Source organism: Silvania confinis, assembly GCF_025564085.1.
In the GTDB taxonomy this organism is placed as follows: domain Bacteria; phylum Pseudomonadota; class Gammaproteobacteria; order Enterobacterales; family Enterobacteriaceae; genus Enterobacter; species Enterobacter confinis.
The window spans coordinates 173,014-214,195 of sequence record NZ_JAMGZJ010000072.1; the positions used below are offsets into that span (position 1 = coordinate 173,014).

Sequence of the window (41,182 nt, forward strand, 5' to 3'; positions counted from 1 at the left end):
GCCTCGCAGGCCGGACACAGCGCAAATTCGGCCATCGTGGTGGCCGGTCGGTCGTAGGGCATCGCCCGGATAATGGTGAAGCGCGGCCCGCAGTGGGTGCAGTTGATAAACGGGTAACGGTAGCGGCGCTCGCGGGGGTCGTTCATTTCGGCCAGACACGCCGGGCAGGTGGCGGCGTCCGGCACCACCTGGGTGCTCATCTGCCCGTGCGCGCTGGCGCGAATGGTGAAGTCCAGCGGCGGCTGCGCCCAGTGCCAGGGCTGTGTGCGCACCTCGTCGATGCGCGCCAGCGGCGGGCACCCGGCCGCCAGTTGGGTGATAAAATCCTGAGTCTCGCCGACCAGCCGCACCACCACGCCAGCGCCGTCGTTGCAGACGTCGCCTTTCAGCCCCAGGCGCTGGGCCAGTTGCCAGACCCAGGGACGAAACCCGACCCCCTGGACTTTGCCGCGAATGCGCAGCTGCGTGCCGTTGTTACTCATCAAAGACTCCCGACGATGTCGATAAAAGCGGGCCTGTGCGGCCCGCAGGGTGTGCCGTTAACTGTCTACCGCCTCGCGCAGGCGTTGCTTCATGGCGCTGTAGGTGGTCTGGGCGTAGTTTTCTGCCCAGCGCTGATCGGCAATCGCCTCCAGCTTCACCGCGCAGTATTTGGTTTCCGGCGTTTTGGAAACCGGATCGAGGTTGTCCTGGGTCAGCTCGTTGCAGGCCCCAATCCACCACTGATAGGTCATGTACACCGCGCCTTTATTGATGCGTTCGCTGACGTCGGCGCGGCTGATCACCTTCCCGCGACGGGAGCTGACCCACACCAGTTGACGGTCGGTGACGCCAAGCGTCGCCGCGTCGTGGGGGTTGATCTGCACAAAGCCCGGCTCATCCGCCAGGGTCTGCAGCGCCGCGCAGTTGCCGGTCATCGAGCGGCAGGAGTAGTGCCCCACCTCGCGCACGGTGCACAGCACCAGCGGATACTCGGCGTCCGGCACTTCCGCAGGCTTGCGCCATTTAGCGGCAAACAGCTGGCCTTTGCCGCTCGGGGTGTCGAAGCGGTTGCCTTCGTACAGCCACGGCGTACCCGGATGATCCAGCGTCGGGCACGGCCACTGGACGTGGCCCATGTCGCCCATTTTTTCGTAGGTGACGCCGAAGAACAGCGGGCACAGTTCGCGCATTTCGTCCCAGATCTGCTGGTTGTCGCGATACTGCATCGGGTAGCCCATCGCGGTGGCAATCAGGCTAATGATCTCCCAGTCACGCTTGACGTTGCCCTTCGGCACAATAGCGGGTTCAAAGCGCTGGAAGCCGCGGTCGGCGCAGGTGAAGACCCCGCCGTGTTCGCCCCACGAGGTGGCAGGCAGCAGCACGTCCGCCGCTTCGGCGGTTTTGGTCATAAAGATGTCCTGCACCACCACGAAGTCGAGCGCCTCAAAGCCTTTACGCACCAGCCCGAGATCGGCTTCGGTCTGGAGCGGATCTTCGCCCATGATGTAATAGGCTTTGACCTTGCCCTCCAGCGCCAGGTGCGGCACTTCGGTGATGCGCACGCCGACCTGATCATCCATCAGGGCCGGATCGACGCCCCACGCGCGGGCGAATTTCTCACGCACCGCTGAGTCTTCCACATCCTGATAGCCCGGGAACTGGTTGGGGATTACCCCCATGTCGCACGCGCCCTGGACGTTGTTCTGCCCGCGCACCGGGCCGACGCCCACGTGCTCGCGACCGAGATTCCCGGTGAGTAACGCCAGCGTCGACAGGCCTTTCACCACGTCCACCGCCTGGCCGAACTGGGTGACGCCCATCCCCCACATCACGGTGGCAGACGGCGCGGCGGCGTAAATGCGCATCGCCTGGCGGATCTGCTGGGCAGTGACGCCGGTAATGCCTTCGACGTTTTCCGGCGCGTAGTCGCTGACCGTGTCGCGCAGCTGATCCAGCCCTTCGGTGTACTGCGCCACGTAGTCGCTGTTATAGAGGTTTTCTTCCAGCAGGGTGTAAATGAAGGCATTCACCAGCGCCATGTTGCAGCCGTTGTTGATCTGAAGATGGCGGTCGGCAATGCGCGCGGTCTCGATTTTGCGCGGATCGCAGACGATCACCCTTGCGCCGTTCTGTTTGGCCTTGATCACCCGGCGGGCGACGATCGGGTGCGAGTCGGCGCAGTTGTAGCCGAAGATCAGCAGGCATTTTGAGTTTTCGATATCGCTGATGGAGTTACTCATCGCCCCGTTGCCCAACGTTTGCTGGAGCCCGGCCACGCTCGGGCCGTGGCAGACGCGGGCGCAGCAGTCGACGTTGTTGGTGTTCAGCACCCCACGGGCAAACTTCTGCATCACGTAGTTGGTTTCGTTGCCGGTTCCGCGCGATGAGCCGGTGGTCATGATCGCCCGCGGGCCGTAGTTGGCCTTGATGTCGCTCAGCCGCTCGGCGGTGTAGCGAATCGCCTCGTCCCAGGTGACCGGCTCCAGCTTGCCGCCCTTCTGGTAGCGGATCATCGGCTGGGTCAGGCGCGGCGTCAGCAGACGGGTATCGTTGAGGAAATCCCAGCCGTAGTAGCCTTTCAGGCACAGCTGGTTCTGGTTGGTGACGCCTTCTGCCGCTTCGGCGCGGACGATTTTATTGTTTTCAACGACGAGTTTTAATTTGCAACCCGCACCACAGTACGGGCAAACGCTGGTGATTTTTTTCATCAGTAACAGACCTGCTAAAAGTGAAAAGAGAGGCTGAGGCTTACAGCATCAGCGAAGAGAGATCGTCCATCGCCGCCCGGCGGCGTTTGTCCCGGCTCAGCTGTTCAAGCTTTTTGCGATCGATACAGACGATGGCATTGGTCGGGCAGGCCTGAACGCAGGCCGGGCCGTCCGGCTGGTGATGGCAGAGGTCGCATTTGTTGGCTTCGGCTTTGTCTGTCATCACGTTCAGGCCGCTGCTGATATGGCGAACCACCGGGCGCAGCACCACTTCCATCGCCCCGTACGGGCAGGCGACGACGCAGGTTTTACACCCGATGCAGCGTTCCTGGTGAACATGGACGAAGTCGTTATCGCGGGTGATGGCCCCGTTCGGGCAGACGCTGGCGCAGGGGGCGTCTTCGCACTGGCGGCACATGGTGGCCGTAGAGACGTTGACGCCTTTGATCACGTGAATGCGCGGTAAGAAGTTGTGCGGCGTCAGCGACGCGCAGTCCTGGGTGTCGTGGTGCGACACCACGCAGGCCACTTCACAGGTTCGACAGCCAATGCATTTGCTGGCGTCGGCAATGATGAAACGATTCATCCTTAATCTCCGGGAATGAGTATTAGCCCGCAGAGGTATGCATAAATCGCGCCAGAATATAACTATATGAATTTAAATGTGTTTTGTTTGGCAGGATACTGTCATCGTCATAAATGACGATGACGAACTGCCGCCCGCGATGCAGGCGGCAGGGACAATCAGAACAAGACCGAGTAGTTCAGGCCGAAGGTACGACCGCGACCTTTATAGGTATACAGATTTTCAGACCCGTAGGTTGGGCTGTACAGACCCGGGGCGCGCTGTCCCCATGCGGTGGTGTAGTTTTCATCCAGCAGGTTTTCGACGCTAAAGCTCAGCTTGCCCACCGGCAGCAGGTAACTGCCAATGAAGTCCGCGGTGTTATAGCCATCAATCTTCTTACCGGCTTCATGCGACAAATCGAACGTCTGGGTGCTTTGCAGACGCAGCGTCCAGTCGCCCGGCGCCGCTGAGGGTGATGGCGGAGATGTCGTAGCTGGATTGCAGGAACGGCGCGAGGTTGGTGATGCTGTAGCCCGGATAGCGCCCGACGTTATACGCATCATCCAGCTTCATGCCGCCGCTGGCCGCCGCCGTGTTGAGATCGAAAAATTGCTGGTTAGCGTCGAAGGTTTCATGTTCGGCATCGATACCCCACGTCAGCGTCAGATCGTCCAGCGGTTTGTGTTGACGCATCCCTTCACGAACAGCAACGGTCATTCCATGAGTCACGGTAGATAATATTTCCATCCGTGTATTTCCAGGTGATCGCCTCATAACGTAACTCCAGCGTTTCAAGATGAGTGCTGCTCGTTCCATTAGGCGCCAGGTAAGGTGCAACAGTTGTTAATTTCACATTCTCCAGAAGAATATTGAAATACTCAGCCTCTATACCTGATTCAAGGATCCGATACATCTTAATTGTGGCTTTCTTCATCGTTCTTCCTTCACATACGGCACGATAAAGAAGAGGTGTGGTCTGGTCGAACTCTTTTACGATAGAGATAGGGCGATGGACACGTGTCCCAGTCAGCTTTCCCCATTTCGGATCTACCGGAATAGTGACACCATGAGAAAACGACTTAAGCTCAATTGAGCCTAACCGTAGCGGCATAATACAACCACCTATAATTGGAGAACCATTTTCATCTTCAAGCCATAAATGTGCGGGTGTAGACATATAACTTCCTTATTATTTCAAAAAAATTAAAGATCGGCACTACCACTTTATGAAAAACAAAACAACAAAAAGAAATACAGGGATAGGCCAAAAAGGACCGTTTGGAAAGAAATGTAAAAACACAAATGCGAATAATATTGTTAATATGCCCGGACCATAGTAGGAGAGCAAAGACCTGAATATCCGTCTTAACAGTCTGTATATAATATTACTCATGGTTATCTAATCATTTTAGTGATGATATCAGCGATGTCGCTATCTGATGTTGAATGAGAGAATGCTCCGGCTCGTTCAAATAATGGCTCTATTAGAAAATACATCATCTCAAGCTCCCGTGAGTACAACGCGGCGTAATAGGCTGGATAGACATATTTCAGACGTTGTGCACTGTCCGCTGCTTTCTGAACGATGCCATATATACCCGCAATGCCAACAATCCCTCCGGCCTTATCACCGACCAACGCACTCATTCTAAGACTTAAGTTCATACCAATAGCGACACAGTAAGCGACCGCTAGCGCGAATCCGGCGTTGGTGAGAGCACTTGCGCCAATATGAACGTTGACCGCCATTAACTTACGCTTGATATTCTCTAATTGCTCTGACGTTTTGTACTGAAATATCTGCTCGAAATAAATACGAAGCATTTCATAAGCAATGTTTATATTCTGAAAGACATGTATGACGCCATTTTTAAAACGGACATCTTCACTTATTTGATTTTTACACACATCCTGAAAATCATCTGTAAAACAGGAGGTGTAATAAAGCGCACGTTTAGCACCTGCACTGATAGTTTCAACTTGACTGGAAACCATTTCTCTGACGCCAGATAGTGCGTGGTCGAACTTTAACGCGAGAATATTGTTTGATTGTAAATAGCTAATCACTTGCTTGTTATAGTACATAGCCGCCCCTGGCAATTTAGCTTAAGTCACGGCCGGGATTATAAGAGGTAAGAATTGATGAGTAAATAAGCAAATGACATTATGCAATGTAATACACTTATACGAGAACATTTAAACTCTCTGCGTAATAGTTATACCATTTATAATATTCGATACATGTATTCAGGTGGTGTTGGAATTAGACGACAGGGGTATATTGTGCTCGCTTCTGGAATTCAACTTCGGTTTCCGGCTGGTCCTTTTTGGTGGCAATATTGATCAAGCGATGGGGTTTTGTGGGGTGGGTAGCTATGGGCGAGGAGCAGGCACAACCAATCAGCAAACTCCGCGCGGCGCTACGTTGCACTATGCGACAAATTGTCGCATAGTATTGTCTGTAGTGCGTCAAACACTGACGTATCGATTGAAACCACCCTAATACCTTACTGGCACGGGTGATTACATCATGAGGTTTTAAAATGGCAACAAGCATCCGCTTAGATGATGATTTTGTTGAAGAAGTGAAAATTCACGCAGAGGCGATGAGCCGTAGCGTGCCCAAACAGATTGAGCACTGGGCTAAGATTGGCCGCATTGCTGAGGAGAATCCCGATCTGTCGTTTTCCTTCATCAACGAAATCCTGCTGGCGAAAGCAGAAATGGACAACGGGAGAATGAAGAAATATGTGCGCAGAAAAGACCGGTCAGGGAATTGAGGTTTACCAGTCAAGCCGCTTTGAGAAAGCCTTCAACCGCCTGACCAAAAGCGATCAAGATAGTGTTGATGACGAAATTGATCGCATCATCGAAAACCCGGAGACAGGTGAGCGTAAGAAAGGCGATCTCAGCTATCTGCGGGTACATAAGTTCTACATGGGCAAGCAGCAGTACCTGCTCGGCTACACGTGGGTGGATCAAAGACTGGAGATCTATCTCCTGAGCATGGGAACGCACGAGAATTACTACGATGAGCAAAAGCGGCACCGTAAAGCCGACCTGAAACTGATCGGGTAACGTTGGGTAAGAATTTTTATCTCTTTAAAACAGCCTGATATTCCCATAGGTCGGGCATGTGAAGCGCCCCTGACATAGCCTTTCTGGAAGGCGCCTCGCAACCTCTAAATCAACGTTATGTAATTCAGGGTTAAGGCTTTTATTCCTCTAGCGAGGGTCGTAAAGTGACTGCGTTGCGGCACATCCGCAATCGGGCGTAGGAACCCGCATTCTACAGAGCAACTTTTTAATAGGATGCTCAATATGACTACTATCCAGACACTGACTTGCTGTCACTCTGACGAAATCGTTACTGACCACTTCACCACCCTGCCCCTTACTGCTGAATCTGATCTCTTCGAGGTCGCCGATCGCTGCGCCGCGCTGGTGAGCGTATTGATCGAAACTGACGACAGTGCATCCCGCACTGCGCTCTGCGAACGTCTGCTGCACGCGCTGCAAAAGCTGCGTGAACTTTGTGATGTCGAACTCCCGCCGCATCTTATCGCACAGCTGATTCAGGGGGAAAAACTCAACTCCTGTATGCCGGACTGCTGGCAGGAAACTGCGCCACAAGTGGATTACGCGCTGGCTTTGGTGCGGGCAATTTTGGGTGGAACACTGCCCGACAACGTCGAGAAACAACTGGCGGGGCTGCTGCACGATCTTGTCTGGCTGCTGAATGAATTTGTGAAGGAGCCTTATATCAGCGTGCACTGAGTGCGGGTGGAGTTCGGCGAACGCGTTTTGATTTCAGGTTGTGAAAAGGGGCTGTCGCAGGCCCCTTAATGCGTTGGAAGATGGGGTTGGTGTTTAGGGGGCGGGGATTCGAATTTTTGCACGTTGGCAATGTTGGTTGTTGTGTGTGAGAAACAATGAATGTCTCAGGGCGTGAAGCGGATATCAGCAATCTCCCTCACAACTAACGGAAGCCTTACTAACATCATTGTGCTAGGCGATAAGTGCTTCATTTACCCCGCCCAAACTGAATGGAATTGCATTTCTAAAGAACAGTATGGGTGGTCATAAAAAACCCAAGATCTGGTAACTACCTTCTCTAAATATGGTAAAATTACTGGATAAATGGACAGGATGGTATATCATTCAGTGAGTTTTGGTTTGATTTTGCTTTGGAGTGGTTTTTATGATTAACATCACTAAAGATCTATTTGTAGAAGTGATGAATGATGCATTACAGGGAAAGCGTGAAAATCTCGAAATGCGTTTACGCATCATTATAAAGAAACTGAAGAAAGACTCTCCGGAGCTGGCGTCTGAGCTTAGTGATGCACTTTTGAGAAATGCTGATTCTGTCAACATAATACGGGGAGCTACGGCAAACCGACAACCAGCGCCTGTTGATGCAGATACAAGGCAAAAATTATTGGTTGAGACTTACCCAGTCAAATTGACAGTTACTCCTCTTTGGCCTCAGCACATTTCTACCTCACTCAACCGTTTTGCGACCGAGTGGGATAAAAGGGATCAGCTTATTGAAAAAGGGTTGTTACCTTCTAAATCACTATTAATGGATGGTCCGCCCGGAGTAGGGAAAACGCTCGCTGCTAAATGGCTTGCAGAAAAAATGAATTTACCGCTTTTGACATTAGATCTTGCAAGTGTTATGAGCAGTTTCCTTGGAAAGACAGGGAGCAATATACGAGCGGTGTTAGATTATGCACGCGCTTTCCCGTGTGTTTTGTTATTGGATGAATTTGATTCAATCGCGAAAAAGAGAGATGATTCTTCCGATGTAGGGGAGTTAAAAAGATTAGTAACAGTATTGTTGCAAGCCATTGATGAATGGCCTGCGACTTCAATTTTAGTTGCAGCTACTAACCATGGAGAGTTGTTAGACCCTGCCGTGTGGAGACGTTTTGATCGAGTAATCAGTTTTGACTATCCATCACAAGATCTTATAAAAGAATTTTTGCTTAGAAAAGATTTACCGCCTGGGTTGGCAATGTACATTAGCGAAAATTTGGTTGGCAAGTCTTTTGCCGTTATTGAACGTTCAATTAATCAAGCAAAGCGCAACTCTGTTCTGGAGAACATACCCGTTAATAAAGCTGTCATGGAAGAAGTTTTTGAGGGTAAACCCATCGCGGATTTGATTAGGTCAATGAATGAAAAGGGGCTATCGCAGAGGCAAATATCCGCTGAGCTCGCAATCTCAAGACCGTTGATTAAAAAAATAATTGATGCAGAAGGATTGAGTGATGAATAATAAAAACATGTTATTAGGTTACGGCGAAACTTTAACTGGTGAAGTTAAAGTTAAAAAAGGTAATGGCCCTAAAAATAAGCCATATACATACGAAGAGAATGCCCCCGTAATCATGCGTGAGTTACAGGGCGTGTTAAAGAGTATGGATGCACTTCCTGATGCAGTTATGCCAAATGGGGAGGCTGTTGCGAAGATCACGCTGCATCCTGCATTTTTAGCAAAATCATATTTCCCGGTTTTACTTTTTAAAAAATTTGCCTTGCATAGCGTGGGTAGCAAATCAGTAAAAGTAAAACCGCGGAAAATAGTTGAAGGGCGAGGAAAATCTAAGGATGAATTTTCTAGCGCTTGTATTTATGTATCTGGGAAAGTTAAAGATTTTTTAGCTCTTTATAATGCCTTAAATAGTGATCGTTTGAACAAGGGCCAAAAGAAAGAAATCATAACTTTCGAAGCCATTTCATTTTTTGATTCGGATGATAAAATAAAAACTATTGAACCATCGCAGAAAACAAGAAAGCTTGAAGTTGCACTGCACACTCCAGAAAGTAATAAAGATGTTTTACGTAGCTTTATTAATTACGCATTATCATGCGGGGCAACCATTAATGAAAATAAAATTATAAATATGAATGGGTTGACGTTCATGCCGATTATTGCCAATGCTCATGAAGCTGCAATGGTCGCTGAATTCTCATTTTTAAGGGCTATTCGTGACTTACCTAGCCTAAGGATCAATAACCCAGTTTTTACACGCACACTAATTGAAAACAATGACTTAAAATTACCTACGGAGAAAGCGATTAATGATAATATTAAAGTCGCTATATTTGATGGAGGTATAGGTAACACTGACTTTGAACGATGGGTTGAAGAATACGCATTTAGTCAAAATTCAAAGACAAGTGGTCAACTACTTTCACATGGACAAGATGTTACCTCTACAGTATTGTTTGGTACAATTATTGAAGGGCAGAAAGAACTTCCCATTCCTTATACAAAAATAGATCATTATCGTGTTCTAGACAATTCTATTGATGGACAAGACGAAGATTTATTTGATGTGTTGTTAAGAATTAAATCTGTTCTAGATGACGAGGACTATGATTATATCAATCTGAGTCTGGGACCTAGATTCCCTGTTGATGACGATGATGTACATGTGTGGACATCAACATTAGAACAATATCTCTCATCCGGTAAAACATTATGTACTGTAGCTGTTGGTAACGATGGTTGCTTAGGTGATGGATTAAATCGTATTCAACCACCTTCTGACTTAGTAAACGCTCTGGCTGTTGGGGCGGCTAACTCTCTGTCTGATAAGTGGATAAAAAGTGATTATAGTTGTATTGGCCCAGGACGAAGCCCTGGATTTGTTAAACCTGACGGTATAGCATTTGGAGGGTCAAAAGAAGAACCATTCAAGCTGTATAGTCCATTTTTAGGGGGGATTGTACAAACTGCGGGGACAAGTTTCTCTTCACCATTAGTTTTACGTCAAGCTATTGGCTTGACCGCAAGTCTGCAATATGACATCACGCCACTTACAGCTAAAGCGCTGTTAATTCATCATGCAGAAAATAACGGATCAGAACGTAGCCATGTTGGCTGGGGGCGATTCCCTCATAATTTAGCTGATGTTATTTACTGTGATGACAATGAAGTGAAGGTTATTTATCAAGGTAAATTAAAACCATCTCAGCATCTGCGGGCATCCATTCCATTTCCTGACATTCCCGTTAATGGGGTATCGATTTAAAAGCTACCTTCTGCTTTACTACTCCGGTTGATGTCGAGCATCCTGTTAATTACACCAAAAGCGGATTAGTTGTTACAATGAGGAAAACCCCAAATGACAAAATTGGCGCAACCTTCCCTCTATTTAACAGTAAAAGTATTTATGCAACAGAAGAAGAACTTCGTGAAGACTCCCATCGGTGGGAGACCACGTTAAGAAGTGAACATACATTCAACAAAGACACTCTTAAAGACCCTTGTTTTGATGTAATCTATTATGGTCGTGATTGCGGTATGCCTGTTGAAGTTGAGGATTTACCAGAACTAGCTTATGTTCTAATCGTTTCACTTAAAGCGAAAGATACTCCTGAGTTATATAATAATATTCGTCAACGTTATCAAACTTTACAACCAATTAAAATCAAACAACAAATTAGAATCCAATCTTAATTTATTCGTAAAAATAATGCCTTTTCGTGCATGACAATTAAATTAGTGTTTTTTCAAAGCCGCGCCAGTTCTGGCGCGGCTTTGATGCACTTGTATAAAAACGTTTCTATATCAATCCCGGGTTATGATGCCGGTTAAACAGGTAGGCTTGTAGTTGAATGAGTGTTTACAGCTTGCTTTCGAGTTTGAGTTTGAGTTTGAGTTTGAGTTTGAGTTTGAGTTTGAGTTTGAGTTTGAGTTTGAGTTTGAGTTTGAGTTTAAACGATAGATGAAACACACTGTGAATCGCCACGACTTAGGCAAGCATAAACATCTTCTCTACCCTTTCACGCGATCTCACACCTTAAACTCCTGCTATCGTTTACCCGTCAAAATTAAAGCTCGGCTTTACCACTTCACGAAAATAAGAACCAATATAAAAAACACAGGTACAAGCCATAAGGGACCGTTTGGGAAAAAATAAAACAGTACGAATGCGAATAATATTGTCAATATGGCTGGGCCATAGTCGGAGAGCAAAGACCTAAACATCCGTTTTAACACTCTGCACATAATATTAACCATGATTATAATACCTCGCCGCCCTGGCGATTTAACTTAAATAAACCGGGCGATTATAAGAGGCAAAAACTAATCGGTAAATAAGCACATTACATTTTGCAAGCAATACTCTTATAAGAGAACGTTTAAACGTTCTGCGTAATAGCCAGAGCTTTTTAAATTTCAAACTCGCTGGAATTAGACGACAGGCGTATATTGTGCTCGCTTCTGCCGAGCGGCGGCTGACGCCTTGCACGGCCTACAAAACCCACGATATAAACAAATGCCGCATATTTCGTAGGCCTGGTAAGGCGCTAGCCGCCACCGGGCAATTTCAGAGAGGTTAACGTTGTCAGCAAGATTGTGCCCGGGTTTCTGCCGGGCGGCGGCTGACGCCTTGCACGGCCTACGAAACTAAACCCTTACAACTCGCCAAACCCCAGCACCCCATGCCTTTCGGCCAGGCTTTGATAAACCCTCTCAACCGCCGTTTTCACCTTCTCCGTCATCGGATAATAAAACCCAACAATATCCGGCTGGATGCCAAGGAAGATCACCTCCCCCACATCCCCGCGCAGCTGATCCACCAGGTAGTTCAGCGGCATATTGTGGGTGGTCATCATAAACATCTCGGCGATGTCGTCCGGGTCGATGCGGCGGATCTCGCCGGGGTTGAGCCCCATATCGGTGGCATCGACAATCAGCAGCCGCGCCGGACGCAGCTCGCGGATGGCGACCACGTCGTTTTCCGGCGCACTACCGCCGTCAAACACCACCCACTCGCCGCGCGGGGTTGTGCGGCACATCTCGGCCAGCAGCGGACCGGCACCGTCGTCGCCCATCATGCTGTTGCCGACGCAGAGTAATACATCAGTCACGTTGCCTCCGAACCATCAGATAGATGGCGTTTTCCTGGTGAATGGCGTGCAGCATGTTAAGCATGCTGTTGCTCCACGCCTGCTGCTGCGCCGTTTGCCCTGCCCTTGCGGCGTCGAAGGCATTAGCGAGCATCACGATATGGTTGGCGTCGATGACGATCTCGCCGTAGCGCGGCACGCCTTCCATTTTGCGCCGCGCCTCGCTACCCGCGTCGAGGGTGGCGATCCACGCCAGATAGTCGTCCCACGGGCAGGTCATCGCCGCCTCCAGGCAGTCGATGACCCCCAGATGGTGGCCGATGGCCAGCCCGTAGTAGATCACCTGCTGGGCGTCGTCGGGGGTGTTGTCGTTCTCGTCAATAAACTTGCGGCTAAGCTGGCTGAATACCACTGTTTCGCTCATCAGACACGCTCCTGCCCGACCACCTCAAGGAGGTTGCCGACAATCTCATTCAGGCGCGGATCGTTCTCGCGCGCCAGCCAGGCCGCCACGCTTTTGTCGCCTTCCAGCAGATGACGCATAAAGTCGTCGGCAATCTGGCGACCGTAGCGGTAGCCCGCCAGACGGCGCGCGGCGCGATCGATACGCACCCGCAGGGGCTGCACCATCTCCGGGTGCAAAATGTCGGCAGGCTGGTTATCCAGCGCCCCCGGCTCGCGGGCGTGGATTTTTTGCTCCAGCAGCCCCAGCGCCATTGCAAAGCCATACAGGGTGGCGGCAGGCGACGGCGGGCAGCCGGGAATGTACACGTCCACCGGCACGATTTTGTCGGTGCCGCCCCAGACGCAGTACAGGTCGTGGAAGATGCCGCCGGAGTTGCCGCAGGCCCCGTAGGAGATACAAATTTTTGGATCCGGGGCCGATTCCCACGCGCGCAGCGCCGGGGAGCGCATCGCGCGGGTGACCGCGCCGGTAAACAGCAGAATATCGGCGTGGCGCGGGGATGGCACCACTTTGATGCCGAAGCGTTCGGTGTCGAAAATCGGCGACAGGGTGGCGAAGATCTCGATTTCGCAGCCGTTGCAGCCGCCGCAGTCGACGCGGTAGACGTAGGCGGAACGCTTAATTTTTTTCAGCAGCGAGGCCTTCATGCTGGCGATGGAGTCGTCTACCGTCACCGGCACCGGGATCCCCTGTTCGTTACGCGGGCCTAACAGTTCGCTCATCGTGTCGCTTCCTTCATTTCGCGGGTCAGATGGATTTTGTCCGACGGGGTCAGCCCCTGCAGGCGCTTGCAGTCCGGGCAGGTTTCAAAACTCTCCCGGTGCGATTCGGCGCGTTGATCGCCGTTGTGGCGCAGCAGGGCAATCACGTAGTCGATCTCTTTTTGCACCGCATACGGACGCTCGCACACCCGGCAGTGGCAGATATCAAAGCGCGACTGCTGCAGGAAATCGGCCTTGTTCCACACCGCCAGCTCGTACGCCTGCGACAGCGTAATCGCCGTGGTCGGGCAGACCTCTTCGCAGCGTCCGCAAAAGATGCAGCGCCCGAGGTTGAACTGCCAGGTCAGCTGGCCGAACTGCAGATCGGTCTCTACCGTCAGGGCGTTCGACGGGCAGGCGTTCACGCAGGCCGCGCAGCCGATGCACTGCTGCGGGTTGTGCTCCGGCTTGCCGCGCATATTTTTGTCGACCGCAATCGGCTGCAGCGGATAGGACTCCGTGACCACGCCGGTTTTGATGACTTTTTTGATAAACGTAAACATGGGGGCTCCGGGTTATTTCAGCGGCGAGTTTTTGCGTTCGATGCTGTAGCGTTCCAGTTCTTTATACGGAACCACCTTGCTTTTCTTCTTACGCACGTCCACCACCGTCATGCGGTCGGTGCAGGAGTAGCACGGGTCGAGGCTGCCGATAATCAGCGGCGCATCAGAAACCGTGTTGCCACGCAGCATATAGCGCAGGGTTGGCCAGTTGGCGTAGGTGGCCGCCCGGCAGCGCCAGCGCCACAGCTTCTGGTTGTCGCCGGTCATGCTCCAGTGGATATCATCCCCGCGCGGCGCTTCGCTAAAGCCCAGCGCAAAGCGGTTCGGGATGTAGGTAAAGCCTTCCACCATCAGCTCGCCGCCCGGCAGGTTGTCGAGGCCGTAATCGATCATGTTGAGGGCGGTGTAGACTTCGTTGATGCGCACTTTCAGGCGTGAAATCACGTCGCAGCCCTGCTCCACGTGGACTTCCATCGGCAGCAGGCCGTAGCCAACAAACGGGTGATCGGCGCGGGTGTCGCGGGCGTGGCCGCTGGCGCGCACCATCGGGCCGACGTTGCTGAAATCGCGGGCGATCTGCGGGTCGAGGCGGCCCACGCCCACGGTGCGCTGGTCGATGTTCGGGGTGCTCAGCAGAATATCCACCAGGTCCTGCACTTCGCGGCGCATCTGCTGGGCCAGCAGGCGGGTCTGGATCATGTCGTCTTTCAGCAGATCGCGACGGATGCCGCCGATCAGGTTCAGGCCGTAGGTTTTACGCGCCCCGGTGAGGATCTCCGCCATCTTCATCGAGGTTTCACGCACGCGGAAGAACTGCATAAAGCCAGAGTCAAAGCCGACAAAGTGGCAGGCCAGGCCGAGGTTCAGCAGGTGCGAGTGCAGACGCTCGACCTCCAGCAGGATCGCGCGGATCATCTGGGCGCGTTCCGGCACCACGATCCCCATCGCGTTCTCTACCGAGGTGGTGTACGCGGTGCTGTGGGCAAAGCCGCAGATGCCGCACACGCGGTCGGACAGGAAGGTGACTTCGTTGTAGCCCATCCGCGTTTCGGCCAGCTTTTCCATTCCGCGATGGACGTAGAACAGGCGGTAGTCGGCGTCGATAATGTTCTCGCCGTCGACGAACAGGCGGAAGTGGCCCGGTTCGTCAGAGGTGACGTGCAGCGGGCCAATCGGCACCACGTTGTTTTTCTTATCGCCGAGTTCGTTGATAAATTCGTAGGTCTCTTTATCGGTGGTCGGCGCGGGGCGCTGGCGGTAGTCCATGCTGTCTTTGCGCAGCGGGTAGAGTTCGTCCGGCCAGTCGTCCGGCAGCACCAGCCGGCGTTCGTCCGGCAGGCCGACCGGGATCAGGCCGTACATGTCGCGCACTTCGCGCTCGCCCCAGACGGCAGCCGGCACGCGCGGAGTGACGGACGGGAACTCCGGTTTGTCGGCGTCCACTTCTACGCGCACGGTGAGCCAGCAGCGGGTGCCCTGCTCCATCGACAGTACGTAATAGACCGCGTAGCTGCCGCAGAGCTGGCGTTCGTCATTGCCAAACAGCACCGACAGCCAGCCGCCCTGCTTGTAGTACAGGAACTCGACCACTTCCGGCAGATAGTTGATTTTCACCGTCACGGTGATTTGATCTTTGGTCTGCCAGGCTTCATCCAGCACTACGCCAGGGAAGGCCTGATGCAGCGCGGCGAGATAGTGTTGACCTACTTTTTCTTCAGACATATTCAGTTCTCTACAATCACGCCGCCAGCAAGGAGACGAAAGCTAAAAAGGCCAGACCAAAACCGGCCCAGGTAATGCGTGAGGTGGCGTTAAAGCGCAGGCGCGCCATGCTGTTCTCGAACAGCGCAATCACCAGTACGCCCGCCACCAACTTGACCACCGCGATTACGATAGCCAGCAGCAGGCCGCCGACGGAGAAGTGCGTCATCTGCCCCCAGGGAATGAACACCCCGACGAACATCTGCAGCACCACCAGCTGTTTCAGGCTGATGCCCCACTTGAGCACCGCAAAGCCCGCGCCGCTGTACTCCGACAGCGGGCCTTCCTGCAGCTCCTGCTCGGCTTCCGCAAGGTCAAACGGCAGTTTGCCCATCTCAATAAAGGTGGCGAACGCGCAGGCGCACATCGCCAGAACGAGGGTCACGGAGTGCGCCACCGGCCAGTGATAAACGGTCGCGGTAATCGCGCTGATGTGGGTGGTGCACGCCACCTGCGCGGCGACCCACAGGCCCAGCAGCAGGATCGGCTCCACCAGTACGCCGAGCATTGCTTCACGACTGGCCCCAATCCCGGTGAACGGGCTGCCGGTATCCAGCCCGGCGATGGCGAAGAAGAAGCGCGCGATGGCGAAGAGGTAAATCAAGGTGATCAGGTCGCCGAGCACCGGCATTGGTGAGCCCAGGGTCACCACCGGCAGCGCGGTGGCAATGGCGAACATCACCGCCACCATCACCAACGGCATCAGGCGGAACACCCAGCCGGAGGCCGCCGGGCCTACGCTCTGGCGGCCCAGCAGTTTGATCAGATCCCGGTACTCCTGGAAGATATCCGGCCCGCGACGGGTATGCAGACGCGCACGCGCCACGCGGGTAATACCGGCCAGCAGCGGCGCGAGGGCAAACAGCACCAGCGCCTGAATCAGTGCAAAAATAAAGGTCATGTTCAGGCTCCTCGGGACACAACAACGACCAGCAGCACCGCCAGCTCAATCACGGCGATACGGCGGAACAGCACGGCGGTGCAGTCGCACTGCCAGCCGGGGATAAAGCGGACCGGGTTGAGCCATTTGCGCAGTTTCAGCACCGGGGCGAAGGACTCTTTAACCGGCATCGCAAAACCGTGGGCGGTGATCACCATCGCTTGTTCGTGATCGTAGCCGCACACCCAGGCAGAGCCGCGGGAGCGATTCGGCAGGCGATTGCCCTTGAAGATAACCATCACGATAAACGGCAGCAGCAGGCCCGCCAGCAGCAGCAGGACGATCATCGGCTGCGAGACCACAGACACCTCACCGCCGCTCGCCGGGAACAGGCCACTAATCAGCGGCAGGAACCACGGCGCGGCCACGCCACCCGCCACGCAGCACAGCGCGGCCAGCACGGTACTCGCCGTCATCAGCCACGGCGCGCAGCAGGCGTTTTCGGCCTCTGCAGTGCGCGGTGCGCCAAGGAAGGTGACGCCATAGACTTTCGCCATGCACATCACCGCCAGCGCGCCGGTAATGGCCAGGCCGGTTGCCAGCAGCGGCCCGAGCAGGCGGGCAACAAACACATCGTGGGTGCCGAGGTTAAAGAAGGATTGATAGATCACCCACTCCCCGGCAAAGCCGTTCAGCGGCGGCAGCGCGGCCATCGCCATCAGCCCCACCAGCATCGCCAGCGAGATCAGCGGCATTTTTTTGCCGATGCCGCCCAGCTTCTCGATGTCGCGATGGCCGGTGCGATACCACACCGCGCCCGCGCCGAGGAACAGCGTGGTTTTAAACAGGCCGTGGCTGACCAGGTGATAGAGACCCCCGGTGAAGCCCAGCGCGATCAGCAGGCTGCTGTGCAGGGCAATCCCGGTAACGCCCGCGCCCAGACCGAGCAGGATAATGCCGATGTTTTCCAGGGTGTGGTATGCCAGAAGGCGCTGGATGTTGTGCTCCATCAGCGCATACAGCCCGCCGACAAACGCGGTGATCATCCCCATCATCAGCAGCAGTACGCCGAGCCACAGCGGCGGTAATGCGCCACTGAGTGAAACGGTGAGCATGCCGTACAGACCGACCTTCATCACCACCGTGGAGAACAGCGCAGCAGCCGGGGCGCTGGCGTTGGCATGCGCCTGCGGCGCCCAGCCGTGCAGCGGGATAACCCCCGCCAGCAGGCCAAAGCCCGCCAGCCCTGGCAGCCAGACGCTGGCACCCGGTGCCTGCCCGGAGGCCAGCGCGTTCATCGCCGCAAAGTCCAGCGTGCCGTAGTACGCCCACGCCTGCCAGCAGGCGATCGCCAGCAGCAGGGTGCCCAGACGCCCGAGCACAAACCACAGCTTGCCGGACTGCGCGCAGCCGGTAAGAAACGCGGCGCACAGGGCCATGATTTCGGCCATCACCACCAGCCAGCCGAGGTTATCGACCACAATGGCGGCCACGGCGGCGGCCAGCAGCAGGTTCGCCAGCACGCCGGTGTTTTTCACCTGCGGGTGACGCTGCCAGGCAATGGTAAACAGGCAGATTAAGCAGGCGGGCAGGCCAATGGCGATAAGCCAGATTGCCCGCAGCCCCGTCAGCTGAATGCCCACCTGCAGCCAGGCGATCTGCGCGTGCAGCGCGCCATACTGCGGCGCGGCCAGCAGCGCAATCGCCCCTGCCGTGACCGCCATCGCGCTGGCCAGAGTGCCGCCGATCCCGGCAATCACGCCGCTTATCGCGCGGTTAGCGGCAAAAACCAGCCCCAGCACGGCGCTGATGACGTAACAGCCCAGCGCCAGGTTGATTAACGAAAAGGCGTTCATCACAGCTCTCCTTGTTGCGACTGGAACAGCGACAGATCGCCCAGATCCGTGTTCAGGGTGAGTTCGCGCTTGCGCTTGCTGGCGCGGGCGATGTCTTCGTTGTTGACCAGCCGCAGGGATTGGGTCGGACAGGTGCGCACGCACGCCGGGCCGTCGGGGTCGAAGTAGCACAGGTCACACTTCACCGCGATGGCGCGCACGCCCGGCACCCAGTCAAGGAACGGGCTGACGCGGGCAGGCGCTGGCGGGGCCATCGGTGCCTTACTGGTGTTGCTGTTCGCGGGGATCGCCCGCGGACGGCTACCGGAAAACTCCACCGCGCCAAACGGACAGGCAATGCCGCACAACTTGCAGCTGACGCACAGGCTTTCGTTCAGCTGGATGGCACCGTCAATGCGGGTGATGGCATTAACCGGGCACACCTGAGCGCAGGGGGCGTCTTCGCACTGGTGGCAAAGCTGCGGCGCGGAGTCATTGCGGTTGCGCATCACTTTCAGTCGCGGCTGGCTTTGCAGGCCATGCAGGCGATGGTTTTCTGAGCAGGCCGCCTCACAGGTGTGGCAGCCGATACACAGCGTAGGATCAGCAATTACAAAACGATTCACCTGGTGTCCTCTGGTGAGTGTCATTTTTGACGATAAGTGTCGAAAGTGTCATTTCGACACCTGTCGACAGCGTATTCAGGCCGTAGCGTGATGTTTTGCGAGGGTCTCGAGCGTCAGCGATTCGCCGCGTTCGGTGGCCTGATACAGCGCGGCATAGATCCCGCTGATGGTATCGAGGAAATGGGACAGCACCGCCTCACGCTCATTCACGCTGATGCTGCCGTCGAGCAGGCCATCGTCGCCCAGCCGGGCGCAGCCGATCAGCACGCTGGCAGGTTCATCGCGCGCTTCGACGGTGTAGTTAAAGACGTGGCCGTTGAACGCCCGTTCAGGGGTGACGCGGATCAGGAAGTGGTCGAACAGCCAGAAGCCCAGCCCGCTCTCCGTATTGTTGGCCACGCTCAGGTGCAGGCTGGCTTTCGACAGCGTAATGCCCTGAATCAATGAGTTGCCGTAGTGATTCCAGTGGGTACGCAGGACGCGCTGTTGTCCGGCGATAAAATTGGCTTTCTCGCTCAGTTCGGAAAGTTTCATGGTGAAATACCTAATGCTCTTAAATGAAGTTGACTGCATTAAGCACGTTCCATGCCAGTTTTTAACTGATTGATTTTTAATGTCAATCGTCTTTAAGTTGTGAGTGGCAGCACAAAATGACATGTCATTTCGTCATCTTTGCCTGCCCGTAGACATCCCCCTCCCCACCCTTTATTAAAACCTGGCATCAATATTGCTATTACCCGGTGAGACGTCACCAGGAAACGCACTATGCACGAGATCACCCTCTGCCAGCAGGCGCTGGAATTGATTCAACACCAGGCTCAGGAACATCACGCCAGCCGCGTGACCGGCGTGTGGCTGCGCGTGGGCGCGTTTTCCTGCGTGGAAAGCAGCGCCCTGCAGTTTTGCTTTGAGCTGGTATGCCGGGAAACGGTCGCCGAAGGTTGCGACCTGCATCTGGAGGAGCAGCAGGCGGAATGCTGGTGTCGGGACTGCGAGCAGTATGTCCAGCTATTAACCCACCGCGTGCGCCGCTGCCCGGACTGCGGCGGCAGCGATTTGAATATCGTTGCCGACGACGGGCTGCATATCACCCGTCTGGAAATTGAACAGGAGTAAACCATGTGTACCACCTGCGGTTGCGACCAGGGCAACTTATATATAGAAGGCGATGAGCATAATCCTCACTCTGCTTTTCGCAGCGCCCCGTTCTCCCCTGCCCCACGCCCGGCGCTGCGCGTCACGCGCATTGACGCCACGCCGTTTGCCCCTGTCGAGGCGAGCGCAGGCCAGCTGGATTATGGCCACGGCGAAGCGGGCACCCACGCGCCGGGCCTGACCCAGCGCAAAATGGTCGAAATAGAGATGGACGTGCTGGGCAAGAACAATCAGCTGGCCCGGCGCAACCGCGAGCTGTTCAGCGGTAAAAAACAGCTGGCGCTGAATCTGGTCTCCAGCCCTGGCTCCGGTAAAACCACCCTGCTGACGGAAACCTTAAAACGCCTGCAGCAGCGGGTTCCCTGCGCGGTGATCGAAGGCGATCAGCAGACGGTGAACGACGCGGAACGTATTCGCGCCACTGGCACCCCGGCGATTCAGGTCAATACCGGCAAAGGCTGCCACCTTGACGCGCAGATGATCCACGCCGCAATGCAGCGCCTGCCGCTGGACGACGGCGGGATTATGTTTATCGAAAACGTCGGTAACCTGGTCTGCCCGGCCAGCTTTGACCTGGGCGAGCGTCATAAGGTGGCGGTGCTGTCGGTCACCGAAGGCGAGGATAAACCGCTGAAATATCCACATATGTTCGCCGCTGCCTCGATCATGCTGCTGAACAAGGTCGATCTGCTGCCGTACCTGACCTTTGACGTCGAGAAATGCCTCGCCGCCGCCCGGGAGGTGAACCCGGACATCACCATCCTGCTGGTCTCCGCCACCCGCGGCGACGGCATGGACGCCTGGCTTGACTGGCTGGAGACGCAGCGATGTGCATAGGCGTTCCCGGTAAAATTAGTGCCATCCACGACGGCATGCAGGCGCAGGTGGATGTCTGCGGCATCCTGCGCGATGTCGATTTGACCCTGGTTGGCATCAACGACGAGGCGGGCAACAGCCGCCTCGGCCAATGGGTGCTGGTCCACGTGGGCTTTGCGATGAGCGTCATCGATGAAGAAGAGGCGCTGGACACCCTGGCCGCCCTGCAGAACATGTTCGACGTCGAGCCCGACGTGGGTTCGCTGCTGTTTGGCGAGGAGCATCGCTAATGCGCTTTGTTGATGAGTACCGCGATCCGCAGAAGGTGATGCAGCTGATTGAGAGGCTGAAAGCGCGCGCCGGGCTGTTAGCCTGGACCGCTGCGCGCCCGCTGCGGATCATGGAGGTGTGCGGCGGCCACACCCACGCCATTTTTAAGTTCGGCCTCGATCAGCTCCTGCCCGACAACATCGAGTTTATTCACGGCCCCGGCTGTCCGGTGTGCGTCCTGCCGATGGGGCGGATCGATACCTGCATCGAGATCGCCCGCCACCCGGAGGTGATCTTCTGTACCTTTGGCGACGCGATGCGCGTGCCGGGTAAAAACGGCTCGCTGCTGGATGCCCGGATGCGCGGCGCGGACGTGCGGGTGATTTACTCCCCCGCCGATGCGCTGAAGCTGGCTCAGCAGAACCCGGATCGTAAGGTGGTGTTCTTCGGGCTGGGGTTTGAGACCACCATGCCCGCCACCGCCCTGACCCTGCGCCAGGCGAAAGCCGCTGCGGTGCCCAATTTCTTCTTTTTTTGTCAGCACATTACGCTGATCCCGGTGCTGAAAAGCCTGCTCGAACAGCCGGAAAACGGCATCGACGCGTTTCTGGCACCGGGGCACGTCAGCATGGTGATTGGCACCCACGCCTACGATTTTATCGCCGCCGATCACCAGCGTCCGCTGGCGGTGGCCGGGTTTGAACCGGTGGATCTGCTGCAGGGAGTGTTGATGCTGGTGGAGCAGAAGATCGACGGCGTCAGTCGGGTTGAAAATCAGTATCGCCGCATCGTGCCGGAAGCGGGCAACGCCGTGGCGCAGGCGGCGATGGCAGAGGTGTTTGGCATTGAAGGCGACAGCGAATGGCGCGGGCTGGGGGTGATTGCGCACTCCGGCGTGCATCTGACCGACGCTTACCGCCAGTTTGACGCCGAGCGTCACTTTAAGCCGCAGGCGCAGGATATTTGCGATGACCCCGAGGCGCGCTGTGGATCGGTGCTGACCGGGCGCTGCAAACCGGCCCAGTGTCCGCTGTTTGGCAATAAATGCACCCCGCAAAGCGCCTTTGGCGCGCTGATGGTGTCATCGGAAGGGGCGTGTAGCGCCTGGTATCAGTACCGTTCTCAGGAGTGTGAAAGTTGAAACAGATAACCCTCGCCCACGGCAGTGGCGGCCAGGCGATGCAGCAGCTGATCGGCGAGCTTTTTATGCGCGCGTTTGCCAACCCGCTGCTGAACGAGCAGGAAGACCAGGCCCGTATTCCGCTGCATGAACTCACCGCCCACGGCGACCGGCTGGCCTTTTCCACCGACAGCTACGTGATTGATCCGATTTTCTTCCCCGGCGGCGACATCGGCAAGCTGGCAGTATGCGGCACCGCCAACGACGTGGCGGTCAGCGGGGCGATCCCGCGCTGGCTCTCCTGCGGCTTTATTCTGGAAGAGGGGCTGGAGATGGCGACGCTGGAGCGGATCATCACCAGTATGGCCGCCACGGCGACGGCCGCAGGCATCACCATTGTCACCGGTGATACCAAAGTGGTACCGCGCGGTGCGGCGGACAAAGTGTTTATTAATACCGCCGGTATCGGTTCTATTCCCGGCGGAGTAAACTGGGGAATGCGCCAGATTGCAGTCGGCGATGTGCTGCTGGTCAGCGGCACCCTGGGCGATCACGGCGCGACGATCCTCAACCTGCGCGAAGGCTTAGGGCTTGAAGGCGATCTGCAAAGCGACTGCGCGGTGCTGACCCCGCTGATTCAGGCCCTGCGCGACGTGCCCGGCGTAAAAGCCCTGCGCGACGCTACGCGCGGCGGCGTGAATGCCGTGGCCCACGAATTTGCCGCCAGCAGCGGCTGCGGCATTGAGCTGCAGGAAGGCGCGCTGCCGGTGAAACCCGCGGTGCGCGGTGCCTGTGAACTGCTGGGGCTGGATCCGCTCAACTTCGCTAACGAAGGTAAGCTGGCGATCGTTGTCGAGCGCAACGCGGCGCAACAGGTGCTAGCCTTATTACACCAGCAGCCGTTAGGCCAGCATGCGGCGATTATCGGCGAGGTGGTTGAGCGCAAAGGGGTGCGCCTCACCGGACTGTACGGCGTGAAGCGCACGCTGAATTTGCCCCATGCCGAACCGCTGCCGCGTATTTGCTGACCGTCGACTCTCATATTCTGGATATCACGCATGTCGTATACACCGACGAACGATCCCATTGATCAAGGCTTGTTCGATATAACCCGTACTCTGCTGCAACAGTCCGATCTCTGCGCGCTGGCGCAGGTGCTGACCCAGCATGTGCGGCAGATAAATCTTGCCGAGCGCGTCAATATTTTGCTCTGGCAGCCCGAACCGCGCCGCGTGTATCTGTACGGCAGCGACGATCAGCAACGGGATATCCGCTGTGAAGATGAGCCCCTGCTGGCCAACGGCCCCTTTCGCCGGATGTTGTCGCGCCCGGACGTACTGCACTGCAAGGCCGATACCTTCCGCGAGACCTGGCCCGCGCTGGCCGGGCTGGCGTGCTATCCGCCGTTTGCCCACTACTGCCTGACGCCGCTGGCCGCCGACGGGCGGATCTTCGGCGGCTGCGAGTTCCTGCGCAGCCAGGATACGCCATGGAGCGATAACGACTTTTCGCGCCTGCAGACGCTGACTCAGGCGGTCGGCCTCGCCGTCGAGCAGATTCAGGCCCGGCAGAACAACAGCGACAGCTACGATTTACTGTGCCGCGAGCGCAACGATTTTCGCCTGCTGGTCGCCATCACCAACGCCGTGCTGTCTAAGCTCGATCTGGATGAGCTGGTAACGGAAGTCTCGCGGGAAATTCAGCACAACTTCGGCATTGATTCCATCAGCATGGTGCTGCGCAGCGACCGCAAAGGGAAGTTGATCGTCTATTCCACCCACTATCTGGATGAAAACGCCCCGCTGCACGATCAGAGCGAAGTGGACGAAAAAGGCACCCTCTCCGAAAAAGTCATGCGCGACCAGAAGATGCTGATGCTGAACCTGCATCACCGGGATCAGCACGCCCCGTACGAGAGAATGCTGTTTGATATGTGGGGCGAGCAGGATCAGACCCTGTGCCTGTTCCCGCTGATCTACCGCAACCGGGTGCTCGGCACCCTGAAGCTGGCCCAGTGCAAGGCCCAGGTATTTACCGCCGCCAACGTCAAACTGCTGAACCAGATTGCCGAACGCATCGCCATTGCGGTGGATAACGCCCTCACCTACCGCGAGATCAGCCACCTCAAGGAGCGGCTGATTGACGAAAACCTCGCCCTCACCGAGCAGATCAACAACGTGGCCACCGATTTTGGCGAAATTATTGGCCGCAGTTCGCCGATGATGACGGTGATGAAGCAGGTGGAGATGGTCGCCCAGAGCAACAGCACGGTGCTGATCCTGGGTGAGACCGGCACCGGGAAGGAGCTGATTGCCCGCGCCATTCATAACCTGAGCGGACGCCGCGACCGGCGGATGGTGAAGATGAACTGCGCGGCAATGCCTGCCGGTCTGCTGGAAAGCGACCTGTTCGGCCACGAGCGCGGGGCCTTTACCGGGGCCAGCGCCCAGCGCATTGGCCGCTTTGAGCTGGCGGATAAAAGCACGCTGTTCCTCGATGAAGTGGGCGATATGCCGGTTGAACTGCAGCCAAAGCTGCTGCGCGTGTTGCAGGAGCAGGAGTTTGAGCGGCTTGGCAGCAATCGCATTATTCACACCGACGTGCGCCTGATTGCCGCGACTAACCGCGACTTAACGCAAATGGTCGCCGATCGTGAATTCCGCAGCGATCTATATTATCGCCTCAACGTGTTCCCGATATTCCTGCCGCCGCTGCGCGAACGCCCGGAAGATATTCCCCTGCTGGTGAAGTCGTTCACCTTTAAAATCGCCCACCGGCTGGGACGCCAGATCGACAGTATTCCGGCGGAGACCCTGCGCCAGCTCAGTAAAATGGAGTGGCCAGGCAACGTGCGCGAGCTGGAAAATGTGATTGAGCGCGCGGTGCTGTTAACCCGCGGCAATGTGCTCCAGCTGTCACTGCCGGATATTGATTTCCCGCGCTATGCGAGCGCGTCTGCAGCGGAAACCGCCGTCAGCGAGATCCGCGAAGGCGAGGAGGAATATCAACACATTATGCGGGTCCTGAAAGAGACCAACGGGGTGATTGCCGGGCCAAAAGGCGCGGCCAATCGGCTGGGCCTGAAGCGCACCACGCTGCTGTCGCGCATGAAACGCCTCGGGATCGATAAGAACGCCCTGACGTAAGAAAATGCCGGGGAATATCACACGCAGACAGGGAATATATTCCCCTGATTTCGGCGGGATATTTCCCCACCATCACCGCTGTCATTCGCCTGTCATATTCGCCAGCATTGCCGTTATTCCTGTCTGAATTGCCCGCACAATAAGATATTTCCGAAGAAAAATTGAATCGGCGCTCAGCCCTTATCTCATGGGAAATTCAGCCAGATCGCCTGCGGCAAAATTCATGCCACAAGCCAATCGAGGGTTGTCTCAGATTCTGAGTATGTTAGGGTATGACCGGTTAATTATTTCATTGGTATTGATATCGACATAAACAAATAACAGGACATTCTCTATTGCATGGCAATTAAATTAGAAGTGAAGAATCTCTATAAAGTATTTGGCGAGCATCCGCAGAGAGCTTTCAAATATATTGAAAAAGGACTTTCAAAAGAACAAATCCTGGAAAAAACCGGGCTGTCGCTTGGCGTTAAAGACGCCAGTCTGGCCATTGAAGAAGGCGAGATTTTTGTCATCATGGGGTTATCCGGTTCGGGTAAATCCACTATGGTTCGCCTTCTCAATCGCCTGATTGAACCCACCCGTGGACAGGTACTGATTGATGGCGTTGATATCGCCAAAATATCCGACGCCGAACTCCGCGAGGTGCGCAGAAAGAAGATCGCGATGGTCTTCCAGTCATTTGCCCTAATGCCGCATTTAACGGTATTAAATAACGCGGCATTTGGCATGGAATTAGCGGGCATCCCGACTGCTGAACGCCAGGAAAAAGCGCTGGATGCGCTGCGTCAGGTGGGGCTGGAAAATTACGCCCACGCTTACCCGGATGAACTCTCCGGCGGTATGCGCCAGCGCGTTGGCCTGGCCCGCGCATTAGCCATCAACCCCGACATTCTATTAATGGATGAGGCCTTCTCGGCACTCGATCCGTTAATTCGTACCGAGATGCAGGATGAGCTGGTAAAACTGCAGGCAAAACATCAGCGCACCGTGGTCTTTATTTCCCACGATCTGGATGAAGCGATGCGTATTGGCGACCGAATTGCCATTATGCAAAACGGTGAAGTGGTGCAGGTCGGGACCCCGGATGAAATACTGAATAATCCGGCTAACGACTATGTGCGTACCTTCTTCCGTGGCGTGGATATTAGCCAGGTCTTTAGCGCCAAAGATATTGCCCGCCGCACGCCGAACGGCATTATTCGTCGCACCCCCGGCTTTGGCCCGCGCTCGGCGCTGAAATTACTTCAGGATGAAGATCGCGAATACGGCTATGTGATTGAACGCGGCAATAAATTTGTCGGCGTGGTCTCTATCGATTCACTGAAAACCGCACTCAGCGAAAATCAGGGCATCGATATGGCGCTGATTGACGTCCCGCTTGCCGTGGACGCCGAAACGCCGCTCAGCGAACTGCTCTCCCACGTAGGCCAGGCACCGTGCGCGGTACCGGTCGTCGGAGAAGAACAACAGTACGTCGGTATCATTTCAAAACGCATGTTGCTGCAGGCTTTAGATCGCGAGGGGACAAACAATGGCTGATCAATCTAACCCGTGGGGAACCACCGAGGCGGCGGACAGCGCGGCACAATCTGCTGACGCGTGGGGCGCTGCCCCGGCTGCGGCCCCTACCGACGGTGGCGGCGCTGCCGACTGGCTGACCAGCGCGCCTGCGCCGGCACCCGAACACTTCAATATCATGGATCCGTTCCATAAAACGCTGATCCCTCTCGACAGCTGGGTGACCGAGGGCATCGACTGGGTGGTGACCCACTTCCGTCCGCTGTTCCAGGGCATTCGCGTGCCGGTGGATTATATCCTGAACGGCTTCCAGCAGCTGATGCTGGGGATGCCTGCGCCGGTCGCGATTGTGATTTTCTCGCTGATTGCCTGGCAGTTTGGCAGCGCAGGAATGGGGATCGCTACGCTTATCTCGCTGATTGCGATTGGCGCGATTGGTGCCTGGTCGCAGGCAATGATCACCCTGGCGCTGGTGTTAACCGCCCTGCTGTTCTGCGTGGCGATTGGCCTGCCGATGGGGATCTGGCTGGCGCGAAGTCCACGCGCCGCGAAGATCATCCGGCCCTTGCTGGATGCGATGCAGACTACACCCGCGTTTGTCTATCTGGTGCCGATTGTCATGCTATTCGGTATCGGTAACGTGCCGGGCGTGGTGGTGACGATTATCTTCGCCCTGCCGCCAATTGTGCGTCTGACCATTCTGGGGATTAACCAGGTACCGGCCGATCTGATCGAAGCCTCGCGCTCGTTTGGTGCCAGCCCGCGCCAGATGCTGTTCAAAGTCCAGCTGCCGCTGGCGATGCCCACCATTATGGCAGGGGTTAACCAGACGCTGATGCTGGCGCTGTCGATGGTAGTGATCGCCTCGATGATCGCCGTTGGCGGTCTCGGCCAAATGGTGCTGCGCGGAATTGGCCGTCTCGATATGGGACTGGCAACCGTGGGCGGCGTGGGGATCGTGATCCTCGCCATTATTCTTGACCGCCTGACGCAGGCCGTCGGTCGTGACTCGCGCAGTCGCGGCAACCGTCGCTGGTTCAACACCGGCCCAATCGGGTTACTCACCCGACCTTTCGTAAAATAAGGAACAACGATGCGACATAACATTCTTTTTGCCACAGCGTTTGCCACCCTTGTCTCTGGTAGCGCATTTGCGGCTGACCTGCCCGGCAAAGGCATTACCGTTCAACCGGTTCAGAGCACCATTTCCGAAGAGTCATTCCAGACCGGGCTGGTAAGCCGGGCGCTGGAGAAGCTGGGCTACACGGTCAGTAAGCCGAGCGAAGTGGATTACAACGTGGGTTACACCTCGATTGCTGCGGGCGACGCCACCTTCACGGCGGTGAACTGGCAGCCATTGCATGACGATATGTATACCGCAGCGGGCGGCGATAAGAAGTTTTATCGCGAAGGGACGTTTGTCACCGGTGCCGCGCAGGGTTATCTGATCGACAAGAAAACCGCCGACCAGTATCACATCACCAATATTGAACAGCTGAAAGATCCGAAGATCGCCAAACTGTTCGACACCAACGGTGACGGCAAAGCCGACATGATGGGCTGCTCGCCGGGCTGGGGCTGTGAAGCGGTGATTAATCACCAGAACGAGGCCTTCGACCTGGCGAAAACCGTCTCCGTCAGCCACGGCAACTACTCCGCGATGATGGCCGATACCATCGCCCGCTTTAAAGAAGGCAAGCCGATTATTTACTACACCTGGACGCCGTACTGGGTGAGCGACGTAATGAAACCGGGTAAAGATGTGGTCTGGCTGCAGGTGCCGTTCTCTTCGCTGCCAGGTGAGCAGAAAGGAATCGACACCAAGCTGCCTAACGGCATGAACTACGGTTTCCCGGTGAACACCATGCATATCGTGGCGAACAAAGCCTGGGCTGAGAAAAACCCGGCGGCGGCGAAGCTGTTCTCACTGATGAAACTGCCGTTGGCGGATATCAATGCGCAGAACGCAATGATGCATGCGGGCAAATCGTCTGAAGCGGACGTGCAGGGTCACGTTGACGGCTGGATCAAAGCCCACCAGCAGCAGTTTGATGGCTGGGTGAACGAGGCGCTGGCCGCGCAGAAGTAAGCCTTTTCCTCCTGCCCTTGTGAATTGGCACGGTCGGCTCCCTCTCCATTCAGGGAGAGGGTTGGGGTGAGGGGGAGCATGCGGCACCAGTGGTGGTTCCGTTCACTTTATGTTCTGTGCTTCTCTGTCAGTCGCATCACCGGTGAACGTGCCAGGGCGGCTCAATCGCCACCGCCCTGGCTACCCGGGCTCCCGGCACGAAAATCGCCGCTACGCGGTACCCTCAGCTTATTCCTCCAGGCTTCGGGTCGGGCGCGATCCTACATCCATGTAGGTCACGCCCTCTCGGCGCATCCCTGCGCCTCGCCCCGGCCTTCCGGAAACGCTTCGGCGATTTACAGCCGGACCAGGCAGCTGCTGTAAGTCTTTTATTATTCTGTCATTACTCCATTGCGTTAAGGACAAGAAAATTACTGAGGATCCCTCAATCCTGTGGGGGAAGGAGAGTCAGAGGGCATCAAACCGCACGATCCATCATCACAAAACTCCCCTCGCCTCCCTGCATCCGTTATTATGGTTTCCGATAAAATAATCACTCAACTAATGATTTCAAAACCTAATGACAAAACCCAATCAAGGGCTTAGCCCTGCACTGATCCTGCTGATGTCAGTCGCTACCGGTCTGGCCGTCGCCAGTAACTACTACGCGCAGCCGCTGCTCGAAACCATCGCCCGCAATTTCTCACTCTCGGCCAGTTCCGCCGGGTTTATCGTCACCGCCGCCCAGCTCGGGTATGCCGTGGGCCTGCTGTTCCTCGTTCCGCTCGGCGATATGTTCGAACGCCGGGCGATGATTGTCTCCATGACCCTGCTGGCCGCAGGCGGGATGTTGATCACCGCCTCCAGCCAGTCGCTGTCGATGATGATCTTCGGCACGGCGCTGACCGGTTTGTTCTCGGTCGTGGCGCAGATTCTGGTCCCGCTCGCCGCAACGCTCGCCTCGCCGGATAAGCGCGGAAAGGTGGTAGGCACCATTATGAGCGGCCTGCTGCTGGGGATTTTGCTGGCCCGTACCGTCTCGGGACTGCTGGCAGGCATCGGTGGCTGGCGCACCGTGTACTGGGTGGCCTCGGTGCTGATGGTGTTTATGGCGCTGGCCCTGTGGCGCGGATTGCCGAAAGTGAAGCAGGAAAATAACCTCAATTACCCGCAGCTTCTCGGTTCGGTCTTTAGCCTGTTCACCCACGATAAACTGCTGCGCACCCGCGCGCTGCTGGGCTGTTTTACCTTCGCCAACTTCAGCATCCTCTGGACCTCAATGGCCTTCCTGCTCGCCTCCCCGCCGTTTAACTATTCCGAAGCGATGATTGGCCTGTTTGGCCTGGCGGGCGCGGCGGGTGCGCTGGGCGCACGACCGGCAGGTGGCCTGGCGGATAAGGGGAAATCGCATCTCACCACCACTGCCGGCCTGGTGCTGCTGCTGCTCTCGTGGGCGGCGATTTGGTACGGGCACGTTTCGGTGCTGGCGCTGATTGTCGGGATCCTGGTGCTCGATCTCACCGTTCAGGGGGTGCATATCACCAACCAGACCGTGATTTACCGCGTGAAGCCGGATGCGCGTAACCGTCTCACCGCCGGGTACATGACCAGCTACTTTATCGGCGGGGCCGCCGGTTCCCTGATTTCAGCCTCGGCGTGGCAACATGCCGGCTGGACTGGCGTCTGTCTTGCAGGCGCAGTGATGGCGGTTCTGAATCTGCTGGTCTGGTGGCGCGGCTATCATCTCCAGCAGGCCATTCACTAAGGTTTACATTCGTTTGGGGCGTCTTAGGGTGTAAAGACGCCCCTCAGTCTGTTAAGGTGACTCAATCATTTACATCAGGAATTTTTATGTGGGTAATTTATTAAAAAACCGCATGGATCATTAATTTCTGAGGGTAAATCCCCGTATTGCCAGTGTAATCCCCTCCCTTCTGTGCTGACCGGGTCACGGATCTACCCGGCACTTGATGACAGTGAAATTTGTCTGACGGATTTTTACCGCTCAAATAATTCATTTACATTATTTGTCACTGTCGTTACTATATCGGCTGTAATTAATGAGGTTATGCCCAAATGGATAGTTCGTTTACGCCCATTGAACAAATGCTTAAATTCCGCGCCAGTCGCTACGCCGATTTCCCGTATCAGGAAATCCTGTTAACGCGTCTCTGCATGCACATGCAGGGTAAGCTGCTGGAAAATCGCAATAAGATGCTGAAAGCTCAAGGGATTAACGAGACGTTATTTATGGCGTTGATTACGCTGGAGTCTCAGGAAAATCACAGTATTCAGCCATCTGAGTTAAGCTGCGCGCTGGGTTCATCCCGTACCAACGCGACCCGTATTGCCGATGAACTGGAAAAACGCGGCTGGATTGAACGCCGTGAGAGCGACAACGACCGTCGCTGTCTGCATCTGCAACTGACCGACAAAGGTCACGATTTCCTGCGTGAGGTGCTTCCCCCTCAGCATCATTGTCTGCACCAACTCTGGTCTTCTCTGAGTGGTACCGAGAAAGAACAGCTCGAGCAGATCACGCGCAAGCTGCTCACCCGTCTTGATCAGATGGATGAAGATGGCGCCGTCCTTGAGGCGCTGCGCTAACGCGACGACCCGCTCTACAATCCTGATTTATAATAAAGATAACCGACAGGCCAGCAGGTCATTCTGCTGGCCTTTCTGATAACAGGTCGGCTCAGCCGATGTGAAAAATAAGATCGTGGAGAAAAACATGAGCGCAAATGCGGAGAACATCACCCCGCAGCAACCAGCTAACAAGAAAGGCAAACGCAAGCGCGCCCTTCTCGTACTGACCTTGCTCTTTATTATTATTGCCGTGGCATATGGGATCTATTGGTTTTTAGTACTGCGTCATGCGGAAGAAACGGATGATGCGTACGTGGCAGGGAACCAGGTTCAGATTATGGCGCAGGTGTCGGGCAGCGTGACGAAAGTCTGGGCTGATAACACCGACTTTGTGCAGAAAGGTGACGTGCTGGTAACGCTGGATCCAACGGATGCCCAGCAGGCGTTTGAAAAAGCGCAGACCGAACTGGCCTCAAGTGTGCGTCAGACGCGTCAGCAGATGATCAACAGCAAGCAACTGCAGGCCAGCATTGACGTGCAAAAAACGGCTCTGGCTCAGGCACAAAGCGACTTTAATCGCCGCGTACCGCTCGGCAGCGCCAACCTGATTGGCCGCGAAGAACTGCAGCACGCCCGTGATGCGGTCGCCAGTGCTCAGGCCCAGCTCGACGTCGCGATTCAGCAATTCAACGCCAACCAGGCGATGGTGCTGAATACTACGCTCGATCAGCAACCGGCAGTGAAACAGGCCGCGACCGAAGTGCGCAACGCCTGGCTGGCGCTGGAGCGAACCAAAATCGTCAGCCCGATGACCGGCTACGTCTCACGCCGTGCCGTGCAGCCGGGATCGCAGATCAGTACCTCAACGCCGCTGATGGCGGTGGTGCCCGCCACAAACCTGTGGATTGACGCCAACTTTAAAGAGACCCAGCTGGCGCATATGCGTATCGGCCAGTCGGCAACCGTGGTCAGCGATATTTATGGCGATGACGTGAAATACACCGGTAAAGTGGTTGGTCTGGATATGGGCACCGGTAGCGCCTTCTCACTGCTACCCGCGCAAAACGCCACCGGCAACTGGATCAAAGTGGTTCAGCGTCTGCCGGTCCGTATCGAGCTGGATGAGAAACAGCTGGCCGACCATCCACTGCGTATTGGTCTGTCAACGCTGGTGACGGTTGATACCGCTAACCGCGACGGCCAGATGCTGGCAAATCAGGTGCGTACCAATCCGGCTTATGAAAGTAATGCCCGCGAAATCAGCCTTGAGCCTGTGAATAAGCTGATCGTTGATATCGTGAAGGCTAACGCCGGTTAATCCGAAGGTGAGCGTTATGCAACAGCAAAAACCGCAAAAACCGTTGGAAGGCGCGCAGCTGGTTATCATGACCATTGCGCTGTCGCTGGCGACCTTCATGCAGGTGCTGGACTCCACCATCGCGAACGTGGCAATCCCGACCATCGCCGGGAACCTTGGCTCATCCCTGAGCCAGGGGACATGGGTGATCACCTCGTTTGGGGTAGCGAATGCTATCTCCATCCCGATCACCGGCTGGCTGGCGAAGCGCGTCGGGGAAGTGAAGCTGTTCCTGTGGTCGACCATCGCCTTTGTTATCGCCTCCTGGGCGTGCGGGATGTCTAACAGCCTCACGATGCTGATCTTCTTCCGCGTGATTCAGGGGATTGTCGCCGGACCGCTGATCCCGCTGTCGCAAAGTTTGCTGCTGAACAACTACCCGCCCGCCAAGCGTTCTATAGCGCTGGCACTGTGGTCGATGACGGTGATTGTTGCGCCGATCTGCGGTCCGATTCTGGGCGGCTATATCAGCGATAACTACCACTGGGGTTGGATCTTCTTTATCAACGTGCCGATTGGTGCGGTGGTGGTGATGCTGACCCTGCAGTCATTGCGTGGGCGTGAAACCCGCACCGAGCAACGACGCATCGATGGCGTGGGGCTGGCGCTGCTGGTTCTGGGCATTGGTAGTCTGCAGGTCATGCTCGACCGCGGCAAAGAGCTGGACTGGTTTGCCTCGCAGGAGATCATCGTCCTGACCGTGGTGGCGGTGGTGGCAATCAGCTTCCTGATTGTCTGGGAGCTGACTGACGATAACCCGATAGTCGATCTGTCGCTCTTTAAGTCACGCAACTTTACCATCGGCTGTTTGTGTATCAGCCTCGCCTACATGCTTTACTTTGGCGCCATTGTGCTGCTGCCACAGCTATTGCAGGAGGTATACGGCTATACCGCAACCTGGGCGGGGCTGGCGTCGGCGCCGGTTGGGATTATCCCGGTGCTGCTGTCGCCGATTATCGGACGCTTTGCCCATAAACTCGATATGCGTCGGTTGGTGACTTTCAGCTTCATTATGTATGCGGTGTGCTTCTACTGGCGTGCGTATACGTTTGAGCCGGGAATGGACTTTGGTGCCTCCGCGTGGCCACAGTTTATTCAGGGCTTCGCCGTAGCGTGCTTCTTTATGCCACTGACCACCATTACGCTCTCCGGTCTGCCGCCCGAACGGATGGCGGCGGCATCCAGTCTGTCGAACTTTATGCGTACTCTGGCGGGCTCCATCGGCACCTCGATGACCACCACCATGTGGACCAACCGGGAGTCGTTGCACCATGCGCAGCTGACTGAATCGGTGAATGTGTTTAATCCACAGGCGCAGGAGATGTACGGCAAGCTGCAGGATCTGGGCATGTCGCAGCAGCAGGCATCAGGATGGATTGCCCAGCAGATCACCGCTCAGGGGCTGATTATCTCAGCCAACGAGATCTTCTGGGTATCGGCTGGCGTGTTCATCGTGTTGCTGGGGCTGATATGGTTCGCCAGGCCGCCGTTTGGAGCGGGTAGCAAAGGCGGTGGCGCGCACTAAGCCGCCTGGCGACAATAAAAAACGGATCTGCATGCAGATCCGTTTTTTTATGCTTTGAGTTACTTGATGCCGATAATTTTAATCGTAATGATCGAGACCGTGCCTGGTGGCACAAAGCCAGGAACGCCCGCATCACCGTACGCCTGCTTCGCCGGTATATGCATTTTTGCCTCCCCACCCAGCCCCAGCTTTTTGACTACCGTCTGGAACAACGGCGGCAAATCTTTGACCTGGCTGGCACGAACCTCTTTACTGGACATCACCTTACCGGTGCCAAGCACTTCGTCGATCTCGGTAATGATCTCATTCCGGCCGTTGATCAGCGGAGCTTCACCTTGCTGAATCACTCTGTAAACCGCGCCATCTGGCAGCCTTTTGGCCCCCCTTCTCATTCGCCGCTTTAGTCATGATCGCTTTGCTCTGCTTTTCATTTTTGCTTTGCGTCGCGACAAACTGCTTCTTCTGCATCTTATCGAGATCAATCAGCTCGCTGGAGATTTTGTCAGGCGTCAGCTGGACCTTGTTATTCACCTTGTCGTTAAAGCCCTGCATAAAGGCGGTGAGATCAAGCTTCTTACCGAGACTGGTCATCTTCTCTTTTTCGCGCGTAGCGTTATCGCCATACCATGTGCCGACAGCGTAGCTGGTGCGCGTATCTTTCGCCGCTGAGGCGTCGAGCTTAACCCCTTTCACCGCCGGTGCTGCAGCGCTGTCTGCGGGCTTAGCCTGAAGCGCAGCAAAGTCAGCCGCAATCTTCTGATTTGCGAGGGTCAACTCCTGCATAGCGTTGTCCTGTTGCTGGCTTTTCTGCGTCAGTGTGGCGTTTTCAGCCTTCGCCGCTTCCAGCTGTTTTTTCAGGCTGGCAACGTCGGAACTCGCCTCATTTGCCTTGTCTGACGGCACGTTATCCACAACCGTTTTCTGCAGCGCCTGCTGTGAGGCAATAATGGTCTTCGCATCCTCAAGCTGCGTGACAATGATCTCCCGTTTCAACTGCTCGTTTTTGAGAGCCGTTTCCGCATCCTGTTTCTGCTTTTTGAGCTCAGCAAGTTGCTTATCAACCGCGACGGAAGCCTGTTTCATCTCTGCAAGCTGATGAGCAACGGCAGCGGCCTGAGCCGTGGTTTTGTTAAGTTGCTCAGTTAGTTCGATGTTTTTTTTCTTATCGCCGGTGCTGTTGCTTTTCAGCGCGGTCAGCTGATCGTCGAGGGTCTTCTTTTGCCTCTGTAAATCGGCAAGCTGCTTGCTCAGTTCATCGCTGCGGGCGGTGGCTTTGCTCAGCTGTGCGGTCAGCTCAGCGCTTTGCTTCTTGTCGCCCGTGCTGCTGGTCATCAAGGTAGCCAGCTGCTGCTCTTGATCTTTTTTCTGCAGTTTGAGTTCAGCCAGCTCTTTCAGAAGCGCGGTGCTTTGCTCGTTCGCCTTACTGAGCTGCTCAGCCATTTGCGCGCTTTTTTGCTGGTTATCGCCGCTGCTGGCTTTCAGCGCGGTCAGTTGATCGTCGAGATTCTTCTTCTGGCCCTGCAGATCAACAAGTTGCTTGCTCAGTTCATCGCTGCGGGCGCTGGCTTTGTTCAGCTGCATGGTTAGCTCGGCGCTTTGCTTTTTGTCGCCTGTGCTGCTGGTCATCAGGGTAGCCAGCTGCTGCTCTTGATCTTTTTTCTGCAGTTTGAGTTCAGCCAGCTCTTTCAGAAGCGCGGTGCTTTGCTCGTTCGCCTTACTGAGCTGCTCAGCCATTTGCGCGCTTTTTTGCTGCTCGCCAGTGCCAGAGGACTTCAATACCACAAGCTGTTCTTCGAGCGATTTTTTCTGCTTCTGAATATCGGTAAGCTGCTTGTTCAGTTCATCGCGGCGCGCCATTGCATCTTTTAACTGGGCTGATAAATCAGCATTCTTTTCTTTGGTATCGCTGGCGGTTATTTTCAGCGTTGCAATCAGGCTTTCCAGCGCGACGTTCTGCGCGCTGGTCGCCGGTAGCGGCTTTTTAATCGTTTCCCGCTGGTCATTCAGTCCGGCATCGTTCTGCTTTGCCGCTGCTGCCGCTTGCTCCAGGGCTACTTTTTGATGTTGAACGCTGTCCAGCTCCTGGCTGAGAACAGTTATTTTCTCATTAGCCTTGTGTAATTCGCCGGTCAGGTGAGTCACCTTATCCTGGGCCATAGCAAGGCGCAGGGCATCTTTCGATGCAACCTGACGGGAAGAGATGTCTGACGCGCGCGCAGGTTTCGCTTTTTGCATTACCGGCGGCGATGACGGTGATGATGTGTGAGAGAGGGAGGGTGTAACTTCAGGTGCAATAAAAGGATTTACTGAATCATTGCCGATAATATTTTCTTTATTCAGCTGTTCCAGTAAACCTGTTCCTGCAGAAAACGACTTCCCTGTCGACAGTAATAATCCGCAGCAAAGTGCTGCACTAAAATATTTATTCATAGTTTATTCATTTCATTCGCGCGGTTCATCATATTGGAATAAACGGTGCTACGGATCCTGACGCAAACCAATGACAGTTTTTTATTAATTTCCGTCAGCATGACCTCTGAAGCGTTGTCATCCACAAGAGATTTATTTGCCTCATAAATCTTATAGTTCTTATTAATATTATCGAACTGCTTGCGGTAAGACTCATACGCAGCCGGGTCAAGCTTTTGCAGCGCTGAAAACTCCTGATAGCACTGTACCTCCTGCTTACGCTCGGCAGGTGCCTTGGCGATTGGCGTGGTGGGGGTGGTTGTACTGCATGCAGAAAGCAAAAGTGCAGAAAAAAGAATAGCGGTGCCAGTAAAATAAATTTTCATAAATCCCTCTGAATCATCATTCACTCCATGAATATGAACAAAACTATTATTACCGCAACAATATAGCCACGGAGAATAAGTGTAAAAGTCATTATTCACAGCTGTGATATATATAAATAACTACCATATGTTGGCAGCAATAATAGACACAAAGAAAAGGATGCACAACGAGAGAAGATTTTTTAGGAATGTATAAAGAAACTAATTACAACGGTAATTAAATACACCCGGCGCGCTCATTACTGAGGGCCGGGTGATCGACTAGATGTGCAGTTCCTGCAGCTTGTCTTTCGGCAGCGCCAGCTCTTCGTTGCTGTTCACACGGACATCACGCTCAAGGATATGACGGGCAATCTCTTGCGCCTCTTCCAGAGAATGCATCTCGTAGGTGCCGCACTGGTAAACGTTGAGCTCCGGGATCTGGTTCTGCTCTTTCACTTTCAGCACGTCGGCCATCGCAGCTTTCCAGGCATCTGCCACGCGCGCTTCCTGCGGCTCACCGATCAGGCTCATGTAGAAGCCGGTACGGCAGCCCATCGGGGAGATATCGATAATCTCAACGCCATTGCCGTTGAGGTGATCGCGCATGAAACCGGCGAACAGGTGCTCCAGAGTGTGAATGCCGCGCTCCGGCATCACTTCTTTATTCGGTATGCAAAAACGCAGGTCGAAAACGGTGATCGTGTCGCCGTGCGGGGTATGCATGGTCTTCGCAACACGTACAGCAGGTGCTTCCATACGGGTATGGTCGACAGTAAAGCTATCTAATAACGGCATACGTCACCTCCGAAAGTGATTTTTTTTAAAATAAACTGAACTCTTCTGACCAACGCGACTCTGAGTATATGAAAGACGCGCATTTGTTATCATCATCCCTGTTCTTCAGAGATGTTATTTTGGCCACAGCGATGTGGCCTTTTTCTTTTCTGTCAGCCCTGTTTCGCCAGAAACGCGGCAAACGACTCGGTATCCGCCGCTTCAATCTCACGCTGACGCGCCATCGAGGCTTCACGTTCAGCGGCAAAATCTGCTTCGCTGATAATTTCCAGCGGCTCTTGCTGCAGCATATCGCGATACTGCGCTGCCAGTGAACGACCGGTACCGCCAATCCCCTGATCAATCATCGAACGCAGGATACGCGCCGAGAACGTCAGTTCAGGATTATCAAAGCTTTCAACCAGTTGGTCGCAGACTTTCTGATATTCCTCACCACCGTAAACGCTGTCCATCGTCTGGGCGACGCGCTTAAGATCGCGGAACAGATCTTTACCTACTTTCGCCAGCGGGAACTGGGCGGTTTCGCAGCCAATGCCCAACGTCAGGCCGGGTTTGCGCCCTTCCAGAATCACGCGATTCCAGTTAGTGCGGGTACACAGCAATTCGTCTGAACTCATCTCAGGCGCATCTGCCAACACGCACCAGACCATAAACAGGTCGAGGAAGCGCACCTGCTGCTCGTCCACGCCAATCGGCGAGAACGGGTTGATATCGAGCGAACGCACTTCGATGTATTCGATACCGCCGCGTTGCAGCGCATCAGACGGTGTTTCGCCGCTGCGCGTAACACGTTTCGGGCGGATCGGCGCGTACAGCTCGTTCTCAATCTGCAGAACGTTACTGTTGATTTGCAGGCGCTTACCGTCTTTTTCGAGACCGATCTTTTCGTACTCTTCCGACGGGGTTTTGATCGCCCGCTTCAATCCTGCCACATACTCATGCAAGTCGTTAAACGTAATTCCGAGATTGCTTTGCGATTTATTGGTATAACCCAGATCGCTGAGGCGCAGAGAGGTTGCGTACGGCAGGTAATACATCCCGCAGTCGGTTTTCTCAAACGGCAGCGTAGTGGGTTTGCCCTGCAGGAAAGAGGAGCAAATCGCCGGTGACGCGCCGAACAGATACGGAATGACCCAGCCAAAGCGATAGTAGTTGCGGATCAGGCGGAAGTAGCCCGCAGAGATCGCTTCTTTATCCGTCTCGCCACATTTCGCCTGCCAGAATGCCATTGGCAGAGAAAAGTTGTAGTGCACGCCAGAAATCGTCTGCATCAGTGCGCCATAGCGATTTTTTAATCCTTCGCGATATAGCGTTTTCAGACGACCAATATTTGACGTGCCGTACTGCGCCAGCTCGATGTCCTGACCCTGGTCGATATAGCACGGCATGCTCAATGGCCACATCCGCTCGTCACCCAGATTGCGGGCGCTGTAGCGGTGAACGTCGCGCATAATCGTCAGCATATGGTCAATATCACCGTCTACCGGCGTAATGAACTCCAGCAGCGCTTCGGCGAAATCAGTGGTGATCCATTTATGTGTTAGCGCCGAACCCAACGCCTGTGGGTGGCCCGTCGTTGCAAGACTGCCATCCGCGTTAACGCGCAGCGTTTCGCGTTCAAGACCACGCTGAATACCCTTCAGAGCCTGAGGGTGCTTTTCCAGCCAGGCCAGTGCCTGTGATACGTCCGGGATCAATTCGACCTCCCGCCTGTCAAAATCATTTTATTTAGCATAATTGTCATGGTTCAAGGCCATAAACAGTCCAATTAGTGCCACCACGTCATACCCTGCAAAGTCACAACCGCCACAAGAACATAGCGCAACGCCTTGCCAAGGCATAAAAAAAACAACACGGGTCCCCAGGAGATGCGCATCCATCCCGCCAGCAGACACAGTAAATCACCTATTACAGGCATCCAGCTTAATAAAAGCGTGGCAGCGCCATAGCGTTTTAGCCAGCCCGCTGCCTTTTCCTGCCACCGCGATGTTTTGCGTAACGGAAAGAATCGCCCAAGAATAACGTTAGTCAGCCCTCCAAAGCTATTACCCATTGTTGCTATTACTACCAACAACCAGGGCTGACTGAGGCCTGATAACAGCATAGCAACCAGCACAACTTCGGAATTACCGGGTAGAAGCGTGGCGCTTAAAAAACTGCTGGCGAATAATGAGGCGAGTGACAGCGCGTCACTCACAGTAAGCGGACGTCCACGGCAGCCATTCCTGCAGCAAGCGCGGCCTGAATACCAAAATCGGCATCTTCAAATACCACGCATTTTGCAGGCACGACGCCCATTCGCTCGGCACACAGCAGGAAGGTGTCAGGGGCAGGTTTATGATGTGTTACATGATCGGCAGCAACGACTGCAGAGAAGTAATGACGCAGGCCCAGGTGGTTGAGCAGGGCTTCAGCAATGGCGCTTTCGCTGCCCGTACCCACCGACATCGGACGACGACCGTGCCAGGTTTTAACAACCTCGATCAGCGGTAACGGTTGCACGGTATCCAGCAGCATTGCTTTCACCGCATCTGTTTTTTCGCGCGCCAGCATGTGTGGGTCGAGATCGGCCTGGTTCAGCTCAATGACCGCCTGCGCAATACGCCAGGTTGGCGAGCCGTTAAGTGCCACCATCGCCTCTAAATCAAAACGCAGACCGTAGCGGCCAAGAACATCATCCCAGGCTTTGCGGTGCGTTGGTTCGGTGTCGAGGAGGGTGCCATCCATATCGAAGATCAGACCGTCATACTGTGCGTACATCGTGCTCTCGCAGAAGGATTACAAAACGTTACTTTATCGTAAACAAGGGGTTTTGTCGCTGACAGAGAGAATGATTGCTGACGGAACGTCGAAGGAATAAACAGAGAGGGAGAAGAGGGTGCATCCGGGAGGATTACTCGGCTGCGCCTTGTCCTACGGGCCGTTGCTAAAGCAACGTTATCCTACCTGGTGCTCGCGATTATCTCGCCGACCATGAAACAACAGTCTGGCTGCTATCTCGGAGAATATGGTGCATCCGGGAGGATTCGAACCTCCGACCGCTCGGTTCGTAGCCGAGTACTCTATCCAGCTGAGCTACGGA

General features: G+C 55.1%; 40 protein-coding genes and 1 pseudogene (1 of these 41 cut by a window edge). 19 read left to right on the forward strand and 22 right to left on the reverse strand.

Going from position 1 to position 41,182, the window contains the following annotated elements; genetic code table 11:
* From hypF to M8013_RS08670, 6 genes and pseudogenes are all read right to left on the reverse strand, one after another.
* Window positions 1–482 carry the 5' end (the start) of a carbamoyltransferase HypF gene (gene hypF, locus M8013_RS08645; RefSeq protein WP_271267380.1) on the reverse strand. 1,744 nt of this gene lie to the left of the window's left edge, so the window shows 482 of its 2,226 coding nt (coding positions 1–482); it begins with the start codon at window positions 480–482; its stop codon lies off the left edge, out of view.
* A gap of 57 nt (window positions 483–539) precedes the next feature.
* Complete coding sequence (fdhF, locus tag M8013_RS08650) at window positions 540–2,690, reverse strand: formate dehydrogenase subunit alpha (protein WP_271267381.1); 2,151 nt, start codon at window positions 2,688–2,690, stop codon at window positions 540–542.
* 40 nt (window positions 2,691–2,730) lie between these two features.
* Window positions 2,731–3,276 carry an electron transport protein HydN gene (gene hydN, locus M8013_RS08655; protein ID WP_271267382.1) on the reverse strand — a complete coding sequence of 182 codons (546 nt, stop codon included), beginning with the start codon at window positions 3,274–3,276 and terminating at the stop codon, window positions 2,731–2,733.
* Between the two features lie 158 nt (window positions 3,277–3,434).
* Window positions 3,435–3,939: pseudogene (locus tag M8013_RS08660) on the reverse strand (TonB-dependent siderophore receptor); the annotation flags it as partial.
* A 16-nt stretch (window positions 3,940–3,955) separates the two neighbouring features.
* Window positions 3,956–4,435: an Hcp family type VI secretion system effector gene (locus M8013_RS08665; protein ID WP_271267383.1), complete on the reverse strand. Its 480-nt coding sequence runs from the start codon at window positions 4,433–4,435 to the stop codon at window positions 3,956–3,958.
* A gap of 218 nt (window positions 4,436–4,653) precedes the next feature.
* On the reverse strand, window positions 4,654–5,343 hold the full coding sequence (locus M8013_RS08670) for a hypothetical protein (protein ID WP_271267384.1): 690 nt from the start codon (window positions 5,341–5,343) through the stop codon (window positions 4,654–4,656).
* A gap of 458 nt (window positions 5,344–5,801) precedes the next feature.
* Between M8013_RS08670 and M8013_RS08675 the strand changes: the two genes are divergently transcribed.
* From M8013_RS08675 to M8013_RS08700, 6 genes are all read left to right on the forward strand, one after another.
* A complete protein-coding gene (locus M8013_RS08675) occupies window positions 5,802–6,038 on the forward strand; it encodes a TA system antitoxin ParD family protein (RefSeq protein ID WP_271267385.1) in 237 nt (78 codons plus the stop codon).
* Complete coding sequence (locus M8013_RS08680; protein WP_271267386.1) at window positions 6,007–6,336, forward strand: type II toxin-antitoxin system RelE/ParE family toxin; 330 nt, start codon at window positions 6,007–6,009, stop codon at window positions 6,334–6,336. Before M8013_RS08675 ends, M8013_RS08680 begins: the two co-directional genes overlap by 32 nt.
* 243 nt (window positions 6,337–6,579) lie before the next feature.
* Entirely contained in the window at window positions 6,580–7,035 is a 456-nt protein-coding gene (locus tag M8013_RS08685) for a hypothetical protein (protein ID WP_271267387.1), read from the forward strand.
* A gap of 424 nt (window positions 7,036–7,459) precedes the next feature.
* Window positions 7,460–8,542: an AAA family ATPase gene (locus tag M8013_RS08690; protein ID WP_271267388.1), complete on the forward strand. Its 1,083-nt coding sequence runs from the start codon at window positions 7,460–7,462 to the stop codon at window positions 8,540–8,542.
* A complete protein-coding gene (locus M8013_RS08695; protein WP_271267389.1) occupies window positions 8,535–10,304 on the forward strand; it encodes a S8 family peptidase in 1,770 nt (589 codons plus the stop codon). The genes M8013_RS08690 and M8013_RS08695 overlap by 8 nt, the downstream gene beginning before the upstream one ends.
* A 77-nt stretch (window positions 10,305–10,381) precedes the next feature.
* The gene (locus M8013_RS08700; RefSeq protein ID WP_271267390.1) at window positions 10,382–10,732 is read left to right on the forward strand and encodes a hypothetical protein; all 351 of its coding nucleotides are present in this window, start codon (window positions 10,382–10,384) and stop codon (window positions 10,730–10,732) included.
* 962 nt (window positions 10,733–11,694) lie between these two features.
* Here the strand turns inward: M8013_RS08700 and hycI are convergent.
* From hycI to M8013_RS08745, 9 genes are all read right to left on the reverse strand, one after another.
* Window positions 11,695–12,150: a hydrogenase maturation peptidase HycI gene (hycI, locus tag M8013_RS08705; protein ID WP_271267391.1), complete on the reverse strand. Its 456-nt coding sequence runs from the start codon at window positions 12,148–12,150 to the stop codon at window positions 11,695–11,697.
* On the reverse strand, window positions 12,143–12,553 hold the full coding sequence (locus tag M8013_RS08710; RefSeq protein ID WP_271267392.1) for a formate hydrogenlyase maturation HycH family protein: 411 nt from the start codon (window positions 12,551–12,553) through the stop codon (window positions 12,143–12,145). The genes hycI and M8013_RS08710 overlap by 8 nt, the downstream gene beginning before the upstream one ends.
* Window positions 12,553–13,317 (reverse strand): NADH-quinone oxidoreductase subunit B family protein, encoded by a 765-nt coding sequence (locus M8013_RS08715; RefSeq protein ID WP_271267393.1) that lies wholly within the window; start codon window positions 13,315–13,317, stop codon window positions 12,553–12,555. The genes M8013_RS08710 and M8013_RS08715 overlap by 1 nt, the downstream gene beginning before the upstream one ends.
* The gene (locus M8013_RS08720; protein WP_271267394.1) at window positions 13,314–13,859 is read right to left on the reverse strand and encodes a formate hydrogenlyase complex iron-sulfur subunit; all 546 of its coding nucleotides are present in this window, start codon (window positions 13,857–13,859) and stop codon (window positions 13,314–13,316) included. Before M8013_RS08720 ends, M8013_RS08715 begins: the two co-directional genes overlap by 4 nt.
* Before the next feature lie 12 nt (window positions 13,860–13,871).
* Window positions 13,872–15,581, reverse strand: coding sequence for a formate hydrogenlyase subunit HycE (gene hycE / locus M8013_RS08725; RefSeq protein ID WP_271267395.1), 1,710 nt, complete (start codon window positions 15,579–15,581; stop codon window positions 13,872–13,874).
* 16 nt (window positions 15,582–15,597) lie between these two features.
* Window positions 15,598–16,521: a respiratory chain complex I subunit 1 family protein gene (locus M8013_RS08730; RefSeq protein WP_271267396.1), complete on the reverse strand. Its 924-nt coding sequence runs from the start codon at window positions 16,519–16,521 to the stop codon at window positions 15,598–15,600.
* 2 nt (window positions 16,522–16,523) lie between these two features.
* Entirely contained in the window at window positions 16,524–18,356 is a 1,833-nt protein-coding gene (gene hycC, locus M8013_RS08735) for a formate hydrogenlyase subunit 3 (RefSeq protein WP_271267397.1), read from the reverse strand.
* On the reverse strand, window positions 18,356–18,961 hold the full coding sequence (locus M8013_RS08740; RefSeq protein WP_271267398.1) for a 4Fe-4S dicluster domain-containing protein: 606 nt from the start codon (window positions 18,959–18,961) through the stop codon (window positions 18,356–18,358). The genes hycC and M8013_RS08740 overlap by 1 nt, the downstream gene beginning before the upstream one ends.
* 75 nt (window positions 18,962–19,036) lie before the next feature.
* Window positions 19,037–19,495 carry a transcriptional regulator gene (locus M8013_RS08745; RefSeq protein ID WP_271267399.1) on the reverse strand — a complete coding sequence of 153 codons (459 nt, stop codon included), beginning with the start codon at window positions 19,493–19,495 and terminating at the stop codon, window positions 19,037–19,039.
* Between the two features lie 231 nt (window positions 19,496–19,726).
* Between M8013_RS08745 and hypA the strand changes: the two genes are divergently transcribed.
* The 13 genes from hypA to emrB all read left to right on the forward strand — a co-directional run bounded on the left by hypA (window position 19,727) and on the right by emrB (window position 34,528).
* Window positions 19,727–20,077 carry a hydrogenase maturation nickel metallochaperone HypA gene (gene hypA / locus M8013_RS08750; protein WP_271267400.1) on the forward strand — a complete coding sequence of 117 codons (351 nt, stop codon included), beginning with the start codon at window positions 19,727–19,729 and terminating at the stop codon, window positions 20,075–20,077.
* Window positions 20,078–20,080: 3 nt separating this feature from the next.
* Window positions 20,081–20,953: a hydrogenase nickel incorporation protein HypB gene (gene hypB, locus M8013_RS08755; RefSeq protein WP_271267401.1), complete on the forward strand. Its 873-nt coding sequence runs from the start codon at window positions 20,081–20,083 to the stop codon at window positions 20,951–20,953.
* Complete coding sequence (locus tag M8013_RS08760) at window positions 20,944–21,222, forward strand: HypC/HybG/HupF family hydrogenase formation chaperone (protein WP_271267402.1); 279 nt, start codon at window positions 20,944–20,946, stop codon at window positions 21,220–21,222. Before hypB ends, M8013_RS08760 begins: the two co-directional genes overlap by 10 nt.
* The gene (gene hypD / locus M8013_RS08765) at window positions 21,222–22,343 is read left to right on the forward strand and encodes a hydrogenase formation protein HypD (protein ID WP_271267403.1); all 1,122 of its coding nucleotides are present in this window, start codon (window positions 21,222–21,224) and stop codon (window positions 22,341–22,343) included. Before M8013_RS08760 ends, hypD begins: the two co-directional genes overlap by 1 nt.
* The gene (gene hypE, locus M8013_RS08770; RefSeq protein WP_271267404.1) at window positions 22,340–23,350 is read left to right on the forward strand and encodes a hydrogenase expression/formation protein HypE; all 1,011 of its coding nucleotides are present in this window, start codon (window positions 22,340–22,342) and stop codon (window positions 23,348–23,350) included. The genes hypD and hypE overlap by 4 nt, the downstream gene beginning before the upstream one ends.
* A 30-nt stretch (window positions 23,351–23,380) precedes the next feature.
* Window positions 23,381–25,468, forward strand: a complete 2,088-nt coding sequence (gene flhA, locus M8013_RS08775) for a formate hydrogenlyase transcriptional activator FlhA (RefSeq protein WP_271267405.1) — start codon at window positions 23,381–23,383, stop codon at window positions 25,466–25,468.
* Between the two features lie 339 nt (window positions 25,469–25,807).
* On the forward strand, window positions 25,808–27,010 hold the full coding sequence (gene proV / locus M8013_RS08780) for a glycine betaine/L-proline ABC transporter ATP-binding protein ProV (protein ID WP_271267406.1): 1,203 nt from the start codon (window positions 25,808–25,810) through the stop codon (window positions 27,008–27,010).
* A complete protein-coding gene (gene proW / locus M8013_RS08785; RefSeq protein WP_271267407.1) occupies window positions 27,003–28,073 on the forward strand; it encodes a glycine betaine/L-proline ABC transporter permease ProW in 1,071 nt (356 codons plus the stop codon). Before proV ends, proW begins: the two co-directional genes overlap by 8 nt.
* 9 nt (window positions 28,074–28,082) lie before the next feature.
* Entirely contained in the window at window positions 28,083–29,078 is a 996-nt protein-coding gene (proX, locus tag M8013_RS08790; RefSeq protein ID WP_271267408.1) for a glycine betaine/L-proline ABC transporter substrate-binding protein ProX, read from the forward strand.
* 559 nt (window positions 29,079–29,637) lie between these two features.
* Window positions 29,638–30,822, forward strand: a complete 1,185-nt coding sequence (locus M8013_RS08795) for an MFS transporter (protein ID WP_271267409.1) — start codon at window positions 29,638–29,640, stop codon at window positions 30,820–30,822.
* A 311-nt stretch (window positions 30,823–31,133) separates the two neighbouring features.
* The gene (gene mprA, locus M8013_RS08800) at window positions 31,134–31,664 is read left to right on the forward strand and encodes a transcriptional repressor MprA (protein WP_271267410.1); all 531 of its coding nucleotides are present in this window, start codon (window positions 31,134–31,136) and stop codon (window positions 31,662–31,664) included.
* Between the two features lie 127 nt (window positions 31,665–31,791).
* The gene (emrA, locus tag M8013_RS08805; protein WP_271267411.1) at window positions 31,792–32,964 is read left to right on the forward strand and encodes a multidrug efflux MFS transporter periplasmic adaptor subunit EmrA; all 1,173 of its coding nucleotides are present in this window, start codon (window positions 31,792–31,794) and stop codon (window positions 32,962–32,964) included.
* 16 nt (window positions 32,965–32,980) lie between these two features.
* Window positions 32,981–34,528 (forward strand): multidrug efflux MFS transporter permease subunit EmrB, encoded by a 1,548-nt coding sequence (emrB, locus tag M8013_RS08810; RefSeq protein WP_271267412.1) that lies wholly within the window; start codon window positions 32,981–32,983, stop codon window positions 34,526–34,528.
* A gap of 59 nt (window positions 34,529–34,587) precedes the next feature.
* Here the strand turns inward: emrB and M8013_RS08815 are convergent, their stop codons facing one another.
* The 7 genes from M8013_RS08815 to yqaB all read right to left on the reverse strand — a co-directional run bounded on the left by M8013_RS08815 (window position 34,588) and on the right by yqaB (window position 40,860).
* Window positions 34,588–34,875 (reverse strand): FKBP-type peptidyl-prolyl cis-trans isomerase, encoded by a 288-nt coding sequence (locus M8013_RS08815; RefSeq protein ID WP_271267413.1) that lies wholly within the window; start codon window positions 34,873–34,875, stop codon window positions 34,588–34,590.
* Window positions 34,859–36,763 (reverse strand): FKBP-type peptidyl-prolyl cis-trans isomerase N-terminal domain-containing protein, encoded by a 1,905-nt coding sequence (locus M8013_RS08820; RefSeq protein WP_271267414.1) that lies wholly within the window; start codon window positions 36,761–36,763, stop codon window positions 34,859–34,861. The genes M8013_RS08815 and M8013_RS08820 overlap by 17 nt, the downstream gene beginning before the upstream one ends.
* 191 nt (window positions 36,764–36,954) lie before the next feature.
* Window positions 36,955–37,323, reverse strand: coding sequence for a hypothetical protein (locus tag M8013_RS08825; protein WP_271267415.1), 369 nt, complete (start codon window positions 37,321–37,323; stop codon window positions 36,955–36,957).
* Window positions 37,324–37,584: 261 nt separating this feature from the next.
* Window positions 37,585–38,100, reverse strand: a complete 516-nt coding sequence (luxS, locus tag M8013_RS08830) for an S-ribosylhomocysteine lyase (RefSeq protein WP_271267416.1) — start codon at window positions 38,098–38,100, stop codon at window positions 37,585–37,587.
* 152 nt (window positions 38,101–38,252) lie between these two features.
* Window positions 38,253–39,797 (reverse strand): glutamate--cysteine ligase, encoded by a 1,545-nt coding sequence (gene gshA / locus M8013_RS08835; RefSeq protein WP_271267417.1) that lies wholly within the window; start codon window positions 39,795–39,797, stop codon window positions 38,253–38,255.
* A 71-nt stretch (window positions 39,798–39,868) separates the two neighbouring features.
* Entirely contained in the window at window positions 39,869–40,297 is a 429-nt protein-coding gene (locus tag M8013_RS08840; RefSeq protein ID WP_271267418.1) for a YqaA family protein, read from the reverse strand.
* The gene (gene yqaB / locus M8013_RS08845) at window positions 40,294–40,860 is read right to left on the reverse strand and encodes a fructose-1-phosphate/6-phosphogluconate phosphatase (RefSeq protein WP_271267419.1); all 567 of its coding nucleotides are present in this window, start codon (window positions 40,858–40,860) and stop codon (window positions 40,294–40,296) included. Before yqaB ends, M8013_RS08840 begins: the two co-directional genes overlap by 4 nt.
* Window positions 40,861–41,182 lie beyond the last annotated feature (322 nt).

Excerpts from the sequence above, each read along its gene's own strand:
- flhA (WP_271267405.1), top strand. The coding sequence starts at position 23,381 with ATGTCGTATACACCGACGAACGATCCCATTGATCAAGGCTTGTTCGAT.
- M8013_RS08690 (WP_271267388.1), top strand. The coding sequence starts at position 7,460 with ATGATTAACATCACTAAAGATCTATTTGTAGAAGTGATGAATGATGCA.
- hycC (WP_271267397.1), bottom strand. The coding sequence starts at position 18,356 with ATGAACGCCTTTTCGTTAATCAACCTGGCGCTGGGCTGTTACGTCATC.
- fdhF (WP_271267381.1), bottom strand. The coding sequence starts at position 2,690 with ATGAAAAAAATCACCAGCGTTTGCCCGTACTGTGGTGCGGGTTGCAAA.
- emrA (WP_271267411.1), top strand. The coding sequence starts at position 31,792 with ATGAGCGCAAATGCGGAGAACATCACCCCGCAGCAACCAGCTAACAAG.
- M8013_RS08695 (WP_271267389.1), top strand. The coding sequence starts at position 8,535 with ATGAATAATAAAAACATGTTATTAGGTTACGGCGAAACTTTAACTGGT.
- M8013_RS08680 (WP_271267386.1), top strand. The coding sequence starts at position 6,007 with ATGTGCGCAGAAAAGACCGGTCAGGGAATTGAGGTTTACCAGTCAAGC.
- M8013_RS08670 (WP_271267384.1), bottom strand. The coding sequence starts at position 5,343 with ATGTACTATAACAAGCAAGTGATTAGCTATTTACAATCAAACAATATT.
- proV (WP_271267406.1), top strand. The coding sequence starts at position 25,808 with ATGGCAATTAAATTAGAAGTGAAGAATCTCTATAAAGTATTTGGCGAG.
- M8013_RS08665 (WP_271267383.1), bottom strand. The coding sequence starts at position 4,435 with ATGTCTACACCCGCACATTTATGGCTTGAAGATGAAAATGGTTCTCCA.
- M8013_RS08685 (WP_271267387.1), top strand. The coding sequence starts at position 6,580 with ATGACTACTATCCAGACACTGACTTGCTGTCACTCTGACGAAATCGTT.
- hypD (WP_271267403.1), top strand. The coding sequence starts at position 21,222 with ATGCGCTTTGTTGATGAGTACCGCGATCCGCAGAAGGTGATGCAGCTG.
- M8013_RS08700 (WP_271267390.1), top strand. The coding sequence starts at position 10,382 with ATGAGGAAAACCCCAAATGACAAAATTGGCGCAACCTTCCCTCTATTT.
- M8013_RS08745 (WP_271267399.1), bottom strand. The coding sequence starts at position 19,495 with ATGAAACTTTCCGAACTGAGCGAGAAAGCCAATTTTATCGCCGGACAA.
- M8013_RS08730 (WP_271267396.1), bottom strand. The coding sequence starts at position 16,521 with ATGACCTTTATTTTTGCACTGATTCAGGCGCTGGTGCTGTTTGCCCTC.
- luxS (WP_271267416.1), bottom strand. The coding sequence starts at position 38,100 with ATGCCGTTATTAGATAGCTTTACTGTCGACCATACCCGTATGGAAGCA.
- emrB (WP_271267412.1), top strand. The coding sequence starts at position 32,981 with ATGCAACAGCAAAAACCGCAAAAACCGTTGGAAGGCGCGCAGCTGGTT.
- yqaB (WP_271267419.1), bottom strand. The coding sequence starts at position 40,860 with ATGTACGCACAGTATGACGGTCTGATCTTCGATATGGATGGCACCCTC.
- M8013_RS08715 (WP_271267393.1), bottom strand. The coding sequence starts at position 13,317 with ATGAGCGAACTGTTAGGCCCGCGTAACGAACAGGGGATCCCGGTGCCG.
- M8013_RS08710 (WP_271267392.1), bottom strand. The coding sequence starts at position 12,553 with ATGAGCGAAACAGTGGTATTCAGCCAGCTTAGCCGCAAGTTTATTGAC.
- M8013_RS08720 (WP_271267394.1), bottom strand. The coding sequence starts at position 13,859 with ATGTTTACGTTTATCAAAAAAGTCATCAAAACCGGCGTGGTCACGGAG.
- hypA (WP_271267400.1), top strand. The coding sequence starts at position 19,727 with ATGCACGAGATCACCCTCTGCCAGCAGGCGCTGGAATTGATTCAACAC.
- hypB (WP_271267401.1), top strand. The coding sequence starts at position 20,081 with ATGTGTACCACCTGCGGTTGCGACCAGGGCAACTTATATATAGAAGGC.
- M8013_RS08820 (WP_271267414.1), bottom strand. The coding sequence starts at position 36,763 with ATGCAAAAAGCGAAACCTGCGCGCGCGTCAGACATCTCTTCCCGTCAG.
- mprA (WP_271267410.1), top strand. The coding sequence starts at position 31,134 with ATGGATAGTTCGTTTACGCCCATTGAACAAATGCTTAAATTCCGCGCC.
- M8013_RS08795 (WP_271267409.1), top strand. The coding sequence starts at position 29,638 with ATGACAAAACCCAATCAAGGGCTTAGCCCTGCACTGATCCTGCTGATG.
- hycE (WP_271267395.1), bottom strand. The coding sequence starts at position 15,581 with ATGTCTGAAGAAAAAGTAGGTCAACACTATCTCGCCGCGCTGCATCAG.
- M8013_RS08825 (WP_271267415.1), bottom strand. The coding sequence starts at position 37,323 with ATGAAAATTTATTTTACTGGCACCGCTATTCTTTTTTCTGCACTTTTG.
- M8013_RS08675 (WP_271267385.1), top strand. The coding sequence starts at position 5,802 with ATGGCAACAAGCATCCGCTTAGATGATGATTTTGTTGAAGAAGTGAAA.
- proW (WP_271267407.1), top strand. The coding sequence starts at position 27,003 with ATGGCTGATCAATCTAACCCGTGGGGAACCACCGAGGCGGCGGACAGC.
- M8013_RS08760 (WP_271267402.1), top strand. The coding sequence starts at position 20,944 with ATGTGCATAGGCGTTCCCGGTAAAATTAGTGCCATCCACGACGGCATG.
- proX (WP_271267408.1), top strand. The coding sequence starts at position 28,083 with ATGCGACATAACATTCTTTTTGCCACAGCGTTTGCCACCCTTGTCTCT.
- hydN (WP_271267382.1), bottom strand. The coding sequence starts at position 3,276 with ATGAATCGTTTCATCATTGCCGACGCCAGCAAATGCATTGGCTGTCGA.